Raw genomic sequence first — 57671 nt, forward strand, 5'->3', positions numbered from 1 at the left:
CTAACTCCACTTCGCCAATTGTGTAACGTTTTGGCTGTTCAGTAAAAAACTCGTCTGCTTTTATGAATTCATAAAAAATTCCTGAATTTAATAACAGAAGCATTCCTTTTGCTGTCTGAGAATCTTGGTAGGCAAAAAAGCCTTCAGAGGCAGGAAACAACTCAATAGAATCAACTTTTCTTCCTATTAAATTTTCAAATTTTGCACGATAAGGTTCATAATTTACACCCCCATAAATGAATAAATTAAAGTTTTTGAAAATTTCGCCAACTGGTTTATTCGCTTTTGCTGCCAATTTCTCAAAATACATTTGTACCCAAGACGGAATACCTGAGATTACTGCCATATCTTCATTAATAGTTTCTGCAACTATAGTATTTACTTTAGTTTCCCAATCTTCAATACAATTAGTTTCCCAACTAGGCATTCGGTTTTTTTGTAAATATTTAGGAACAAAATGTGCAACAATTCCTGATAATCGACCTAATTTGATGCCGTTTCTTTCTTCTAAGACAGGACTTCCTTGCAAAAAAATCATTTTTCCATTCACAAAATCTGCTTTTCCTGTTTCATAAATGTAACTTAAAATAGCATTTCGAGCCGCTTGAATATGAAATGGAATGGATGCTGCAGTGAGCGGAATATATTTAGCACCTGATGTAGTTCCTGAAGTTTTTGCAAAATATAAAGGTTTTCCTTTCCAAAGTATGTTTTCTTCACCTTTTACAACTTGATCAACATAATGCTTTAACCCTTCATAATCTCGAACAGGAACTTTTTGAGCAAAATCAGAAAAAGTTTTAATAGATGAAAAATCGTGGTCTTGTCCAAACTGGGTTTGTTTCGCCTCTTTGATTAAATCTTCAAAAACTTTTTGTTGAGTTTCAACAGGATTATTTGCCCATTTTTGAGTGATTTTATGAATTCTTTTGGCAAAAAATTTTGCTGCTATAGCTTTTAACGACATGCTAATTGAAATTGATAAATTGAGTTGGGTCAATTGGGAAACCATCTTTCCACAATTCGAATCGTAAAGTGGCATTTGGTTTTTGCGGTGTTGAACTTCCCGCTAAAGCAATTACTTCTCCAGATTTTACTACATTTCCTTGTGATTTTGTAACTGACGCAGCATTTTTATAAACTGATAAAATATCATCTTTATGACGAATAATTACTACATAACCAGAACTTGGTGTCCAATCCGAAAAAATAATTGTTCCGGCTCCAATTGATTTTATTGGTGTATTGTTTGTTAAAGCAATTGTAATAGCAAAATGTTTATTTTTTGGATTATATTTTTCCAAAACTGCTCCCTGAGCTGGTGGAAATAAAACAAAACTAACTTTTGGTTCAGCCGATTCAAATACATTAAATTTATCTTCTTTAATTACTTGATTTCTTAGCTCTATTTCTTGTTCTGTTGGAGAAAGACTTTCGTTGCTAATACCTTCTAAATCGGATGCTTTTATTGAATCTTTATTTAGTTTTGCGTATTCTAAATCACCTGTTAAAACTTTTTTTATTGAGGCAATATAGGCATTATTAAGTTTTACTGATTTTTCTAAAGAATCTGATTTAATTGCCATTTCTAGTGCTTCTTGTTTTAATTTAGAAGAAGCATATCCTGGAATATATTCGCGAAGTGGCGTAAATGCAATAATATAGGTTGTGACAAAAATGATTAAAATAGCACCTATGGAACCAACCACAAAAACATTCATTAAATTTAATTTTAATGAAAAAGTTTCCTCAAAAGTATCTTCATTAAGAATAACTAATCTTCTTTTGTTGTATAATTTTTTGAGAAGTAATTGTCGTTTAAGTCGTTTATTGGGCATTTTTAAAAACAAATTAGTATCACAAATATACTAAATACAACGTGTTGTTACTTTAATACACATAATAATTAGTTAAAAAATAATGGTTTGTTAATTTCTTATTATCTTTGTAACGTATTAAATGAATAAAAGTTATAAATTTTACATATCATGGGAAAATTAGGTCTTACAGAAATATTAGTCATTTTAGCTATTGTTTTATTACTTTTTGGAGGTAAAAAAATTCCTGAATTAATGAAAGGATTAGGTAGTGGTATCAAAGAATTTAAAAATGCCGCTAAAGATGACCAACCTACAAATTCTAAAAAAGAAGAAGAAACTAAATAGTTTTGTAGATTAAAAAGTAAAACCCAAATTACATTACAGTAATTTGGGTTTTTTATTTATAAAATCATCGTCAACTGAATTCTCTTTCTAGTTTCATCCACCTCAACAACTTTTATTTGTACATGTTGATGCATTTTTACTACCTCGTTTACATCAGAAACATACCCTTCTTTCAATTGCGAAATGTGTACTAAACCGCTTTCTTTGATTCCTAAATCAACAAAACAACCGAAAGCTGTTATGTTATTCACAATTCCGGGTAAAATCATACCTGCTCTTAAATCTGAAATCGAACGAACATTTGGGTCAAATTCAAAAATTTTAGCCGCCTTTCTCGGATCTAAACCTGGTTTTTCTAACTCTTTTAAAATATCCTTTAAAGTTAAAATTCCTATTTCAGTAGTAATATATTTTTCTGGATCTATTAGGTTGATTTTTTCTTTATTAGCAATTAATTCGGTAGTTTTAATACCTAAATCTTTTGCCATTTTTTCTACAATTGGATACGCTTCTGGATGTACTGCCGAGTTATCCAACGGGTTTTTTCCATCGCGAATTCTAATAAAAGCTGCCGCTTGTTGGTACGCTTTTTCACCCAAACGCGGTACTTTTTTCAATTGCTTTCTATCTTCAAAAGGTCCGTTTTCCGAACGATAAGCAACAATATTTTCCGCCATTTTTTCTCCAATTCCAGAAACATAACTCAACAACGATTTACTAGCTGTGTTGATGTTAATTCCAACTGAATTCACACAACTAATTACTGTGCTGTCTAATGCTAATTGTAATTTCGTTTGGTCCACATCGTGCTGATATTGTCCAACCCCTATAGATTTTGGATCAATTTTTACCAATTCGGCCAATGGGTCACTTAATCTTCTTCCAATTGAAACCGAACCACGAACGGTAACATCATAATTTGAGAATTCTTCACGCGCAATCTTACTCGCCGAATACACAGATGCTCCTGCCTCTGAAACTACAAAAACTTGTACGGGTTTATCAAAAGCGATTTTTTTAATGAAAAATTCAGTTTCACGAGAAGCAGTTCCGTTACCAATAGAAATCGCTTCAATGTTGTACGCATTCACCATAGAACGGATTTTTTTCATAGCCATAGCAGTATCGTTTTGTGGTGCGTGTGGGTAAATGGTTTCGTTGTTTAATAAATCTCCCTTTTCATCCAAACAAACCACTTTACAACCCGTTCTATAACCTGGATCGATGGCTAAGATTCTTTTTTCACCTAAAGGCGGTGCTAACAACAACTGACGTAAATTTTCTGAAAAAACATCAATTGCTTTGATATCGGCTTTAGCTTTAGCTTCTTGTAACGTTTCGTTTGAAATAGCAGGTTCTAACAAGCGTTTGTAACTGTCTTTAATGGCTAATTCTAAATGTGTTGTTGCTTCTGAATTTTTGTTTTTAATGATATTTTCTTCTATAAAATCAATAGCTTCTTCCTTTTCGATAGCTACATTTAATTTCACAAAACCTTCTGCTTCGGCACGCAACATGGCTAATAAACGATGAGATGGTGCTTTAGCAATTGGTTCAGCCCAGTCGAAATATTGGGAAAATTTTTGAGCACCTTCATCCTCTTTTTTGGTTTTTACTACTTTAGTTGTAATTTCTGCTTTTCGTTGAAATAGGCGACGTAAATTTTTACGAATAAAGATATTTTCGTTAATCCATTCAGCTATAATATCGCGAGCACCTTGTAAGGCTTCGTCTTCGTTTTTAACGTTTGTATTCAAATATTTTGAAGCTAAAAACTCAATATCATCATTTTTTTGACTCATGATGATTTTTGCCAAAGGTTCTAATCCGTTTTCACGAGCGACATCGGCTTTTGTTTTTTTCTTCTTTTTGTAAGGCAAATAGAAATCTTCTAATTCTTGTAAATCGAAACTATTTTCAATTTTAGATTTCAATTCAGGAGAAAGCGCATTTTGCTCTTCAATTGACTTTAAAATACTTTCTTTTCGCTTGATAATTTCATCATATTGCTTGTTTAATTTAGAAATCGTTTCGATTTGAACCTCATCTAAATTTCCTGTTTGGTCTTTTCGATAACGTGAAATAAATGGAATTGTGCAATCTTCAGAAAGTAATTTTATAGTAGCTTCAATACTTTTTACAGCAAAATTGGTTTGGTTTTGAATGAATTGAATATTAGTCATAGTAAATAAAAATTGAAATGCTAAAATACTATCTTTGAATAAAATTATATACCTTATGGAACCAATATTATTATATTTATTGATTATAAATTTAATAACTCTTTTTGTTTGGGGTTATGACAAAAAAATGGCCAGAAAAAATGGTAACCGTATTTCGGAAATTCGTTTGTTGTGGTTAATTTTTTTAGGAGGATTATTTGGTGGTATTATTGGAATGTTAATTTTTCGACATAAAATTTCAAAGCGCCCTTTTTTACTAAAATTTTTTGTAGTTGGAATACTTCAATTAATTATTTTGCGCTTTATTCTGAGAATTCTATGGAACTAATTGTAATTTCTAATCTTGAACGATAAAATCTTTTGGATCTTCTTTCTTAAATTCAGGCTGAATTGTGATGTGATTAATTCCAAAGTTTTCAAACAAAACTAATTCAATGCGGTGTAAAACTTCGTCAAATTGAGTTAATGTAAAATCTTCCGGACAATCTAAATGCGCTTCTAAATGAATTTCTTCTTCATTTAAATGCCAAACATGAATGTGATGTAATTTTCCAGCTCCTGGAACTTTATGAACTTCTCTAACAATTTCTTTAATATCAATGTGTTCTGGTGTAAAAAGCATTAACATTTTTGTTGCTTTCTTTATCAAATCATAACCCACCACAATTAAGTAAACTGCAATTAAAATTGTCATCACACTATCAACCCAAAACCAACCATAAAACTTCATTAATAATCCGCCTACTAAAACCGCTACAGATGCCATCATATCGGTTAATAAATGTAAATAAGCAGACTTCATATTCAAATTATGATCGGCGTCTTTTTTTAATAAAATCACCGATAAACCATTAACAGCAATTCCTAAAACCGCTAACCAAATTACTAAATTTGATTTAATCTCATGAGGATGAAAAAAACGCTCAACAGCACCATAAATAAGAATAAAAGCAACTATAATTAATGTAGCTGCATTTACAAAAGCCGCAATTAGCTCTGCTCTTTTCAACCCAAAAGTTTGATCTATTGAAGCTTTTCTGCGTGATAATTTATGAGCCACTAAACTAAAAACTAGCGAAAGCACATCTGAAAAATTGTGTAATGCATCAGAAATTAATGCTAAACTTCCTGAAATAATTCCACCCACTATTTGAGCAACCGTAATTAGTAAATTCAATAAAATAGAATAAACTAAATTTTTTGCTTTTACTTCATGCTTGTGGATATGAACGTGACTGTGACTCATTTAAAATTATTTACAAGCTATTTTTTTTACACGATTAGCATGTCTTCCGCCTTCAAAAGGTGTGTTTAAAAAAATATCAACCATTTCTACAGCTTGCTGAATAGAAGTATAACGAGCTGGAATACTTAAAATATTAGCATCATTATGTTGGCGAGCTAAAGCAGCAATTTCTTTTGTCCAACATAAAGCCGCACGAATATCTTGATGTTTATTCACAGTCATTGCAATTCCGTTTCCAGAGCCACAAATTACAATTCCTAAATCAGCTTTTTTGGATTCAATATCATATGCTACAGGATGACCAAAATCTGGATAATCTACACTATCAAAAGTATCCGTTCCATGATTAAAAACAGTGTGTCCTTTTTCTTCTAAAAATTGAACAATAGCTTTTTTGTAGTCTGGACCTGCGTGGTCGTTACCGATTGAAATTTTCATGTTTTGAGTTGTGTTGTTAATTATATTTTACAAAAGTAATGATTTGTTGTTTTATATTAAATTAGCTTTGTATATAAAAATAAATAAAATGAAATTTCTAGGAAAAATAGACTTTTTTGCTGAAAACAATTTAGGACACGGACCATATATTGAAATTCCAAAAGATGTTTATGAAGAATTAATAACAAGTACCATTGATAAACGTGTAAAATGTACTTTGAATAATACAATTACTGTAAGTAGGGCAATGGCTCCAAAAGGAAACTTTCATTATATCTTATTAAACAAAGAAGTTTTAAAAAAAATAAAAATAAATGTTGGTGATGCTGTTTTAGTAGAACTTCAACCCGATGAATCTAAATATGGAATGCCAATTTCTGAAGAAATGGAAGAGGTATTATTTAGTGATCCAGATGGAAGTAATTTATTTCACAAACTAACTCCTGGTGTGCAACGAACTCTTATTCATGTTATTAATAAATTTAAAAGTTCAAACTTAAAAATAGAAAGAAGTTTTCTGATTTTAGCACACTTGAAAAAAAATAAAGGAAAAATAGATTTCAAACTTTTACAAGAAGATTTTAAAAAATATAAAAACAATATGAAATTTTAATCTATTTCATTAAAAATCAATAAAGTATTCAACTTTCTACTATGATTTTTATCATATGTTAATTCTTTTTTACAAATCGTTGATAATCAGACAACTTAAAATTAACAACATTTGTTAACAACTTTGGATAGAATATTAGAACTTTTTATAGGTTGTATTGAAAAAAAATGTAATCAAAAATTTGATTTAAAAAATCAAGATTAGTTATCTTTTTTTGTTGGAAATTTATCAATAGTTATTTAGTAGTTATTAACAGAAATCTATTATAAAAGTTATTTACAAAATAATTATAAAACCAACTATGAACAACTGTTGATAAGTTGATAATTAAAATTTCATCTAAACTAATTTTCAATTCTTTACAATATTATTTAATTGTTAATTTCGTTGTATAAGTATAAATAACTTTTAAAAATCACTTCTGTAAGAAAACTTATTCCACATATTAACACACTATAATAACCATCATAAATTTAAATTTAATTAAAAATATTTTTTGTTGTTTTTAATAAATGTTGAAAACTTTCATTTTATCAATTTTGTTATAATTTGGTTAATTCTATTTTTCTAATTCTGATTTCTAATTTCTTCTTCGTAACTTTCAACTTTAATTAGAAATATAGCTAAGATAATTTTTATATGAATACTGAGTGTAAAGCTATATTCATGTGTTCCCGTAAAAAATATTAACGCACACACAAATGATACAATGAGTAAGAAACCAAAAAAATTAGGTAAAAAAACAAAAGATTTTACTGCACAAATATTTAAAATACTTTCAAGAGAACCTTCTAAATCTTTTAATTATAAACAAATAGCTGCTGTTTTAGAGTTAAGCGATACCAAAAGCCGAAACGAAATAATTAGAGATTTAAAAATACTTAAAGCACAAGATAAAATTCACGAAACGGAAATTGGAAAATATCAAATTATTTCCAAAGCAGAATATTACGAAGGAATTGTAGATATGACTTCTCGTAAAACAGGTTATTTTGTTTGTGATGAATTAGAAGACGATGTTTTTATTCCTTTCATTAACTTAAATCATGCTTTAGATGGTGATAAAGTGAAAGCTTACATTTATAATAGAAGAAGTTCACGTAAACCAGAAGCAGAAGTTTTAGAAATTTTAGAACGTAAAAAATCAGAATTTGTTGGGGTTATAGATGTGCAAAAAAACTTTGCTTTTGTAACGACTGCCAATGCTAAAATGTATACTGATATTTTCATTCCAAAAAATAAAATTGGTGATGCAGAACACGGAGATGTTGTTTTAGTAACTTTAGAAGATTGGCCTAAAAAAGCCGATTCTCCATTTGGTTCAGTGATAAAAGTATTAGGAAAACCAGGCGAACATAACACCGAAATTCATGCAATTTTAGCAGAATATGGTTTACCTTATGATTTTCCAATTGAAGTAGAAGCGTATGCAAATAAAATTGATACTTCAATAACAGAAGAAGAAATTAAAAAACGTCGCGATATGCGTGATGTTTTAACGTTTACGATTGATCCAAAAGATGCTAAAGATTTTGATGATGCGTTATCGTTTCAAGTCTTAGAAAACGGAAATTATGAAATCGGAGTACATATTGCCGATGTTTCGCATTATCTTCAAGAAGGAACTATCTTAGATGATGAAGCTTATAAAAGAGCCACTTCGGTTTATTTAGTAGATAGAGTGGTTCCAATGCTTCCAGAAGTGTTATCAAATTTTGCTTGCTCACTTCGTCCACATGAAGAAAAATATACGTTTTCAGCTGTTTTTCAACTGAATAATAAAGCAGAAGTTTTAGATGCATGGTTTGGAAGAACCGTAACGTATTCTGATCAACGTTTTGCATATGAAGAAGCACAAAGTATAATAGAAACTAAAAGTGATGTTATTCCAGCTGAAATTTCATTAACTGGAAGCGAATACATCGTTCCAAAACCAATAGTTGACGCTACTTTAAAAATGGATGAATTAGCTAAAATTCTTCGTAGAAAAAGAATGGCAGCTGGAGCCATTTCGTTTGATAAAGTAGAAGTAAAATTCAATTTGAATGAAGAAGCGGAACCAATTGGAGTTTATTTCAAACAAAGTAAAGATGCGAATCATTTGATTGAAGAATTCATGTTGTTAGCCAATAGAAAAGTAGCAGAATTCATTGGGAAACAAAAGAAAACTTTCATTTACAGAATTCACGATGAGCCTAATGAAGATAAATTAATCAATCTTCAAACCGTAATTGCTAAGTTTGGTTATTCGATAAATTTCCGTTCTAAAAAAGATATTTCAAGTTCGTTGAATAATTTACTTTCAGAAGTTGTGGGTAAAAAAGAGCAAAATTTAGTGGATACGCTTACAATTAGAAGTATGAGTAAGGCTGCGTATTCGACTGAAAATATTGGTCACTACGGATTAGCTTTTGATTATTATAGTCATTTTACATCACCAATTCGACGTTATCCGGATGTTATGGCACACCGTTTGTTACAATATTACATAGACGGTGGAAAAAGTGTAAGTGAAGAAGAATACGAAGAAAAATGTGTGCATTCTTCACAAATGGAAGGTTTAGCCGCTCAAGCCGAACGCGATTCTGTGAAATATATGCAAGTAAAATACATGCAAGATCATAAAGACGAAGAGTTTTTAGGTGTAATTTCTGGAGTAACCGAATGGGGAATTTATGTAGAAATCATCGAAAACAAATGCGAAGGAATGGTTAGAATTAGAGAAATTAGAGATGATTATTACACCTTTGATGATAAACAATATGCTTTAGTAGGTGAAGTTTCTAAAAACATTTTACAATTAGGAGACGAAATTTACGTTAAAGTAAAAAATGCTGATTTAGTAAAAAAACAATTGGATTTTCATTATTTGAGAAAGAGAGAATAATTTTAGTGATAATTGAAAAGTAATTAGTGAATAGTTAGACACAAAGTTGTCATTTCGACGTAAGGAGAAATCTCATAATAAGATGAAAGTAGTTGAATTTATAAAAAGAAATATTTCGTTTTTTAGTGTAATTGGAAGTGCTTTTTTTATCTTTTTCTTATTGTTTGTGTTAACTTATAAATTTAATACTAACGAGAACCATTTAATAGGTTTTATAATTGCATTTGTATTATTTATAGGTTTTAGTTTGTTTTTATTATTTGATTTAATTCTAAAAAAATCATTTTCATCAAGACTAAAACTAGCTATTTTTCAATTATTAATAACATTAATTCTACTATTACTTTTCTATTTTAATATATATAAATTATTATGAAAAATACATTTTTAACCTTTATAACTTGTTCCATCTTTTCATTTGGAATAGCTCAAACCGAAAAAAACGTTGGTGATTTTACTAAAGTAACCGCTTTTGATAAAATAGATGTCAATTTAGTGGCTTCTACTGAAAATAAAATAATTTTAACAGGAGCAAATTCGCAAGAAGTAGAAGTAATTAATAAAAGTGGTGAATTAAAAATCAGAATGCCTTTAACAAAAATGTTAAGTGGTGACGATGTTTCAGCAACTGTTTACTACAAAAAAATAGACGCTATAGAAGCAAATGAAGGAAGTAGAATTGCTTCAAAAGATGAAATTTCTGCGATTAATTTTGATATCATTTGTAAAGAAGGTTCTGAAGTAAAACTAACTAATTTACAAGCCGATAGATTACAAGTTCGTGTTTCGCAAGGTAGTATTGTAACCACAAAAGGAACTGTTAAAAACCAAGATATTTTATCAAATTCTGGTGGAAAATATGATGGTCAAGATTGTAAAACAGAACAAACTGTAGTTACTGTAAACGCTGGTGGAATGGCTGATGTATATGCAACGGATTTAGTAGATGCAAAAACAAGAGCGGGTGGTGAAATCACTATTTATGGTAAACCAAAACAAATTAACGAAAAGAAAATAGCTGGTGGAACAATTGAACAAGCAAAATAATAGTAATGATTGTTCTGTTTTTTGTTGGCAGATTTTTCGTAAATTCGTATTTTATTAAACATACTGAATACTAATAACTGAATACTGAACACTTGATTATACAAGATATTTTAGCTGCTATTCCTTGGGGATTTTTACTTGCAATTTCTATCGGACCTGGTTTTTTCGTTTTACTAGAAACTAGTATTACAAAAGGATTTAAAGCAGCTTTTACTTTAGATTGTGGTATTATTTTTAGCGATATCATTTTTATATTAATTGCTTATTTTGCATCCAATCAAATCTTAGCACAGTTTAAAGATAATCCAAATTTATATATAATTGGTGGATTAATTATGTCGGTTTATGGTGTAATTTCTTATACTCAATTAAAGAAAAAATTTGTAATTGATGAAGAAAAAGACATTGATGATATTCCTAAAAATAACTATTTAGGATTGTTTTTTAAAGGTTTTTTCTTGAATGTAATTAACATTGGAATATTAGGTTTTTGGATGATGGTTATTATTACACAAGGACCAAGACTACAAATGATTCCGTCAAGAGTTTTTACTTTTTTCACAGCTACTTTGTTTTTTTACTTAGCGATAGATGTAGTAAAAATTATTTTAGCAAAACAATTAAAACACCGACTTACTCCTGTTAATATTTATAAAATTAAAAGAGTGATAAGTTTTATATTAATCATTTTTGGTGTATTCTTTTTATTACAAGGAATTTTTCCTGGATTTAAAGAAAAAGTAGTTGATAAAATTGAAGAAACGAGATAGAAATTCTTATTCTAATTTAAATTTTATTTAAAAATTAAATAAAAAAACCTCCTAATTTCTTAGAAGGTTTTAGAGGCATCGTCCGGATTCGAACCGGAGTAGACGGTTTTGCAGACCGCTGCCTAGCCGCTCGGCCACGACGCCATTATTTGAACGGACTGCAAATTTACATTTTATTTCCTCTTTTCCAAAAATATTAAGCATTTATTAAGTAGAAATAATTCCTTTTTAAGTTTACTTTTGTATCAATTAAATAGTTGATTAATTATGAAGAATTTACGTTATCTGAAACCAATACTCAATTTTTTTTTAATTGGATTAATAATCACAACAATTAGTAGAATTATTTTATTTTTTATTTTCAAAGAACGTGTTATTGAGAATGAAAATTATTGGCAATTATTTACAATAGGTATTCGTTTTGATTTGATAATTCTTTGTTATGTTGCTTTTTTACCAACTGTTCTTATTTCTTTGCTTCCTGATTCCTCTTTAAACTATTTTAAAAAGTTTTTAAACGTTTATTTTATTTTTATTTTATTTCTATTTCTATTGATGGAATTATCTACGTTAGATTTTATTAATCAATATGATACACGCCCAAATCGATTGTTTTTAGATTATTTAATTTATCCAAAAGAAGTGGTTGGAACATTAATAAAAAGTTATTTACCTTCATTAATTATTACTACAATTTTACTTGTTGTTGCTTTATTTTTTGCTTTTAAACAAGGTAAAAAATTATTTTATCCAATTGAAAGTGCTTACAAAACAAAATTATTTTTATTTCCAATAGTTGCGTTTTTCTTGTTTTTTGGAGCTAGAGGTAGTTTAACAACAAAGCGTCCAATTAATGCTAGTAATGCAATATTTTGTTCAGATCAAATGACTAATTCATTAGGTTTGAATTCGCTTTATACAGTTGCATTTGCAGCTTATTCAATTAAGAATGAAGGCGATGTTAAGAAATATGGTAAAATGGATGAATTAGAAGCTTATACAAGGGTAAAAAAATACATGGATGTTACTGAATTCATTAATCCAGAAATACCTTTTTTACATCATATAAAACCTGATACTATACAACCAAAATACAATGTTGTTATCTTTTTACAAGAAAGTTTAGGTGCTGAATATGTTGGTTGTTTAAACGGATTACCATTGACCCCTGAATTAGATAAATTGAGTAAAGAGGGTTTGTTATTTACTAATTTATATTGTACCGGAACTCGAAGTGTAAGAGGAATTGAACAAGTAACTTCTGGTTTTTTACCTAATCCTTCTGAAAGTGTAGTGAAATTAAGTGGTGCACAACAAGGTTTTTTTACATTAGCTGAAGTTTTTGGTAAGCAAAATTATGATACCAGTTTTATATATGGTGGTATGGCAAATTTTGATAACATGGCTTCTTTTTTTAACGGAAATGGTTTTAAAAATATTATTGATGAAACCGATTTTGATACAGACGGTAAAAAATATGCAATGAAAGGAACTTGGGGTTATTCTGATGAAGATTTAGCTGTTAAAGCAAATGATTATTTTAAATCTTTAGGTAAAAAACCATTCTTTTCTTTAATGTTTTCAACATCTAATCATGAACCTTTTGAATTTCCAGAGGGGAGAATAGAATTGTATGAAAAACCTAAAAACACTGTAAATAACGCCATGAAATATGCTGATTTTTCAATAGGTAAATTTTTTGAATTGGCTAAAAAAGAAGCCTATTTTAAAAACACAATTTTTGTTGTAATTGCTGATCATAATACTAGAACTTATGGAAAAAATTTAGTTCCAATTAATAAGTTTCATATACCAGCTTTAATTATTGCTCCTAATGTTAAAAAAGGAACAACTTATGATAATTTAGCAAGTCAAATGGATATTCCTTCGACTGTTTTAGCATTATCAGGTATTACCACAAATTCAACTATGCCTGGAAGAAATCTAATAAAATTACCAAAAGGAATTAAAGGAAGAACTATAATGTTGTTTCATGAAACATATGCTTTTCGTGTTGAAAATGATGTCATTATTATGAATCCGAATGCAAAACCATTACAATTTAAAGTAAAAAGCGATACCGAATTAATTCCAACTCCACTGAATAAAGAATTAGCAAAGGATGCTTTGGCTCATATTGTAGCATCAAGCAATTTATATAAAGGAAGAAAGTACAGATTAGAATAATTAAAAAGAGCTTTTAAAGCTCTTTTTTAATTTCTAAACTCTTCCATCTCAATAGTAACAGCTTGTACATCACCACCAATTGGCGGATTTAGTTTTGAAACTGCTAATTTTATTCTTGAAATTGAAGGAATTTCCCCAAAACATCTGGTAATAATGCGTTGGGCAACATGTTCTAATAATTTAGAGCGAATCGCCATTTCTTCTACCACTATTTTATTAAGTAGTACATAATCAATGGTATCTGATAACTCATCGGTTTGAGATGATTTGCGTAAATCTGTTTTTACTTCCAAATCTACACTATAATCTGAGCCAATTTTTCCTTCCTCAATCAAACAACCATGGTAAGAGAATGTTCGGATATTTTGTAATTTAATGGTTCCCATTTTTTCTTTTATTATATACCAAATTTACCAACTTTTACCCAATTTTAAACTATTAAACCATGAAACTTTATATATCTTTGCATAAATTTTTGATACTATGTCAACAGAAGAAAAATCATTGAATTTTATAGAACAAATCATTGAAGAAGATTTAAAAAATGGTTTGTCAAAAGATAAATTACGTTTTCGTTTTCCACCAGAACCAAATGGTTATTTACATGTAGGACACGCAAGTGCTATATGCTTAAATTTCGGATTAGGAATCGATTACAAGGCTCCAGTTAACCTTCGCTTCGACGATACCAATCCATCTAAAGAAGAACAAGAATACGTTGATGCAATTAAACGCGATGTAGAATGGCTAGGTTTTAAATGGGATAAAGAATGTTATGCTTCTGATTATTTCCAACAATTGTATGATTGGGCAGTGGAATTAATCAAAAAAGATAAAGCGTATGTAGACAGCCAAACTTCGGAAGAAATGGCGCAACAAAAAGGAACTCCTACGCAACCTGGAACAGATTCTCCTTACAGAAATCGTTCAATCGAAGAAAATTTAGACTTATTTACACGTATGAAAAACGGAGAATTCGAAAAAGGAACTCACGTTTTACGTGCTAAAATTTCGATGGGTGCTAACAATATGTTGATGCGCGATCCTATTATTTATCGTATCATGCATGCACATCACCACAGAACAGGAAATGATTGGTGTATTTATCCAATGTATGATTGGGCACATGGTGAAAGTGATTATTTAGAGCAAATTTCGCATTCATTTTGTACGTTAGAATTTTTACCTCATCGTGAATTATATGATTGGTTTTTGAATCAAATTTATGATCCTACGAAAGTACGACCAAAACAGAGAGAATTTGCACGTAGAAATTTATCACATACTGTTGTTTCTAAACGTAAATTATTGCAATTAGTTGAAGAAAAGCACGTTACAGGTTGGGATGATCCGCGAATGAGTACCATTTCAGGAATGAGAAGAAGAGGTTATACACCAAATTCTATTGTAAATTTTGCTAATACAATCGGTATTGCAAAACGTGATAATTTGATTGATGTTTCGCTTTTAGAATTCTGTGTTCGTGAAGATTTAAACAAAGTAGCACCTCGTGTAATGGCAGTTTTAGATCCAGTGAAATTAGTAATTACAAATTATCCAGAAGGACAAGAAGAGTGGTTAGAAGCCGAAAATAATCCGGAAGAAGAAGTAATGACATACAGAAAAGTGCCATTTTCTAAAGAATTATATATCGAAAGAGAAGATTTTCAAGAAGAAGCACATAAGAAATTTTTCCGTTTGACTTTAGGAACTGAAGTGCGTTTAAAAAATGCGTATATCATTAAAGGTGAATCAGTTGTAAAAGATGAAAACGGAAATATTACCGAAATTCACGCTACTTACGATGTAGATTCTAAATCAGGAAGTGGAACCGAAGCTAGCCAAAGAAAAGTAAAAGGAACTATTCATTGGGTTTCTATTCCACATGCAAAAGAAGCCGAAGTTCGTGTGTATGATAGATTATTCACCAATGAAAGTCCAGATAAAGACAAAGAAGTTGATTTTAAAGAATTTATCAATCCAAATTCATTAAAAGTAATTACAGGTTACGTGGAACCAAGTTTAGTTACTTCAAAAGAATTAGATCATTTCCAATTCCAACGTTTAGGTTATTTTTGTGTAGATAGAGATTCAACCGCTGAAAAATTAGTTTTTAACAAAACAGTTGGTTTAAGAGATACTTGGGCAAAAATTTCAGAACAATAAAAAGTATTAAGATTTTTGTGTTAAGAATTAAGACTTCAAACCTGCAAAATTATGTTTGCAGGTTTTTTTATTTCAAATGAATTAAAATAGATATTATAAATTAAAATTAATTTTAAAATATTTTTTTATTATCATTGTTAAAAACTATTAAAAGTAATTTTTAATAATTAAAAACTTTAAAAAACAACTTTAATAGTTTGTTTGTAAGAAAAAATCTTTTTCAGGTAAAGTGTTTTTATGTGGCTATTAGTAAAAGTAGCTTAAATCGCTTTATTTTAATTTTTGATCTAAAAAGAAGTTAATTTTATTCAATTTTTCTTTTTTTGTAATAACATTTCAAAAATTATCACTAAATGGATAGATTCGTAACATTTGGTTATAAAAAAACCACCAATTAAAATTGATGGTTTTGAAAATGGGTTTGGATTAAATTAAGAAACTTCATTTGAAGTATCCGATGGATTATAATCGGTTGATGTATGATCGTCTTTTTTCTTTGAACGTTTTGGTTGGTTTTTCATGGTTTCACCTATTTGGTTACTTGCAGTAAAACTAGCTACCATATTATTCAACATATCACTTCCAGCTTGTGGTGAATTTGGTAATAAAATTAAATTACTATTTGTATCAGCGCCAATTGCTTGTAGGGTGTCATAATGTTGTGTAACCACAATCAATGCCGAAGCTTCTTGAGAATTGATTCCTACATTATTTAATACTTCAACACTTTCTACCAGTCCACGAGCAATTTCTCTACGTTGATCGGCAATACCTTGACCTTGTAAGCGTTTACTTTCTGCTTCTGCTTTTGCTTTTGCAACAATTCTAATTCGTTGAGCTTCAGATTCAAATTCTGCTGCTGTTTTTTCTCTGTCTGCAGCATTAATTCTATTCATTGCATTTTTTACTTGAATATCTGGGTCAATATCGGTTACTAAAGTATTGATAATGTCATAACCATATGCCATCATTGCTTCGTTTAATTCACGTTTAACCGCAATTGCAATATCATCTTTACGTTCAAATACATCATCTAATTTTAATTTAGGAACTTCGGCACGCACTACATCAAATACATAGGCAGTAATTTGATCATGTGGATATTCTAATTTATAAAAAGCTTCATATACTTTTTCTTGAATGACTTTAAATTGTACCGAAACTTTCATTTTTACGAACACATTGTCTTTGGTTTTTGTTTCGATAATAACATCAAGTTGTTGAATTCTTAGATTTACTCTTCCAGCAATTCTATCTATGATAGGGATTTTAAGCTGTAAACCCGAGTTTCTAATACTCATGAACTTTCCAAAACGTTCAATAACAACCGATGTTTGTTGTTTTACAGTAAAGAAAGAAGAAAAAAGAACAATTACTCCAATAAATAAAATTGGAAACATAATAAACTCCATAATTTATAGTTTTTAGATTTGTAGTTATACGCTTTTTTAAGTAAAAAGTTACAGAATACAAATTATTAAGTTTACTTTTGGCGCCTAAATTTATAATAATGAAGAAATTAGTTGTTTTGTTTGTGATGATTTCAAGTGTTTCCCTAGCACAACGCGGACACAAAGACAGTAACCGAATAGGAATTGGGGCGGGTTTAACCCAAATGAGTATTTATACAGATAATTTTTCTGTGACTCCAGAAACTGGATGGATTGGTGGATTGAGTGTTAGAGGAAATTATTATAATAATTGGCAAATGAGTTTTGGAATGTTTTTTACAGATAGTAATTTTTCAATTCCATCACAAAATGGGCTGTTGCAAGGTAAAACAATGTACAAAATGTCGGCGGTTCAAATTTACATTGTACCAAGTTACGTGGCAATTGAAGACCATTTGAATTTAGAATTTGGACCAGTTTTACAAATAAATGGTAAATTAGGAATTGATAAAGATGACGAAAATAATTTATTACTAGACCAACCCGGTTTAATTGCTAAAGACATTGTAGATGTTTCAAAAATAAACGCCAATTTCTACGTTGGAATTAACGGCGGAATCAAAAATGTAAGAGCAAGAATTGGCTACCAATATGGTTTAACCAACTTCTTCGGAAATTTAAAAAACAACGACAAAGTAGAATTACTTGGCGAAAAAATGAAAGGGAATATAGGTTTGATTAGTGGTCAGATTACAATTTATCTTTAATAAAAAACCCTCTGAATTTCAGAGGGTTTTCTTTTTTATAAACTAGCAATCGCTTTTTCAATTCTTCTCACCGTTTCGGTTTTTCCAATCATTTCGATGATGTCGAATAAATGTGGGCCTTTTAAAGCTCCAACTAAACTTAATCGTAAAGGTTGCATTACTTTCCCCATTCCAATTTCGTTAGCTGTCATCCATTCTTTTAATAAGGTTTCGATGTTTGCAGAAGTAAAATCTTCTATTTTTTCTAATTCCGAAATCACTTGTTGCATTAAACCTGGTGTTTCTTCTTTCCAGTTTTTCGATGCTTTTTCATCGTAAGATGTTGGAGCTTCAAAGAAATAATCGGCTAAATCCCAAAATTCATTCACAAAATGCGCTCTTTCTTTAATTAAGGACACAACTCTTTCTAAATCTATTGTTGTAGAAACACCTCTTTTTTCTAAATCTTCAGAAAAACTTATGGCTAATGCCTTATCACTTTTGCCTATTAAATACTGATGATTGAACCATTTGTTTTTCTCAGGGTCAAACTTCGCTCCTGCTTTATGAATTCGGTTCAAATCAAATTTTTCTACCAGTTCTTCTAATGAGAAAATCTCTTGTTCGGTACCGTCGTTCCAACCTAATAAAGCTAAAAAGTTGATCACCGCTTCAGGGAAAAATCCATTTTCTCTGTAACCTGATGAAGTTCCTTCTTCTGTTTTCCATTCCAAAGGAAATACTGGGAATCCCATTTTATCACCATCACGTTTTGATAATTTTCCGTTTCCAATTGGTTTTAAAATCAATGGTAAATGAGCAAATTCTGGTGCGTTCCAGCCAAAGGCTTTGTATAATAAAACGTGTAATGGCATCGATGGCAACCATTCTTCACCACGAATTACATGCGAAGTTTCCATCAAATGGTCATCCACAATATTCGCTAAATGATAGGTTGGCATTCCATCCGATTTGAATAAAACTTTATCGTCTAATAAATTCGTATCAAATTTAATATCGCCACGAATGATGTCTTTTAATTCTAAAATTTCATTCACAGGTGTTTTAAAACGGATAACATAATGCTCAGCATTTGCAATTCTCTCCTCCACTTTTTCACGTGAAACCGTCAACGAGTTATCCAATTGCTCTCTTACTGAATGATTGTAAATAAACGTTTTTCCGTTAGCTTCTGCTTCTTTTCGCATCGCATCTAAACTCTCTGCGCTATCAAAAGCATAATACGCCCAACCTGAATTAATTAATTGGTCAGCATATTGTTGGTACATCGCTTTACGTTCGCTTTGACGATATGGTCCAAATTTTTCATTCTTTCCTACAGTTTCATCTGGTGCAATTCCTAACCATTCTAAAGCTTCAAAAATATAGGCTTCTGCTCCTGGAACAAAACGGGTTTGATCGGTATCTTCAATTCGTAAATAGAAAGTACCACCATGTTTTTTAGCAAATAAATAATTGAATAAAGCGGTACGAACACCACCAATATGCAAAGGTCCTGTTGGACTTGGTGCAAATCTTACTCTTACAGACATTTTATTAAATTTTGTGCAAAGATACGATTACAATTTAGAAGTAAGAATTTTGAATTTAGAAAATCTTATGGTTATTAACAATCCTACACTACAAATGTTAAGTTTCACTAAAAACCTATTGACTAATCACACAAGATGTTGTATTTTTATCGGTTATAAACAGTATATCAACAATTTTGGAAGCAAAAGGCATCATTTTCGATAAACTCGAAGCGTTTATAAAGAAGTTTTACACCAATGAACTGATAAAAGGAGTTATTCTTTTCATCGGATTGGGTTTGTTATATTTCATTTTTACTTTATTGATTGAATACTTTTTATGGTTATCCACATCTGGAAGAACTATTTTATTCTGGTTGTTCGTAGGAGTAGAATTGTTTTTATTGATTCGATTCATTGCTTTTCCACTGTTTAAATTATTCAAATTACAACAAGGAATCAATTACGAGCAAGCTTCTCAAATCATCGGTAATCATTTTTCTGAAGTGCAAGATAAGTTGTTGAACTTTCTACAATTGGCAAATCAAAGTCAAACTTCTGAATTATTAGCGGCTTCTATCGAACAAAAAGCAGCTTCGTTACAACCGATTCCGTTTTCAAATGCTGTGAATTTCGCCAAGAACAAAAAGTTTTTGCCTTATGCAATTCTTCCTATTCTGTTATTGATTTTGTTTTTCGTTACAGGAAATTCCGAAATCATTTCCAATAGTTTTGCTCGCGTGGTGAATTATGAAACCAAATTCGCTCCGCCTGCTCCATTTGAATTTGTTGTTTTGAATAAATCGTTAACAGCTCAACAGAATTCTGATTTTGTACTACAAGTAAAAACGCAAGGAAAAGTTATGCCTGAAAATATTGCGATTCAAATTGGTGATGAAGAATATTTTTTACAAAGTACAAAACCAGGAGTTTTCGAATACACATTTTCAAAATTATCAAAAGATGTTACTTTTTCACTTTTAGCGAATGGATTAAATTCGAAAGAGTATCAGATTAATGTGGTTGATGTTCCAACTATTGCCAACTTTGAAATGGTGTTGCAGTACCCTTCTTATTTAGGAAAAAAATCCGAAGTTATTCAAGGAACTGGAAACGCTGTCGTTCCCGAAGGTACAGTTGTGAATTGGAGGATTAATGCTTTGGCAACTGATAAAGTTAGTTTCAAAACGAATAATCAAGTTAGTGTTTTTGCTAATAAAGAAAATAACTTTTCGCTTTCAAGAAGAATATTGGATAATTTGAGTTACGAAGTAATTACATCGAATAGAAATATCAACGAGTTTGAAAAATTGTCTTATCAAATTGCTACGATTAAAGATCAATATCCAACAATCTCTGTTCAAATCGCTCCTGATTCATTAAAATTAAAATCTAAAATGATGATTGGTCAAGTTGCCGATGATCATGGTTTATCTAAGTTACAAGTTGTTTTTTATCCAAAAGGAAATCCTTCTGCAACGCGAAAAGCGAATTTAGCGATTAATAAGCAAGCGGTTGATCAATTTATTTATTCGTTTCCTAATGGTTTATCGATTGAAGAAGGTGTTAATTATGAATATTATTTTGAAGTATTTGATAATGATGTAGTTAACAGTTTCAAAAGTACAAAATCGTCGATTTTTCTTCATTATGAACTTACTGATGACCAAAAAGAAGACAAACAATTACAAGAACAAAATGAAAACATTAATAGTTTAGAAAAATCTCTTCAAAATCAAGAAAAGCAGCTTTCGGAATTGGATAAATTACAAAAAATAAACAAAGAAAAATCTAATTTAGATTTTAAAGACCAAAAGAAAGTCGAAGATTTTATCAATCGTCAAAAACAGCAAGACGAAATGATGAAAGAATTTACTAAAAAGTTATCTGAAAATTTAGAAGAATTTAATCCAAAATCTCAAGATAAGGAAAAAGAGGAATTACTCCGAAGATTAGAAGAAGCAGAAAAGCAGTCGGAGAAAAACGAAAAATTGTTAAAGGAACTGGAAGAGCTTTCTAAAAAATTAGAGAAAGAAGAACTTTTTGATAAAGCAGATAAATTAAAACAAAATGCAAAAAATCAAAAACAGAATTTAGAACAATTGGTAGAGTTAACAAAACGTTTCTATGTTGAAAAAAAAGCGGAACAAATTGCTGATAAATTAGATAAGCTTTCTGAAAAACAAGATAAACTTTCAGATGACTTAAAGGAAAACACACAAAATAATCAAGATGAAATCAATAAAGAGTTTGAAGCAATTCAAAAAGAGTTACAAGAATTAGACAAAGAAAATAAAGAATTAAAATCTCCTATGGACATTCCTAATGACAAGAATGAACAAGAAGATGTAAAAAAAGATTTAGAAAAAGCTTCTAATGAATTGCAAAAACAAAACCAACAAAAGGCAAAACCTAAGCAGAAATCTGCATCTAAAAAGATGAAAGAAATGGGTCAGAAAATGTCTGCTTCTATGTCTGCTGGTGATATGAAAGAAATGGCTGAAGATGCTAAATTACTTCGTCAAATTCTAGATAATTTATTAGCTTTTTCATTTGATGAAGAATCGTTGATTAAAACTACTAACGCTACACAAATACGCTCTTTAGAATTAAATAAAGTATTAAAAAGACAGCAAGATTTGAAGTTACAGTTTAAACATGTCGATGATAGCTTGTTTGCTGTCTCGATGCGAAATCCTCAAATAACAGAAACAATCCTAAAAGAAGTTGGAGAGATTCATTACAATCTAGACAAGAGTTTAGAAACACTTGCTGATAATAATATTGTTAAAGGCGTTTCTCATCAACAATATGTTTTAACTTCTGCTAACCGCTTGGCTGACTTTTTAAGCAATGTACAAAGCCAAATAAGTATGGAAATGCAAGGTCAAGGTCAAGGAAAACCAAAACCAGGTAAAGGTCAAGGTTCTGGAATGCAATTACCAGACATTATTAAAAAGCAAGATGGTTTAGGTGAAAAAATGAAAGAAGGTATGAAGCCAGGAGAGAAACCTGGGCAAAAACCAGGGGAAGGAAAACAAAAAGGAAAAGATGGTAAAGGCGAATCTGGAGAAGGTTCTCAAGAAGGTGAAAACGGTTCAGAAGGTAATGCAGGTAAAGTATTAGAAATTCTTAAAGAGCAACGACAATTGCGTGATGCTTTACAAAAAGCTCTAGAAAAAGAAGGAATGACCGGTCAAGGTCAGAATGTGTTGAATCAGATGAAAGAAATAGAAAAACAGCTTATCAATAAAGGTTTCAAAAATGAAACATTACAAAAGATGTTGAATTTAAAACACGAACTTTTAAAGCTCGAAAAGGCAATTCAACAACAAGGAGAAGACACTAAGCGTCAGTCGAAAACTAATGACAAAAATTACACTGGTACAACTATTCCACTTACAAAGGAATTAAAAGAATATATAAATAGTGTTGAAATATTAAATAGACAAAGCTTACCTTTGCAGCCCAATTTTAATCAAAGGGTTCAAAATTATTTTAAAAACAATGATTAGTTTTAATTATGAAACGGAGTTTTCTTTGGAAAATGAATCTGTATATGAAGAGTGGATTTCTAGAATTATTGAATCTGAAGGATTTGATGAAGGCGAGATTAATTATATCTTTTGTGATGATGAATATTTACATAAAATTAATGTTGAATATTTAGATCATGATACTTTAACTGATATTATCAGTTTTGATTACACAGTAGGAAATTTAGTACAAGGCGACATTTTTATTTCTGTTGAGCGTGTTCAAGATAATGCTTCTGATTTTAATGTATCTTTTGAAGATGAATTAAGAAGGGTATTGTCTCACGGCGTGTTACATTATTGCGGTTACAAGGATAAATCCCCTGAAGACGAAGCATTGATGCGTTTAAAGGAAGATGAAAAAATGCAAATGTTTCACGTGGAACATTAAGCTTATAAACTAAGAATTTTTTTAAATGTTTCACGTGGAACATAATATTTATAAAAGATGTTTTTAAATCAATATGATGTAATTGTTGTGGGCGCCGGTCATGCCGGTTGTGAAGCTGCAGCTGCTGCGGCCAACATGGGTTGCTCTACCCTTTTGGTGACAATGAATCTTCAAAATATTGCGCAGATGTCGTGTAATCCTGCTATGGGAGGGATTGCAAAAGGACAAATTGTACGCGAGATAGATGCGTTGGGTGGATATTCCGGAATTGTTTCAGATAAGACCGCCATCCAATTCAAGATGTTGAATAAATCAAAAGGACCTGCGATGTGGTCGCCAAGAGTACAATCGGACAGAATGCGTTTTTCGGATGAGTGGAGGTCGATGTTGGAGAATACTCCGAATTTGGATTTCTACCAAGAAATGGTAGCTGGAATTTTAGCCGAGAAAGGAAAGATTGTTGGAGTAAAAACTTCACTTGGAGTGGAAATAAAAGCTAAGTCGGTTGTGTTGACAAACGGAACTTTTTTGAATGGTTTGATTCACATTGGTGATAAACAATTCGGTGGTGGTCGTGCAGGAGAAAGTGCTTCTTTTGGAATCACAGAAGATTTAGTGAAACTTGGTTTTGAATCAGGAAGAATGAAAACCGGAACGCCCCCACGTGTGGATGGTCGTTCTTTGGATTTTTCTAAGATGGTTGAACAACCTGGTGATGAACACCCAGAAAAGTTCTCGTATTCTAGTTTGACTACTCCATTAAAAACACAACGTTCTTGTTGGATGTCTTATACTTCATTAGAAGTGCATGATATTTTACGTGAAGGTTTTGATAGAAGTCCTATGTTCAACGGAAGAATAAAAAGTTTAGGTCCGAGATATTGTCCTTCGATTGAAGATAAAATCAATCGTTTTGCAGATAAAGAACGTCATCAACTTTTTGTTGAACCTGAAGGTTGGACAACTTGTGAATATTACATCAACGGATTTTCAACTTCATTACCAGAAGATGTTCAGTTCAAGGCATTGCGTTCTGTGGCAGGATTTGAGAATGTGAAATTTTTCAGACCTGGTTATGCTATCGAATATGATTACTTCCCTCCTACGCAATTACAACACACTCTAGAAACTAAATTAGTGGAAGGTTTGTATTTCGCTGGACAAATTAATGGAACAACTGGTTATGAAGAAGCAGCATCTCAAGGTTTAATGGCTGGAATAAATGCAGCTTTAAAAGTTCAGAACAGAGAACCGTTTATCTTAAAAAGAGATGAAGCGTATATTGGAGTTTTAATTGACGACTTAATTACGAAAGGTACAGAAGAACCTTATCGTATGTTTACCTCGCGTGCCGAATACAGAACGCTACTTCGTCAAGATAATGCGGATTTTAGATTAACACCAAAAGCTTTTGAAATAGGTTTAGCTAAAGAAGAGCGATTGATTCGTATGGAGCAAAAATTCTCACAATCGGAAGCAATGGTAAATTTCTTCAGAGAAACAAGTTTGAAACCCGAAGAAGCAAATCCTATATTAGAAGCTAAAGGTTCTGCTCCAATGAGTCAACCTGATAAAATGTTTAAAGTGTTCTCTCGTCCACAATTAGATTTAGAAGATTTTAGAAAATTTAAAAAAGTAGCTGCTTATATAGAAGAACACGATTTGGATCAAGAAGTAGTTGAGCAAGCTGAAATACAAGTAAAATATTCTGGCTATATCGAAAAGGAAAAAAATAATGCGGATAAACTAACTCGTTTAGAAGATATGATTATTCCAGATAATTTCAATTTCGATAAAATCCAATCGATTTCAATTGAAGCCAAACAAAAATTAAATAAAATACGACCAAGAACTATAGCACAAGCTTCTCGTATTAGCGGAGTTTCGCCAAGTGATATTTCAGTGTTGTTAATATACATGGGAAGATAAGAAAGTGTTCAGTGCTCAGTTTTTAGTATCTAGTAAAAATGTTTCACGTGAAACAACGCCGTCAACCCTATTAAAATAAGCCTTTCGCATAAAAATAAAATAAATGAATTTTTTAGAAGATAAAAGTTTTATTACCGTTAAAGATTTTTCAGTTTCTGGAGAATCTTTTTCCTTGTTGTTAAATGAAGAATATCAACTCTTAAAAACGCATCCGCAACCTACTTTGGATAAACTAGGTTCATATTATGAATTTGAAGATTATATTTCGCACACGGATGGAAAACGGACGTTGTTTGAAAAAATGTATCACTTAGTAAAAAGAAAGGCCATTCGCGATAAAGTCAGTTTGATTAATTCTTATCAACCTTTGAAAGGAAGAATTTTAGATATTGGTGCCGGAACAGGAGATTTTCTTTTGGAATGCAAAAATCAAAATTGGGATATTCTAGGAATCGAACCCAACGATAAAGCTAAATCAATTGCTGTTGGAAAAGGAATTAAATTTGGTGATACGATTGAAAAATTAGAAAGCAACTCTTTTGATGTGATTACCATGTGGCATGTTTTAGAACATGTTCCAGATGTTGAACATCAAGTTGCTGAATTGAAACGTTTGTTGAAACCTTCTGGAACCATTATTATTGCTGTTCCTAATTTCAAATCGTATGACGCAAAATATTATAAAGAATTTTGGGCAGCTTATGATGTGCCAAGACATTTGTGGCATTTTTCAAAAACAGCAATTGAAAAATTATTTGATAAACAAAATATGAATTTAGAAGATATTAAACCAATGTGGTTTGATAGTTTTTATGTATCACTTTTGTCAGAAAAATATAAATCAGGTAAAATGAATTTTATTTCAGGTTTTTTTGTCGGTTTAGCTTCAAATGTTTCAGGATTCTTTAAAAAAGAGTTTTCTTCACACATTTATGTGTTAAAAAACAAGTAAAAGTTATTTTAAAGCTATTTTAGACACTTTTTGTCTGTTTTTGATATAATTGTTGTGTTTTTTTAAATGATTTATCATAAAGAATCTACGAAGGCCATTTTTAATAGCTTTAATCTATAATTTTTAAAATTTAAAATAAGAAATTCTTATAATTAAAAAATAAATAAAAAACCAACTAATTTGTAACTTGATAACTTATTATTACTTTTACAAAAATTATTAATTATTTACACCAAATGAAAAAAGCCATTTTAATTTTAGGCGTTGCATTAAGCATTTTAGCTTGTAACCAAAATGAAGGAAAATCAGAAAGTTTAAAAACAGCATATATTGATACTGCAGAGATTTTAGAAAAATACGAAAAATTCAAAGCTGAAGACGAAAAATTCAAAGTAAAATCTCAAGAAATGGGTCGTCCATTAGAAGCAAAAGTAAAAGCTTTTCAAGCAGAAGCACAAAATTTTCAGCAAAATGCACAAGTAAAAGGACCACAATGGGCACAACAAAAGGGTGCTGAATTATCACAAAGAGAGCAACAACTAGGAATGGAGCAAAATGCTTTATTACAACAATTACAGCAAGAAGGTGGAGTTTTAAGAGATTCTATTATTAAAGAAGTTAAAGTTTTTATTAAAGAATATGGTAAAAAGAAAGGGTACGATTATGTATATGGCACAGGTGATGCCGCTACTATTTTGTATGCTAAAGATGCTTATAATATTACTGATGAAGTTTTAAAAGAATTAAACGAAAATTATAAGGCTTCTGATAAAAAAGAAGAAAAAACAACTGAAAAAAAATAAATTTGAGTCCTGAGAAATCAGGACTTTTTTTTATTTCTAATCCTTTCTATATATTTGTTTACTAAAATTTTACGCCATATGGAACAATTATCAGCCGCTGCCAATTACACTCTCCGATTTATTAATCAAACTAATAAATCCATCTTCCTAACCGGAAAAGCAGGAACCGGAAAAACCACACTTTTAAAAGAAATTATTGCCACAACACATAAAAATACGGTTGTTGTAGCACCTACTGGAATTGCCGCTTTGAATGCAAATGGTGTAACAATTCATTCAATGTTTCAATTGCCTTTTGCTACCTTTATTCCTGATAATAAGCAACTTCCACATTTTTCTGACACTGTAAAATTCGAAAATCGCGATTCACTTGGACGTCATTTTAAGATGAACAACGTGAAACGTTCTGTAATTAGAAATATGGAATTATTGGTTATCGATGAAGTTTCCATGCTCCGTGCTGATGTGTTGGATGCGATGGATTTCATGATGCGAAAAGTGAGAAGAAATGAAAGACCATTCGGCGGAGTTCAAGTTCTTTTTATAGGAGATTTACTACAATTACCACCAGTGGTGAAAAATGAGGAGTGGGAAATGCTAAAGAATTATTATCGAGGCATGTTCTTTTTTCATTCGCATGTGATACACCAGTTTCCTCCATTGTATATCGAATTAGATAAAATCTTCCGTCAAACGGATTCCGAATTTATTGATGTTTTGAATAATTTACGTCATAATAAAATTACTTCGGAAGATGTACAACTGTTAAATCAATTTGTACAACCTGATTTTGATCTGAAGAAAAACAAAGGTTTCATCATTTTAACCACACATAATTCAAAAGCAGATACCATAAATGCTCAGTCGTTAAAAGATTTAGAAGGAAAACAATTCACTTATTTACCTGAAATTACGGGAGATTTTCCAGAAAAAATCTATCCATTAGAAGAACAACTGCAGCTAAAAGTCGGAGCGCAAGTCATGTTTATTAAAAACGATTTGAATTTCGACAAGCAATTCTTCAACGGAAAAATGGGCGTTATCAGTTCGTTAACCGAAAAGGAAATTTTTGTTCATTTTCCCGAAGAAAACAAAACCATTGAAGTAGAACGCTACGAATGGCAAAATATTCGCTACAAAGTAAACGAAAACACTAAAGAAATCGAAGAAGATGTAATCGGAACCTTTGTCCACTACCCTATCAAATTGGCTTGGGCAATTACGGTGCATAAAAGTCAAGGCTTAACTTTTGACAAAGCAGCGCTCGATGTATCGCAAGTTTTTGCACCTGGACAAGCGTATGTGGCTTTATCACGTTTGCGTTCCTTAAAAGGGCTTATTTTGCTTTCTCCGTTGCGTATGAATGGCATTTCGAGTGATGAACAAGTGCTTAGTTATGCCGAAAACAAAGCTTCTGAAGAAATTTTACAACATTCCTTAGCTAAAGAAACCTTGTTTTATTGGTTGAATATTTTACTCAATTCATTTGATTTCAAAGAATTAGGTCAAGAATGGCGCAATCATTTGTTTAGTTATAATTCAGAAGCACCAAAATCGCCAAAAACAAAGCATAACAATTGGGCAAAGTCTCAAAACGATAAAATTGCTGAAATTTTAGAACCATCTGGGAAATTTATGTCGCAATTGCATAAAATTTTTTCCGATGAAAATCTAGATGTGAATTTCGTAAAAGAGCGATGTGATGCGGCTTATCAGTATTTTTTTAAAACGTTAGATATTGTTGCCGAAGAATTATTATTGAAAATTGAAGAAGTCAAACGCATCAAAAAAGTAAAAGCGTTTTACGATGAATTATTGGTTTTAGAAGAACTTCAAATCAAAGCGATTTTACAACTTAAAAAAGCAAAATTACTGACCAATATCATTGTTGAAGGAAAAGAAATTTCGAAGCAAAATTTGATTTCTGAAGACATGAGTACATACAAAATCAATAAGTTAGTAGTTGTGGCAGAACGTTTTAGAACTTCGCACGCTGCTTTAATAGAAGACGATGAAGATGTTTCGTATTACACCGATTCAAAAAAGAAAAAAACAAAAGAACCAAAGAAATCTACTTACGAAGACACCTTAGAATTGTGGAAACAAAACTTATCGATTTACGAAATCGCAAAACAACGAAAGCTAACACCACAAACGATTTACAACCATTTTGCCAAGTTAATCCAAATGGAAATCGTGCAACTTTCCGACATTTTACCAGAAGATAAAATTTCCGATTTAAGAGCTGCTTTCAAAGATTTTAAAGGCGAAAGCTTAGGCGAATTAAAAGAAATCCACGGCGATCAATTCTCCTGGGACGAGTTGCGATTGTATAAAGCGAGTTTAAATAATTAGTCCATCTTTCATTTCAATAATTCGGTCACTTTTTTTGGCAAAATCATCATCGTGTGTTACGGCAATGATGGTTTGACCATAGTTTTGAGTTAATTCTTGAAAAATATCAAAAACAATGTTGGTGTTTTTACTATCTAAATTTCCAGTAGGTTCGTCGCCCATGATTAGTAAAGGATCGTTTATTAATGCACGAGCAATTGCAACACGTTGTTGTTGACCGCCCGAAAGTTTATTTGCTGGTTTTAAAGCTTGATCTTCTAACCCAAGGATTTTTAGTTTTTCGTATGCTTTTTCTTCAATTTCTTTTTCGGAATGTTTCCCAAGTTTAATTGCGGGAATCATTACATTTTTTAAACATGTAAACTCCGAAAGCAAGTAATGAAATTGAAAAACAAAACCGATTTTTTCATTTCGAATTGCTGCTAATTTATCGGTAGATAAACCCGTCATTAATTCGTTATCAATAAATAAATTTCCTTGGTATTCTGTATCCATAGTTGACAAGACATATAACAAAGTAGATTTACCACTGCCCGATTTTCCCACCATTGATAGAAATTCTCCTTTTTGAACTTCAAAAGATATTTTTTTCAACACCTGAAATTCAATCGGGTCGTAGAAATATTTATTTATATTTTCGGTTTTTAGAATAGTTTGTCGCATAATTTATTTTCTAAAAATGGTAACAGGATCAACTTGAGCTGCTTTTTTAGCCGGAATATAACCCGCGAAAAAAGTAATTATTAACCCAATAACAACACCTTGCAAATATTTTGTAGGCTCATAATCAATGGGAAAATAACCAATATCACCACCAACATATACTTTTTTCAAAAAAGTTATTAAAATGGTTGCCATAATCATTCCACCGATTACGCCCATGATTCCTATAGTTACCGCTTGAGTTACAAATATTTTAATAACATCTTTTCCATTAAAACCCATAGCTTTTAGAATGGCAATATCGTTAATTTTTTGGGAGACCGTCATGTTTAAAATATTATAAATTCCGAAACCAGCGACTAACAAAATAGTTAGAGAAACAAAAGTGATAATCATTTTTCGCATTTTGTTGGCAGCCATAAAAGTTTCGTTGGCTTCTTTCCAGCCTTCGGCTTTATAACCTGTTATATTTGAAATTTTTTCAGCTATTACTTTTGCTTTTTCTGGATCAATAATATTTACGTTAATATCTGTAATATAGGATGCCCCTTCTTTCAATAATTGTTGAGAACTGGCTAAATTTACATAGGAATTTGATTTATCAACTTTTGAATTATTGGTTTTAAAAATTCCAACAACTTTATACGTTTTGTTTACACTTTTTGAGGAAGTTAAATTGATATTATCGCCAATTTTTGCATTCATTTTTTCAGCAATTCCGCTTCCAATAATAATTCCATTTGGATTTGATTTTAATAAGTCGAAATTACCTTCAGCCATAAACGATTTGATGTTGTACATTACATTCGCTTCTTCAGGTTTGATGCCAATTGCTAATCCAGAGATTTGTGATTTACCATTGTTATAAAAAACATTAACGCTTACTTGAGGCGTAACTACAGTAACTTCGGGCTGTTTTAAAATGGTTTCAGTAATTAACTTCGGATTAATAATTGTATTGTTTGACGGAACAATTTTCGGATTAATAATCAAGTAATTTTCTTTAGAATTTTTAACTAAAACCTTGCTAATTTCGTCATCTTTATACACTCGAATATGTGATGTTGTTTTAAAAATACTGGCGCTCGAACTCTTATCAAAACCAACCAACATGCTATTCATAAAAATATAAATAGACATTCCTAAAACCACACCAGCCGCCGCAACAGCAGTTAGTTTTTTATTGGAAATAATATACGTTTTTGCTATTTCTGTATTGATGTTCATAGCTTATGGTTTTAAAGGCAACAAAACATCTTCTTTAGTAACTCCTTCTAAAACTTCAACAAATTCTGTTGAAACTATTCCTGTTTTTACGATAACGGCTTCGTCTTTTCCTTTTACCATTACTTTGTTCCCAAAACCTAGAAAGTTTCTTGGAATTAATAGTGCATTTTTCTTTTTGCCAACTAGAATATTAGCTTCTAATTGCGTTCCATAAAGCGAAGTATTCAACGGCTTGTCAAAAATTACTTTACAAATAAACGATTGGGTTTGCTCATCAAAAGCAGCTAATATTTCGCTGATTTTTGCATTATAAACTTCGTTTTTATTGGTGTTTAATTGCACAAAAACGGTTTGACCAATTTTTACTTTTCCAATACTATTTTCATCTACATTTAAAACACCTTCAACTTTATTTTCGTCTGCGATTACGGCAATTACATCACCTTTTTTTACATAATCACCAGAGAATTTTAGCTTTTTAATAATTGTTCCTTTTTGTGGAACAACTAATTTGTTATACCCTAAAACCACTTGATTGTTTTTCAATTGATTTTCAGTGTTGATGTAATTTTGTTTCGATTGCTGTAAGACTTGTTGATACTGTTTTTTTAAAGCATTCAATTGCGAAAATGAATTTTCTGCGGCTAATTGCATGTTTTCATATTCAACTTTGGCAATACTTTGTGAATTGTATAATCTTTTGTAGCGTTCGGCTTGTGTTTTATCTTGCTGATATTTGCTTTCTGCAAACTTTATATTTTGTTGTAATTGTTGCAAAGCAGGAGAATTATCCGTTAAGTTTTCTTTGGAAATAACCACTAAATCTTTAGCTGAAGCGGTATTGTTTTCATTGGTTTTATTGTCAATTGAAGCAATAATTTGGTTTTCAGTTACTTTATTCCCTACATCAAAAGTTGCATTTACTAAAATCCCGTCCGTTTGAGCAGTTAGATTATAAGAATTGTCCCATTCTAATTCGCCCGAAGCAAAAACTAATTCTTTAATGTCTTGTACAACAGGCTTTCCTTCTTCTTTTGTTCCACATGAAAACAAAGTAGAAAGCGTTAGTAAAAGAAGCAGACTATTTTTCATTTTGATTATTTTTTAGTTGTTGTTTATCACAATTTTATTTTTTGAGAATCCTATGTTTGCCAAAGCATTAACCATATTTATTTCGCTGATTAGTAAATCGTTTTGTGAAATTAAAAGTTTGTCCAATGGCAAAACTTGTTCTTGAAATTGATTGAAGTTTTTTTCAAAAGTGTCTTTTTTTAGTAAATATATTTTTTTAAAATTTTTGAATTGTTCAATCGCTTTTTCGTATTCAATTTCCAGTTGTTTGTTAGCAAATTTATTTTCTTTTTCGGCATGATCTGCATTGTTTTTCAATTGTTCTAATTGAATTTTTTTATTGTAAACGGTGGCTAATTTTTGCACATTCGTTGGAAAATCCCAAGTAACTTTTAAACCCACATAGTTGAAATTTACCCAGTTAGAATTTGCATCAAAATAGTTTTCATTACTAAGATTTTGCCAATTAAAAGAAGAAATAAATGACAAAACAGGCAATTGTTGTAAACGAGCAATTTTTAAATCTTGTTGCATCATTTGGTATTGCAACTTGTAGTTTTCGCTTTTAAAAGTCGAGTTGGTTGCAACCAATTCTTCTATGTTTTCATAGTTGGAAAGGTCTTCCGTTAATTTTAATTCAAATTCGTTTTCAAAGAAAAGAGCTAAACTTTGTTCTTGTATTTTTTCATTTAAGATAAGTTGCGATAATTTGTCTTGGAGTGCAATTAAATTAGCTTCTGCTTCATTTACATCTTGTTTTCTTGTAATTCCCTCGTTAAACTTGTTTTGATTGATTAAAACTAAATTTTCGGCAATTTTGATGTTTTCTAGTAGAATTTTTTTCTGAGCTTCAAACGAAAGTAAGTTAAAATATACACCATTAATTTGATTATAAATGTTTTGCTCATTGAGTTTGTTTTGGTTTTCAACTAATTGCTCATTGATTTTTGCGCTTTTTACCTGGGCAATACTTGAAAAATTTAAAATATCAAATTGAGGTTGTACCGAAAAAGTACTAGTATATTGTTGTCCCATGGTAACTTCTTTAAAAGTTCCTTGAGGCAAGCCAAAGATGGGTCCGGGTAAAAAACTCACTTGTTGTTCAAAATTATTCAAAGTTTGAGCGGTTGCCGGAATTCTTGGATTTATAACATTTCCAATGGCAGTTTTTTTAGTCAAATTTGCTAATTGAGTTTGCAATACTGCATTTTGCAAAGCATAATTTTTTTCTTTAGAAAGTTGTAGTACTTCTGGCAAAGAGTTTACTTTTTTTTCTTCTTGTGAAAAACTAAATAATCCAGAAAAAGCTAAAAAGAGTATCAAAAATCCTTTTTTCGATTGTATAGGAATGTTTTCAAATTTATTCATTGCATCTTCATTTCTTTTGTATTAGCGTCAACAAGTTTTCAATGATTTTGTTACCTTCTATGGTTATATCGTATCGAAAACCTGAAAGTTTCCATTTTAACATTTGAAAACGGAACGAACCAAGTATAATTGGTAATAAATCATCGGTTGAAATTTCTGTGGTAAATTCATTGCTTTGTTTCCCTTGTTCGAGTATTTGTGCCAGCAATTGCATTTTATTTTGCATCAATTGGAGAATTATGGCTTTAATTTCTTTAGATTCATCTAATAAACCATCAGATAAGACAGCAACAACAAAATGGGGATTGTTTTTAAAATAGTTGAATTGGCTAGTAAAAACTGCTTTAAAATTTTCAGTTGCAGAATTTTGTGTTTTTATTTGTGCGGTTAAGCGCTTGCTCATGTTTTGTTTTAGTAGCGATAGTAAAGCAACTAAGATTTCCTCTTTAGATTTGAAATGGCGATAAATAGCACCTTCTGAAAAGTTCATTTCAGAAGCAACAGTTTTTGTTGTTAAACCTTTTATTCCTTTTTCAACAAGTATTTTTCCTGAAACTTTAATTATTTCAAGTTGTCTGGTTGATATTTCGTTTTTATTTGTCATAAGTGAGTGAATATTCACATCACAAAGATATGTGTTTTTCAAATATGAAATTTAAAACAGTCAAAAATTAATTTAACTCAATAAAAAAACTGCTAAAACTGCTGGAATAAAGTAAATTACAATGGTTCTAGCACCATCATAATCTTTGGCTAAACGTTGACCAAAAAGTAAGCATAATAATGTTAAACAAGAAACTATTGCACCATAATAGCCTAATCCTTTTGTAACAGGTTGCTGAATAAAAAGCTGAATAATTCCAGAAACACACAAAACACCTGCTATGATTTCTAATACAAGAATTGTCATTAGTGCCATAGGAACTTGTTTTGCTAAAATTGTATTTGCAAAATGTCCTGTTAACCATTCTACATTACCTTTCCAGTCTTTGATTTTATCATATCCAGATTGTAAAAATGTAATTGCTAATAATGCTAAGACTAAAATTGGAGCTGCTTCTGTCATAATTATGCGTTTTTATGTATTAATCTAGTTAATTTTATAGACAAATCGGTTAAGATGATTTTACTATTTCCATTACGTTCAATGTGATATATAGCATCTTCTAATTCTTTGTAAATATCTGTAATATTTGCACCATTTACAAACGGAGCAAATTTTTCTAATTCAAATTTTGGCACTTTTGTTTCTAAAAACACCAAATCATTTGCTTGATAATTGAGCAATAATGCTTGTCTAAAGAAATGAATACAATAGTGTAAAAACTGTTTTTGAGTTTCTCTTCCGGTTGATGCAATGTTTTCGCTCCAAGCAATTAAATCGTTTATGGCTGCTGCATTTCCCTTTGCTCTAAAAGCGCTTCTCACCCATTCTATAAACCATTCGTCAAAGGGAAATTCATCGTCTTCTTTTCTTAAAATATGTAAAGCCTTATTATAATTACCTTCACTTTGATGCGCGATTTTTTTAGCAACAGTAGGTTCGCAGTTTTCACGTGAAACTAAAGCTTCAGCAATAACACTTTCGCTCAAACCAATAAAATCAATTACTTGACAACGTGAAAGAATAGTTTGCAACATATCACTAGTGCTTTCAGTAATTAAAATAAAAACGGTTTTAGCTGGCGGTTCTTCTAACAGTTTTAATAATTTATTTGCAGATGCGCCATTCATCTTATCGGCCATCCAAATGATCATTACTTTGTAACCACCTTCGTAAGCTTTTAATGATAATTTTTTATTAATATCTGTTGCTTCATCAACCCCTATTAAACCTTGTTTGTTTTGAATACCAAGGTTTTTCAACCAATCAAATAAACTTCCGTAAGGACTTTCAGTTAAAAATTGGCGCCATTCCACCATGAAATTATCACTAACCGCATGACTTTTTATACTATCTGTGGTTGCAACTGGAAACACAAAATGCAAATCGGGATGTGAAAAATGTTCAAATTTTAGATTGCAACCTGTATTTTCTCCAAAGTTTTCTCCACCAGTATTGCTACACAAAATATATTGTGCATAAGCAATAGCCATTGGAAGTGTACCGCAACCTTCTGGACCAACAAACAATTGTGCATGTGGAATTCTGCCCGCCTCGGCACTTTTTGTGAGGTGATTTTTAATATGATCTTGACCTAAAATATCTTTGAAAAGCATACAACAAACCTAATCAAAATTTAGCTAAATTGATAGAAAAGATAACAAAAAATATGTAACCGAAAGTTTTAAAAAATTACTAAATATGATATTTGTTATAAAGATTTAGAATACAATAAATTATATTTGCATTCATTCGAATTAAAAAAACTTAAAATGAAAACACTTAACGACTTCAATTTCAATAATAAAAAAGCAATTATCAGAGTAGATTTTAATGTTCCTTTAGATGAAAATTTTAAAGTAACAGATGCTACTCGTATAGAGGCAGCAAAGCCTACAATTGACAAAATATTGAAAGATGGTGGAAGTGTAATTTTAATGAGTCACTTAGGGAGACCAAAAGGAGTTGAAGCAAAATATTCGTTACAACATATCGTTTCAAAAACGGAAGAAATTTTAGGACAAAAAGTGCATTTTGCTTCAGATTGTATAGGAGAAATTGCTGAAAACGCAGCAAAAAACTTACAACCAGGCGGAATTTTATTATTAGAAAACCTTCGTTTTTATGCCGAAGAAGAAAAAGGAGATGTAGAATTCTCTAAAAAATTAGCTTCATTAGGAGATATTTATGTGAACGATGCTTTTGGAACTGCCCATAGAGCTCATGCTTCAACTACAATTATTGCACAATTTTTTAAAGAGGCAAAATGCTTCGGTTATTTGTTAGCTAAAGAAATTGAAAGTATCGAAAAAGTACTAAAAAATTCTGAAAAACCAGTAGTTGCAATATTGGGAGGAAGTAAAGTTTCTTCAAAAATAACGGTAATTGAAAATATTTTAGATAAAGTAAACCACATGATTATTGGTGGAGGAATGACCTTTACTTTCGTGAAAGCGTTGGGTGGAAAAATTGGTAATTCGATTTGTGAAGACGATAAATTAGATTTGGCAATTGAAATTTTAAAACAAGCAAAAGAAAAAGGGGTTCAAATTCATATTCCTGTTGATGTGGTTGCGGCTGATGCGTTTTCAAACGAGGCAAACACACAAATTGTAGATGTAAATCACATTCCTGATGGTTGGCAAGGTTTAGATGCTGGACCAAAATCACTAGCAATTTTTAGAAGAATAATTTTAGATTCAAAAACTATTTTATGGAATGGCCCATTAGGAGTTTTCGAAATGGAAAACTTTGCTAAAGGAACAATATCATTGGGAGAATATATCGCAGAATCTACAGCAAATGGAGCTTTTTCGTTAGTAGGTGGTGGCGATAGTGTTGCTGCTGTTAAACAGTTTGGTTTAGAGCCTAAAATGAGTTATGTGTCAACCGGTGGTGGAGCAATGTTAGAAATGCTTGAAGGGAGAACCTTGCCAGGAATTGCTGCTATTTTAGAATAATTGCACAATAAAAACCTGATAATTAAGTTATTAGTTTTTATTATGCCCCAAAAAACAAAAACAATAATGAAAAAATCAATCCTATATGCATCACTTTTGCTATCGCTTTTTAGCTTTGGGCAAGAAAATGCAGAAAAAGAAATAAATTTACTGTTGCCCAAAGTTTCTTATTTAGATTCTTTGAAATCAACCTTTGTAAATCACAGCACAAGTAATTGTATCGATGAGAGATGGTTGACAGAATTGGCTAATATTGAATTGTCTGAAAGCATGTTTTCTGATATTTCTGATGTTAACTTTGATTCTGAAGTAAGTTATGATTTGTCTTCAGAAGTTTTAAAGAAAAGATTAGCAAAATTAGATGCAAAATCGCCGTTTAATATTGAATATAATCCTGCTTTAGAAAACACGATAAAGTCTTTTTTAAAAAATAGAACCAAAGCATTTGAACGCTTAATGGCAATTTCTGAATATTATTTTCCAATGTTTGAAGAACATTTGGCAAAATATAACATTCCGATGGAACTAAAATATTTAGCAATTGTTGAATCTGCTTTAAATCCAAGAGCAAAATCTAGAGTTGGAGCTTCAGGGTTGTGGCAATTTATGTACCCTACAGGGAAGCAATACAACTTAGAGGTAAATTCATATGTTGATGAACGCTATGATCCATTAAAAGCGACCGAAGCGGCTTGTCAGTATTTATCTAGTTTGTATGAAATTTTTGGCGATTGGAGTTTGGTTTTAGCATCGTATAATGCCGGTCCAGGTAATGTTTCAAAAGCAATTCGTCGCTCAGGCGGAAGCCAAAATTATTGGAATATTCGTAAAAACCTTCCTCGTGAAACCGCAAATTATGTTCCTGCTTTTTTAGCTACAATGTACATTTACGAATTTAGAAAAGAACATGGTTTACAACCTAAAAAGGCAACCTTAACATATTTTGAAACGGATACAATAATGATAAAAAAACAAATGTCTTTTAGACATATTTCAGAATTGTTAGACATCCCAGTTGAGCAATTAGAATTTTTGAATCCAATTTATAAGTTAAAAGTAATTCCTTTTGAAACAGAAAAAGCTCATTATTTAAGATTACCAAAAAACAAAATGGGTCTTTTTGTTTCAAACGAAGAAAAAATATACGCTTATTTAGAATATTTGGAAACATTTAAAGAAAAATCCAAAACAGAAATTATTGTTAATACATCAAAAGATTCTATTGCAACAAACGTTGATTCAATAGTTGTTTCGAAGCCCAAATTTGAACGAAAAACACAATATTATACTATTAAAAGTGGCGATAATTTAGGAGAAATTGCTGATAAGTATAATGTTTTGATTTCTGAACTTAAAAAATGGAATAATTTAAAAGGCAATACCATTCAGGCAGGAAGAAGATTAAAAATTTATTCTGATAAAAAAATTGTTTCTTCAAACAATGAAAGCACAACTAAAAATGGTATTTATACGGTACAAAAAGGAGATTCATTATTTACAATTGCTAAAAAACACCCCGGAGTTACAGTTGAAGAAATAAAAAAATGGAATGATATTAGTGGTGATAATATACAACCCGGGATGAAATTAAAAATCAACGGATAAAATCATCAAAAATGAAACCAGTATTGGTGTTATTAATTACAATTTCTTTGCTTTTTTCGTGCGTAGAAAAGGGTGAGGAAGAGTCAATAGCATCTGATAGTTCTTTTGGTGAAATTAATTCCATAACAATTGTTGTTGATGATAATTTATGGAATGGCGAAATTGGAGATACAATCCGTAAAAAATTAGCGGCTCCAGTTGATGGTTTACCTCAAGAAGAACCTCTTTTTACATTAAATCAATATCCAACAAAAGTATTCGAAGGCACAGTAAAAAAAAATAGAAATATTGTAGTTATCAAAAAAGGAAACGAGGTTTCGTTTAAACACAAGGAAAATGTTTTTGCAAATCCACAACAGGTTTTTTATCTTACTGCAACTTCTAACGAAGAAATAGTAAAACTACTCGAACAGAAATCGGGAGAAATCATTAAATTTTTAAAGGAATCTGAAATTGTTGAAAATCAGTATCGTATTATAAAAACACCTATTTCTGATCAAATAATTCAAGAAAGATTCAAAGTTAAAATGGCTATTCGAAACAATTATAAGTATGAAATTGTTTCTAAAAAGTTTTTGTGGATAAGAAGAGAACTTCCCACAGGATATAACAGTTTATTGGTTTATGATGTTCCTATTTCTACAATTGAAAAAGATAATAACATCGTTAATAATATTATTGCGGTTAGAGATTCATTAGGGAAAAAGTATATTCATGGTACATTTGGTAAAACATGGATGATTACAGAAACAGCCTATTCACCTTATTTTTTGCAAACTAAAATAGATAATAAAGTTGCTTTCGAAACCAAAGGAACTTGGCAGTTAAAAAACGATTTTATGGCAGGACCATTTATAAATTATGCTATAAAGGATAAAAAAAACAATAGGTATTTAATTCTAGATGGGTTTACTTATAATCCTTCAAAGGCAAAAAGAGATTTGGTTTTTGAATTAGAAAGCATGATGAAGTCAGTTATTTTTACACCATAAAAACAAAATGGAAATTATATTTAAAATTAAGCGATTTAACGACCTTTCTGCAACAGAGATGTATTTGTTGCTTCAACTTCGCTCAGAAGTGTTTGTGGTGGAGCAAAATTGCGTTTATCAAGACCTTGACGGCAAAGATGAGAAAGCAATTCATGTTTTAGGATATTATAATAATGAATTGGCAGCGTATTCGCGTATATTTAATAAAGGATATTATTTTGATGAAGCTTCAATCGGAAGAGTAATTGTTAGTCCAAAATATAGAGACAAAAAATTTGGGCATCTTTTAATGCGTGTTTCAATGAATGCCATAAAGGAAAATTTCAATGAAACAGCAATTACTATCTCTGCTCAGGAATACCTAAAAAACTTTTATGAATCACATGGATTTGTTCAAACCAGTGAAATGTATTTAGAAGATGATATTCCGCATATTCAGATGAAGAAAAATTAACCTTTCTTTTCTACTGGGGTATCATTTTTAGTAATCAAAAGCTCCACTCTTCGGTCTAATGCGCTACCTTTTTTTAAAGATTGAGTGTTTCCATATCCTTTAAAAGTCATTCTAGTTTTACTGATGCGTTTCATTATAAGATAATTGTAAACTCGTTTTGCTCTATTAGTAGAGAGTTCGCGTTTTTTGGTATCTCTATCAACCGCTTCTTTTTGAAAAGTAGGTGTACAACACACATGGCCTTGAATTTCAAAATGGATGTTTTTGTTCTTTTGCAATTGAATGGCAATTTTATCTAATTCTTTTTTAGCTTGATAGGTTAATTGACTACTTCCTCGTTCAAAAAGAACTTTATCAAGGTAAATTCTATCCCCTACGATAGCATCTTTATGAACCGAGCTGTAGACACCAGGAATTTTTAAGTCTTCAATTACTATGGGTTTGAAGTTTACCACCACATCAACTCTTCGGTTTTTCGAACGTGCTTCTGGAATATTAGTTTGTAAATCTTCATCCAGCATTATTCTTCCTTTTCCTTCAAGGGTAATGATGATTTTACTTTTAATACCTCTTTCAATTAATTTGTCTTTTACCGTGTTTGCTCTATTTGTTGACAAAGTGTAATTATAGGCATCTTTACCTCTATCATCACAGTAACCAAATATTTGAACAGATTCTATGCGTGAAGTATCAATTTTACTAACAAAATTAACTACTGCATCGGCTTGCTCTTCTTTTAAATTGTATTTGTCAAATTCAAAAAATATAGAGTGCACTTCCTCATCTTCTTGAGCGAAAGTAAAACAAGAGAAAACGATAAGAAATAGGGATAGTAAGCGTTTCATTTTATTTTTTTAAAATAGATTTATATTGGGTTGAATTATTTAATAGCGTAATTGCTTTTTCAATTTCAATATTGTTTTTGGTATAAAAAGTATATAACCCTTCGCGATATTGATAGCGAATGATTAATTCTTCTTGTAATAATTTTTTTATTTGGGTTTTATTTTTATCTAATTCAGCCTCTTGATTTCTTTCTAAAGCGAGCTCTAATTGTTTGTATTCTGTCGCGATTTGAGTGTCGATTTTTTCTTTTTTAGCACTTTCTAACACGTTTTTAAGCGCTTTATTGGTTTCGGTGTCTAAACTTATTTTTTCTTGTTTTAAAAAAGCCTTAAAACTTGTAAAATCAGCATCAGAAATCGTTGGAATTCCAGATAAAGAAGGGTTTTTGTAATATAATTGAGTAGCAAAATTAAAAACAGCATCATTTTTTACTACAGCGTCAGTAATGTTAGCTGTTTTTGTTTCTTCAATTTCTATATCGGGTAAAACACCACCACCATCATAAACTGTTCTTCCAGCTTTTGTTTTAAAAGCATTGAATTCATTTTGTGATTTTTTAGTGGCTTTACCATTTTCATCTTTTTTAGAATAATCCAAAGCTTGTATACATCTTCCAGATGGAGTATAATATCTTGAAATGGTTACTTTTACTTGTGTTCCATAGGATAAATCAAGAGGACGTTGTACCAAACCTTTTCCAAAACTTCTGCTACCAAGAACCACACCGCGATCCAAATCCTGAATGGCGCCTGCAACAATTTCTGAAGCTGAAGCACTTTTTCCATCGACAATAACAGCTAGTGGAATTTCTAAATCGGTTGGCTCGTTTTTTGTTCTATATTCGTGATTGTGTTTTACATTTTTGGATTTTGTGGTTACAATCAGTTCATTCTTTGCTACAAAAAGATTACAAATATTTACAGCTTCGTGAAGCAATCCTCCTGGATTTCCTCTTAAATCTAAAATAATTTTTGTGGCGCCTTGTTGTTTTAAATCTAATAAAGCGGCTTTCGTTTCTGAGCTAGCTTTTTCATTAAATTTTGAAAGCACTATATAGCCCGTATTATCCTTTAAAAGCGAATAAAAAGGCACTGCTTTGATATCTACTTCGTTTAAAATTATGGTTGCCGTTTGCGGTTTTCCTTGTCTAAGGAATTGAATAACAACATTTGTGTTTTTCGCACCTCTAAGCAATTGAGATGCATCTTCTTTATATTCTTTTAAATTTACATCACCAATTTGTGTAATTTCATCGCCGGCTTTTAACCCTGCTTTGTCTGCCGGAAAACCTTTATAAATTTCTTTCAAATAGACTTTTCCGTCTTTGCGTTGCACCATGGCACCAATTCCAGTGTATTCACCCGTATTATTAATCTTGAATTTTAATACATCTTGTTCGTTAAAAAAAACAGTGTAAGGATCTAGTTCTTTTAACATGTTTTTGATGGCAATATCCATCATCTCACCGGCATTGGTTTCATCAACGTAGTTTTGATTAACAGTTTTGAAAACGCCAGTAAAAATTTCAATTTGTTTAGCGATTTCAAAAAAATCGTTTTTGAAACTCACTCCAATAAAAAGGAAAGTTAAAGTTACAATAGGGATAATTATTTTTCTTTTAAAATAACGCTTCATGAATTGATGAATTGATTGATACTAGTTTACGAAAGTAAATAATATTGAGCAAAAATTAAACCATTGTGATGATTTACTTTTTAATTTCGTTGAATTTTTGAAAAAGTTGAATAGTTTTCTCCTCAATTTCTTGATAAGAAAGGCGCTCTTTTGTTTGATAGAAAAACATAAAAGCATATGGTTTTTCTAAATTATCAATTAAAAGATGCTTGTTTAAACGATAGGTTTCGCGCAAAACACGTTTGAAATAATTTCGGTCTACCGCTTTTTTAAAATATTTTTTTGATACCGAAACCCCCATTTTAATCTGTTCGGCATTTTCTTCTTTGTTTTCAACATATACCAAACGTAACGGGAATTTCGAAACCGAATTTCCTTCTGAAAAAAGCAAATCAATAGTGGTCTTGCTTTTTAATTTCTCTTTTTTGGGATATTTGAATTGCATGACGCAAAGGTATAAAAAAAGCCTCTTCAAATGATGAAGAAGCTTTTTTGGTGTATATTTCTAAATTATACTTCAGCTAAAACGGATTTGTTTTTAACCAACTCGGCTTGTACATGTGTTGGAACTAATTGATAATTTGCAAAATGCAATTTGAATTTTGCTTTTCCTTGTGTTAGTGAGCGAAGGGTAGAACCATAATCTTTTAATTCTGCTAGAGGCACTTCCGCAATGATTTTTTGGTAATGTCCGTCTGTATCCATTCCTTGAATGATGGCTCTTCTAGTTTGTAAATCGCCCATAACATCTCCTGTGTGATGGTCTTCGCATAGTACTTCTAAATGATAATAAGGCTCTAAAAGTTGAGGTTTAGCCTCGTTAAATGCTATTCTAAAAGCATGTGATGCTGCTAATTGAAACGAAATATCATTGCTGTCTACGGCATGCATTTTTCCGTCGTAAATACAAACGCGTATGTTTTGGCAATTGGAACCGGTTAACGGGCCCTCAGTCATTTCTTGCATGATTCCTTTTTTGATTGCGGTGGCATAACGATTGTCGATTGCGCCACCAACAATGCACCAGTAGAAAGCAAATTTTCCACCCCAAGGTAATTCTTCGATTTCTTTATGGCGAACATTTACATTATGTGGTTCTGGCATGTCGTCAAAATAAGGTTCAATGGTGATGTGTACTTCCCCAAATTGTCCTGCTCCACCACTTTGTTTTTTATGACGATATTCTGCTTTTGCTGCTGCAGTTATAGTTTCACGATAAGGAACTTTTGGTTCTTCAAACACAATTTCGATGTTGTTTTCGTTTTCTATGCGGTGTTTGATTAAATCCAAATGCAATTGCCCTTGTCCTTGAATAATGGTTTGCTTTAATTCGGCAGATTGTTCCACTTTTAAGGTTAAATCTTCTTCCTGAATTTGGTGCAACGCTTTAATCATTTTTTCCATATCGGCTAGATTAGCGGTCGAAACGGCTTTTCTGATGCGGCTGTCTGGAAATTGCATTTTTCTAATTTTTCGGTCTACACCTTTCGCGTTAAGCGTATTATTTGAATGACCAAATTTCAAACGAACCGTTGCTCCTAAATCTCCAGCAACTAATTTTTCTACTGCTGTTCGTTGTTTTCCTTCGGTTACAAAAATTTGAGTTAGGCGTTCAATCTCACCATTATCGGCATTTACTAATTCTTCACCAGCGTTCAATTCGCCGGAAAGCACTTTGAAATAAGAAACCATTCCTACTTGAGGTTCAGACAGTGTTTTATAAATAAAAATGGTGGTTTTGTCAGAAGCATCACATTTTAATTCAGTACCATTTTCTAGTTTTTTAGCAGGTCTGTCAGCTGGAGATGGCGCAATATCATCGATAAACCCCATAATTCGACCGCTTCCCATATCTTTTAATCCCGAAGCACAAAAAACAGGATAAATTTGTTGATGTGCCAAGGCAATGGTTAACCCTTTTGCTAATTCTTCTTCGTCTAAATTACCTTTTTCAAAGTATTTTTCCATTAAACCTTCTTCGTTTTCTGCCGCAGCTTCTACTAAAGCATTATGAAGTGCATTTGCTTTTTCTAATTCTGTATTTGGAATAGGCATTTTTTCTGGTTTTCCGCCATTTTCTGGGAAAACATACATCGTCATACGAAGGACATCAATAATACTGTTGAATTTTTCGCCCGAATTGTACGGATATTGAATAGGAATTACTTTGTTTCCAAAACGATTTTTGGCTTGTTCTAAAGTGGTGTCATAATCGGCTTTTGGATGATCCATTTGATTGATGACAAATAGAGCAGGAGTTTGGTAATTTTGTACGTATTCCCAAACGATTTCGGTGCCAACCTCTACACCAGAAGCTGCGTTTAAAAGAATTAAAGCTGTGTCGGAAACTTTTAACGAAGAAACCACTTCGCCAATAAAATCGTCAAAACCAGGCGTGTCAATAATGTTTATTTTGTTATTGTGCCATTTGGCGTGCATTAAATGGCTGTAAATGGTGTTTTCTCTTTCATGTTCTAAGTCGGTAAAATCTGAAATAGTATTGTGTGCTTCTACCGAACCACGACGCGGAATGATTCCACTTTCAAATAACATGGTCTCGATGAATGTGGTTTTTCCTGAACCAGAATGCCCAAGAAATACCACGTTTCTAATGTCTTTGGTTGCAATGCTCATAATATTGTATTTTAAAATTGCGTAATAATTTTTGAATTGCGTTTTAAGCACCTTAAAATTACGTCATTCTAAAATGGTGAGTTATGATATTTATCAGTTGTATTATAGATAAGCATCATAAAAAAAGCGACCCTAAAGTCGCTTTTCATTATTTTTTGACAAAAACATTGTCTTCTTTGTTTACATCGGCTAATAAACCACTTGGGTCAATAGTGATGGATTTTATGTTTGCTTTTGCTTTTGGAACTTCAAAAAAGTAAGTTGGATAGGCCCAATCCCAGCCTTTTAAAACTGTAGCTTTAATTCCAATGTATGGATTTGGTTTTTCCCAACGCATTAATGTATTTGGAACGTAGAAAAATTCTTTGGTTCCATCAGTATATTCTATTAAAATATCTAATGGCATTGGCATTCTTCCTTTGCGTTCTAACGAAATCCCTGTTCTTTGCATACCATCGGTTGCACTTTCAACGTTTTTGATCGTATAATCAATGGTATTGGTGGTTTGTGTCCATTCGTTTAAGTACCAATCTAGATTAGCCCCAGATATTTTTTCAGCTACACGTTTGATGTCATTTGGTGTTGGGTGTGTAAATTTATATTCGTTGTAGTAACGTTTAATAGTTTTGTTGAGGTTTTCTTGCCCAATTAAATAACCCAATTGTGCCAAAAAAATTTCTCCTTTGCTATAAGCTCCAATACCATAAGACATATTCAAATCGTATCGATCTGCATGAGTGGTTAAAGGTTGTTCTTTCCCCGATTTTGCTAAATAAATGTAGTTGTTGTATGAATCTTCAAATGGATTTTCAGGTGTTTTTGGAGGCAACACTTTTTGCATGGCTAAATTTGAAATGTAGGTTGTAAAACCTTCGTCCATCCAGCAATGTTTTGATTCGTTAGTTGCTAAAATTTGTTGAAACCAACTATGCGCAAATTCATGCGCTGTTACACCTACTAGGCTGCCATAGGCTCTATTTCCAGTAATTAATGTACACATTGCATATTCCATTCCGCCATCTCCTCCTTGAATTACTGAATATTGTTTGTAGGGATATTGTCCCACATTTTCGTTAAAAAACGCTAATAATTCAGCAGTTTTAGGTTGCATTTTTTTCCAATTCTCTAAATTCTCTGCTTTATTTTTGTATAAGAAATGCAATTCTACATTATTCGGTCCTAAAATCATATCGTGAACGAATTCATTATCAGCACCCCAAGCAAAATCATGTACGTTTGGTGCATAAAAATGCCAAGTTAATGTTTTTGTTTTCTTTGGATAAATAACTTTTACACCAGCATCTTGATAGCCGTGACCAATTTCGTTTTTATTCTGTAAATAACCTGTTCCACCAATAGTATAGGATTTATCAATGGTAATTTTTACATCAAAATTTCCCCAAACACCATGAAACTCTCTTGCAATGTAAGGATTAGCGTGCCAACCTTCAAAATCATATTCACATAATTTTGGATACCATTGTGTCATTGATAAAGCAACACCTTCTTCAGAAATTCTTCCCGAACGACGAATTTGTAACGGTACTTGACCTTCAAAGTCTAAAGAAAGGGTGGTTTTTTGTTTAGGTAAAATAGCTTTTGTTAACGTAACTTCTAAAATAGTCCCCACTACTTTTGTGGTGGCAACAACGCCATCTTGTTTAAAATTAGCGATGTTTAAATAGCCAATTTCGTTTGGTTTTAACGTGCTTATTTTACTTTCTTTTACATCTTTACCTTCTTTTTTAAAGGTGCGCACCATTCGTTTATCTGGGTCGGAAATAGCTTGTAGCCTTGCGTCCATTTCACTTCCTGGTTGAAACGCATTATTATACAAATGATAATACACTTTGTGTAAAGTATCATTAGAATTGTTGGTGTAAATGATTTCTTGTTTTCCAGTATATTGGAATTTTTTCACATCCATATTCACGTCCATTTTATAATCAACGTGTTGTTGCCAATAGCCTGGATTTGGATTGTTTTGGGCGAAACCAATACAAGAAATAAAAATAAAAAGTAAGTTTTTCATAATCAATTTTTTAAAAGAAAAACCTACAAGAATTTGACAACCTGTAGGTTTTGGATTTTAACATTAGAATATATAATAATTATTTTTTCGCCATTTTTTTAGCTAAAAGTAGTGCATTGTATGCATTAACAATCTTTCCAGATTTTGATGCATCAGCAAAGTTTACTTTGTGTTTGTCTTCACCTATAGTAACTGTGTTTTTTAAAGGCGTTCCACTTTCCATGATAATTTGTTTTACTTGAACCGCGGTTAAACTTGGATAGTATGAACGAATTAAAGTTGCCACACCGGCCACGTTTGGTGATGCCATTGAAGTGCCTTGTAAATATTCGTAATTGTTTAAAGGTGTAGTAGCATAAATTTTATCACCTGGAGCATAAATATCTACATTGTTTTTTCCATAATTTGAAAAACTAGCTACCATTTTAGTGCCATAGCTTGGCGAAAGTGCCCCAACAATTATAACGTTTTTAGCGAATTCAGGAGAATTATCATAAGTGTCGTTTGGATATTTATTAGTAACATCTAAATCATAAGATTCATTTCCTGCAGCAATTACTACTAAAACATCTTTAGACTCTGCATATTTGATGGCTTCAATAACCCATTCTTTGTTTTGAGAAAAATATTTTCCAAAAGAACCATTGATTACTTTAGCACCATTATCCACAGCATAACGAATTCCTAAAGCAATATCTTTATCATATTCATCACCATTAGGAACGGCTCTTACGGCCATAATTTGAGCGTTATTAGTAACGCCATCACCACCAATATTGTTTCCTCTAACTTGAGCTACGATTCCAGCAACATGTGTTCCGTGTTTAGCTTCTTTTGCGTCTGGACCAACTACATTATTGTTTCCGTATTTAGTATCTTTTATGTCGTTTGGATTATCTCCAACTATAGAACGACCGTCAAATTCAACATTCAGATTGTAATTCACTTGTCCGTAAACATAATCTTTGAATTCTTCAATTTGAGCATCAAATTCGGCTTTGGTTGTGTTGCTTAAAATTTGTGTAAACATTGCTTTTGCTTGTTTTACACCTGTATCTTCTGATTGAATTGCTTTTACTTCTTCTAATGTAAAGTCATCTTTTTTCAAGTGTGTTTTGATTGTTTTATCCGCATTTAAAATAAAGTCTAATTGTTGCTTTTGACCTTTAATTCCTGCTAATTCTTCTTCAAGTTTTACTTTTGCTTTATCATAGTCTGGTGTTCCAGGTCCTTTTTTAACAATACGCGTCATTTCAAGTTGCTCATTAACAGCATTTCCTAAGAAATTCCATCCGTGCATGTCATCTATGTAACCGTTTTTGTCATCATCTATTCCGTTGCCAGCAATTTCTTTTGGATTGGTCCAAATTACAGCTTTTAAGTCTTCATGGTTAATGTCTACACCAGAATCTACGATTCCAACGATAACTTTTTTACCTTTTTTACCTTTTATAAGTTCAGTATATGCTTTGTCAACACTCATTCCTGGCACAGTGTCTTTTACTAAATCTAAATGACTCCAACGTTTTAAATCATTTTCTGCAACAGGAGTTATTTTTAATGGTAGATTGTCGATATTTTCAACAGGAGTTGATATCATTTTTTGCGGACCGCAACTAGCTAAAATAAATCCTAAAGCTAGGCTTAAATACAGAGGTCTAAAAATTTTCTTCATTTTCTCAATTAATTAATTTTCAGCTATTGGACTGAAGTATTGTCTATTTGTTACAGTTCTGTGTTTTTTTAACTTTATTTTAAAACTTCTTCACAGGTGAAAACTTCTTTTAAGCGAACACCTTTTTCCGTTTTTTCTACTGTAATTATCTCATTATGTGCATCGTGTTCTAAAAATAGATAATAATTATTTTCAGCTGCGGCATTCATAAATTTAGCTTTTTCATCCATAGTTAAAAGCGGACGCGTGTCATAACCCATTACATATGGTATTGGAATGTGCCCGGCAGTTGCTAATAAATCGCCACAAAAAACAATGGTTTTTCCGTTGTAATTGATGTGTGGAATCATTTGTTTTTCAGTATGACCATCTGCAAAGAAAATACCAAAACCCAATTCAGATTCCTGTAAGAAATCTCCATCTGGTCTTTTTACAAAATTCAACTGACCGCTTTCTTGCATTGGAATAATATTTTCATGTAAAAAAGAAGCTTTTTCTCTTGAATTTGGTTTCGTTGCCCATTCCCAATGGTTGTCGTTTGTCCAAAATTTAGCATTTTTAAAAGCAACTTCGAAACCTGTTTTATCTTTGTTCCAATTGACACTTCCACCACAATGATCAAAATGCAAATGCGTCATAAATACATCGGTAATATCATCGCGATGAAAACCAGCCTTTTTTAGTGAATTATCTAATGAATGCTCGCCCCATAACGAATAATATCCAAAAAATTTATCCGATTGTTTGTTGCCCATTCCGGTATCAATCAAGGTTAGTCGGTTGCTGTCTTCAATTAATAAACATCTTGCGGCGATGTCAATTAAATTATTTTCGTCGGCCGGATTGGTTTTATTCCAAATGGTTTTAGGTACCACTCCAAACATAGCACCACCATCTAATTTAAAATTTCCAGCTTCTATAGGATGTAATTTCATGCTTCAGTCATTTTTCTGCCAAATTACAAAAAATACTATAAACAGAAACTATGAATCGATAAGTTATAAAAATGTTAGCAACTCTTGTAAAAAGCAATTTATGGCTTATCTTTGCAGTTAATTTAGACAAAATCAAAATAAGCTATGATTAAAGTATCAGACACAGCGAGTAAAAAAATCATTGCAATGATGCAAGAAGATGGTTTTGATGCGACCAAAGATTACGTGCGAGTAGGCGTAAAAAGTGGTGGTTGTTCCGGTTTGTCTTATGAATTAAAATTTGACAAAGAAATTGGAGAAAACGATAAAATATTTGAAGATAATAATGTAAAAATTGCCGTTGAGAAAAAGAGTTTTCTTTATTTGGCAGGAACTATATTAGAATTTTCGGGTGGTTTAAACGGAAAAGGATTTGTTTTTAACAATCCAAATGCACAAAGAACGTGTGGATGTGGAGAGAGTTTTTCGTTATAAAATTTAAAGATTGAAAAATTAAATGATTTAAAGATTATGACGAAATCTTTTGAAGAATTTGAAGTACACAAGAAAGGTGTTTTGCTTACAAAACAAGTTTTTAAATTATTGAATAATTCTTCATTAGAGAAAGAATTTGGTTTTAAAGATCAAATTAAAAGAGCTGTAATTTCGATTACAAATAATATAGCTGAAGGTTCAGAATATAACAACAATAAGCAATTCATTCGATATTTAAAAATTGCAAAAGGGAGTTGTGCTGAAGTTAGAAATATGCTACTATTAGCAATAGAATTAGAATTTTGTACAGAAAATGAAATGCAAGATAGTTTTCAATTAACAATTGAGATTTCTCAAAACATTTCTAATTTTATAAAGTATTTAGATTCAAAATTAGAAAAATGATAGTTTGAAGGTTTTATGGGAATTTTTAAATTCTTCAATCTTTAAATTTTTAAATTAAAAAAATGAGCAAATACACAGAAGACGACTTAAAAGTCGAATTAGAAAATAAAGAATACGAATACGGATTTTATACCGAATTGGACTCGGAAACGTTTCCTATTGGGTTAAATGAAGACATCGTTCGTGCCATTTCAAAGAAAAAAGAAGAGCCTGAATGGATGACAGAATGGCGCTTAGAAGCTTTTCGTGCTTGGTTAGAAATGATTGAGCCTGAATGGGCAAATGTGCATTATGAAAAACCAGATTTTCAAGCGATTTCGTATTATTCGGCACCTAAAAAAGCCGATCCGAATAAAAAATTAGAAGACGTTGATCCAGAGCTTTTGGCGATGTACAAAAAGTTAGGAATTTCAGTTGACGAACAAAAGAAAATGAACAATGTGGCGATTGATATTGTGGTAGATTCTGTTTCTGTAGCAACGACTTTCAAGAAAACATTAAACGAAAAAGGAATAATTTTCTGCTCAATTTCTGAAGCTATAAAAGAACATCCAGAATTAGTTCGTAAACATTTAGGAACGGTTGTTCCACAGAAAGATAATTTCTATGCGGCTTTAAATTCGGCGGTTTTTTCTGACGGAAGTTTCTGTTATATTCCAAAAGGTGTTCGTTGTCCTATGGAATTATCAACATATTTCCGTATCAATCAAGGTGGAACAGGTCAGTTTGAAAGAACGTTACTAATTGCAGACGAAGGAAGTTATGTTTCGTATTTAGAAGGTTGTACAGCTCCAAGTCGTGATGAAAACCAATTGCACGCAGCCGTTGTAGAATTAATTGCAATGGACGATTCCGAAATTAAATATTCAACGGTTCAAAACTGGTATCCAGGAAACAAAGAAGGAAAAGGTGGTGTTTATAATTTTGTAACCAAAAGAGGTCTATGTGAGAAAAACGCTAAAATTTCTTGGACGCAAGTAGAAACAGGTTCGGCTGTAACTTGGAAATACCCTTCATGTGTTTTGAAAGGCGATAATTCAATCGGAGAGTTTTACTCGATTGCCGTTACAAATAATTTCCAACAAGCCGATACAGGAACAAAAATGATTCATTTGGGAAAAAACACGAAATCAACTATCATTTCTAAAGGTATTTCAGCAGGAAAATCACAAAACAGTTATAGAGGATTAGTGCAAATTGGAGCAAGAGCTGAAAACGCGCGAAACTTCTCACAATGTGATTCGCTTTTAATGGGAAATAATTGTGGCGCACACACTTTTCCATATATTGAAAGTAAAAATGCTTCGGCAAAAATTGAACACGAAGCTACGACTTCAAAAATTGGTGAAGACCAAGTGTTTTATTGCAACCAACGTGGAATCCCAACCGAAAAAGCAATTGCCTTAATAGTAAACGGATTCAGCAAAGAAGTATTGAACAAATTACCTATGGAATTTGCAGTGGAAGCACAGAAGTTGTTGGAAATTTCGTTAGAAGGTTCAGTAGGATAATCAATTTTAAAATTAGAATAAATAACACATTTACAAAATGTTACAAATAAAAAACTTACACGCTTCGGTAGAAGACAAAGAAATATTAAAAGGAATCAACCTTGAAATTAAAGCAGGAGAAGTTCATGCGATTATGGGACCAAATGGTGCTGGGAAATCAACCTTATCTTCAATCATTGCTGGAAACGAAAACTATGAAGTTTCTCAAGGAGAAATCTTTTTAGACGGAGAAGAAATTTCAGAATTAGCTCCAGAAGAAAGAGCGCATAAAGGTGTTTTCTTATCGTTTCAATATCCTGTGGAAATTCCAGGTGTTTCGGTAACGAATTTCATCAAAACGGCAATCAACGAAAGTAGAAAAGCCAACGGAAAAGAGGAAATGCCAGCAAACGAAATGCTGAAATTAATTCGTGAAAAATCAGAATTATTGGAAATGGACAGAAAATTCTTGTCGCGTTCGTTAAACGAAGGTTTTTCGGGTGGTGAGAAGAAACGTAACGAGATTTTTCAAATGGCAATGTTAGAACCAAAAATCGCAATTCTAGACGAAACCGATTCAGGTTTAGACATCGACGCGTTACGAATTGTGGCCAATGGTGTAAACAAATTAAAAAACAAAAACAATGCGGTGTTAGTGATTACGCACTACCAACGTTTGTTAGATTATATCGTTCCAGATTTCGTTCACGTTTTAATGGACGGAAAAATCGTAAAAACTGGCGGAGCTGATTTAGCTTTAGAATTAGAAGAAAAAGGATACGACTGGATTAAAAACGAATTAAATTAGTTTACAGTCTCTGTCACAGTTATCAGATGACTGTGACTGAACACTGCGCTGAACACTAAACACAATGGAATTAAAAGATAAATTATTAGCTTCTTTCATGGCTTTTGAAGAAAAGATTGATACACATTCTGATCTTCATGAGCTAAGAAGTAACGCCATAAAAAATTTCGAAAACAAAGGTTTCCCTACAAAAAAAGAGGAAGCTTGGAAATATACTTCGTTAAATGCGATTTTGAAAAATGATTTTTCGGTTTTCCCAAAGAAAGAAAATGCGATTGAATTTAAAGATGTAAAAAAGTATTTCTTACACGAGATTGATACGTATAAAGTAGTTTTCATCGACGGAATTTTCAGTTCATTTTTGTCTTCTACTACACATGATGGTTTAGACGTTTGTTTGATGTCTTCGGCATTAACAAAACCTAAATACAAAATGGTAGTTGACACCTATTTTAACCAAGTTGCAAGCAAAGAAGAGAGCTTAACTTCTTTAAATACGGCTTTTTCATTGGAAGGTGCTTATATCAACATTCCGAAAAGTAAAGTGGTTGAAAAACCTATCGAAATTATTTATTTCTCAACAGGAAATGAAGCGGCTTTGATGGTACAACCTCGTAATTTGGTCATTGTGGGAGAAAATGCTCATGTGCAAATTGTAGAACGTCATCAAAGTTTGAATTCAAATCCCGTTTTAACCAATTCGGTTACTGAAATTTTCGCTCAAAAACGTGCGATTGTAGATTATTACAAAATTCAAAACGATGTGCAAACAGCGAACCTGATTGACAACACCTACATTGCTCAAAAGCAAGAAAGTAGAGTAGCGGTGCATACGTTCTCGTTTGGCGGAAACATCACTAGAAACAACTTGAATTTCTATCATCAAGGTGAAAGAATCGATTCCACGTTGAAAGGAATTACCATTATTGGCGACAAACAACACGTAGATCATTATACTCTGGTACAACACGCAACACCAAATTGCGAAAGCCACCAAAACTACAAAACAATTTTAAACGATAGTTCAACAGGTGTTTTCAATGGAAAAATTTTCGTAGAAAAAGAAGCACAAAAAACCGATGCATTTCAACAAAACAACAATATTTTAATTGGCGATAAAGCTACCATCAACGCAAAACCACAATTGGAAATCTTTGCCGATGATGTAAAATGTTCCCATGGTTGTACTATTGGACAATTAGATGAAAGCGCGATGTTCTATATGCAACAACGTGGAATTCCTAAAAAAGAAGCCAAAGCCTTGTTGATGTATGCGTTTACAAGCGAAGTAACCAACAGCGTAAAAATTCCAGAATTAAAAGCAAAAATTGCCCGTATTATCGCGGATAAATTAGGCGTAAATATGGGATTTGATTTGTAATAAAATTTTAGATATATTTTAAAACCGCCTTTTGGGCGGTTTTTTTATTTTGATTCCAACCTTTTTATGTAAATTGAACCCTAATTAAGGTAAATATCGTTTATGAAATGTAAAACAGTTATAATTCTTCTTATGTTTATGAATCTTTTTTTTGCTCAAACAGCAATTAAACAAGATTCTGTTTTCGCAAAAAAGATCAAAATTTTCAATACGAATTATAAGGAATTTGAAGTAATTGAAAATATTGTTTATGCTGTAACTAATAGCAATTATTTAATTGTTTTTGATTTAAAACAGGATAAAATTATTAAAGTCGAAAGAGAAGTAATTTCTGTTGCTAAAAACAACAAACAAGAAATAGTATTCTTAAACAGACATAATCAAATAATTAGATATAAAAATGGTAAAGTAAAACAAATTAACATTGTCTGCGAGCCATATAAATTGATGTTAGACAGAAAAAATAATCCAATTGTAATTAGTGATAAAGGATTAATTTATGATAATAAAATATTTGAGCCTTTAAATGTTAAATATAAGAGTGTTTTTTATGGAGTAAAATCTATAGATGATAAAAAAAGGGTTTTTATGAATCCAGATTTAATTTTTTTGGATAGCAAGAATAGATTATGGCTTACATATGACAGAGGGGAATTTGGTGAAGATATATTGTTTTTCGACTTAGAAAAAAGAGAATTTTATAAAGATGATTATTTGAGTATTGATATTGATTATCAGAAAACAAACGAAAATCAAGATATATATTTTCAAGATTTATATAAAACTTTTCCTGATAAAATTAAAGTTATGGAAAAAGATACATTATATAAATTTCCTAATCAGTTACCTATTTATAATCCAATTCGAGGAATTGTTGAGAAAGATGGAAACTTTTTCATTTCGCAGAGTTTAATTCATTTTTTTATCAACAGTTATTTTTATTTAATTTGTGATTTTGATAATGAAGATTTTTATAAATCATTAGATTTAACTAATAGTTTATTAGAGGTTCAAGATCCAAAAGGTTTTGCAATGGTTAACGAGTTTTTAGGGCCGTTACATCTTAATAAATTTAATAATTCTGTTTATTATTATTCTGACAAAGGCTTTTTTAAAATAATTGAAGATGAAGGAAAATATAACAAAGAATTTATTTTTAAGCCCTGGATAACTTGGTCTGCAACAAACAGAAACAATCTTGGAGCAGATATTAACGTCACCAAATTCGAGTTTATTTCCGAAAACGAACTTGTATTTCTAACCACAAACAATGGAATTGGTTACTATAATGGAACAGAAGTTAAATATTTTCAATAGATTTTAACCTTTATTTATTCCAATTATAAACAATCAAATCGTAAATTTGTGCTCAAATTGTATGAAAATGTTTGATGTTCAAAAAGTAAGAGCTGATTTTCCCATTTTATCGCAAAAAGTAAATGGCAAACCCTTGGTGTATTTTGATAACGGTGCCACTTCGCAAAAACCGCAAGTGGTTATTGATGCTGTTTCGAAATATTACAGCGAAATCAATGCTAATATTCACCGTGGTGTGCATACCTTAAGTCAATTGGCTACGGATGCGTATGAAGTTTCGAGAAATACGATTCAAAATCACTTAAACGCCAAACACAATCACGAAATCATTTTTACTTCGGGTACTACGTTCGGAATTAATTTGGTGGCTAATGGTTTTGCAAGTTTACTTCAAACGGGTGATGAGGTGATGGTTTCGGCTTTAGAACACCATAGCAACATTGTTCCTTGGCAATTTTTGTGTGAAAAAACAGGAGCGAAGTTGGTGGTAATTCCAATGAATGAAAAAGGGGAATTAATCCTTTCCGAATTCGACAAATTACTTTCCGAAAAAACGAAAATTGTAACTGTTAATCACATTTCAAATGCTTTAGGAACGGTTAACCCAATTGAATACATCATCAAAAAAGCACATGGAGTAGGAGCAGCCGTTTTAATCGACGGAGCACAAGCAACACCACATTTACGCCCTGATGTGCAAGTTTTGGATTGTGATTTTTATGTTTTTTCAGGTCATAAAGTGTGTGGACCAACAGGTGTTGGAATTTTGTACGGAAAAGAAGAATGGTTACGCAAATTACCGCCCTATCAAGGCGGAGGCGAAATGATTGCTGAGGTTACGTTCGAAAAAACAACTTATGCCGATTTACCACATAAATTTGAAGCAGGAACACCAAACATCGAAGGCGGAATTGTTTTAGGAACCGCCATTGATTATATGAATTCAATTGGCTTTGATAACATCGCAGCTTACGAACAAGAATTATTAGATTACGGAACCAAAAGATTACAGGAAATAGAAGGTTTAACCATTTTTGGAACAAGTGAAAACAAAGCTTCGGTAATTTCGTTTAACATAGAAGGAATTCATCCGTATGACATTGGCACAATTATCGATAAGTTAGGTATAGCGGTTAGAACTGGTCACCATTGTGCCCAACCTATTATGAATTTTTTCAATATTCCAGGAACCATTAGAGCAAGTTTTGCTTTTTATAATACCAAGGAAGAAATTGATATCTTTGTAGAAGCGGTTAAAAAAGCACAAATGATGTTGTCTTAAAAAAAAAAAATTAATCAGATGAAAGCAATTACATTTTTAGCAACTTTGATTATCACAATTACTGGGTGTAATTGTAAAAAAAACACTGTTCATTCTAATGGATTGACACAAGAAGGAATTTCAAATAATAACCAATCTGAAGTCGTGATGCAAAACAATATACCAGTAATAAAGTATCAAGCAATGGCTCGTAATATTTCGCTGAACGTAAAAGTTGAAAATCAAGTATTGTATGTTTCACGTGTGCGTGATTTTAAAGATTATGAAGAAAAAACAAAAATCTCAGACGCTGATTGGCAAGAAATTTCAACATTAGCAAAAGCAGTTGATTTGTCTAAAGTGAAAGACATGAAATGGCCAACAGAGAAAAGATTTTACGATGGAGCTCCTCATGCCAATATCACTTTTATTTCAGATGGTGTTGAATATCCGGCTAATGGTTTTGATCATGAATTTCCACCGGTTGAAATAGAAAA

Annotated in this window: 49 protein-coding genes and 1 tRNA gene (2 of these 50 running past the window's edge); 27 read left to right on the top strand and 23 right to left on the bottom strand. The window is 31.5% G+C overall.

Translation table 11 applies throughout. The features are described from left to right. A protein-coding gene (locus tag VK164_RS10730) for a GH3 auxin-responsive promoter family protein (protein ID WP_324209341.1) crosses the window boundary here: on the bottom strand, positions 1-967 show its 5' portion. Its footprint begins 524 nt before the window's first position; only the first 967 of its 1491 coding nucleotides appear in the window; it begins with the start codon at positions 965-967; its stop codon lies off the left edge, out of view. 1 nt (position 968) lies between these two features. Further along, the gene (locus VK164_RS10735) at positions 969-1838 is read right to left on the bottom strand and encodes a M23 family metallopeptidase (protein ID WP_324209342.1); all 870 of its coding nucleotides are present in this window, start codon (positions 1836-1838) and stop codon (positions 969-971) included. A 150-nt stretch (positions 1839-1988) separates the two neighbouring features. Between VK164_RS10735 and tatA the strand changes: the two genes are divergently transcribed. Further along, positions 1989-2165 carry a twin-arginine translocase TatA/TatE family subunit gene (tatA, locus tag VK164_RS10740; protein ID WP_324209343.1) on the top strand — a complete coding sequence of 59 codons (177 nt, stop codon included), beginning with the start codon at positions 1989-1991 and terminating at the stop codon, positions 2163-2165. Positions 2166-2221: 56 nt separating this feature from the next. Here tatA and VK164_RS10745 read toward each other — a convergent pair whose 3' ends face one another. Further along, on the bottom strand, positions 2222-4348 hold the full coding sequence (locus VK164_RS10745) for a Tex family protein (protein ID WP_324209344.1): 2127 nt from the start codon (positions 4346-4348) through the stop codon (positions 2222-2224). Positions 4349-4382: 34 nt separating this feature from the next. Between VK164_RS10745 and VK164_RS10750 the strand changes: the two genes are divergently transcribed. Beyond that, positions 4383-4676, top strand: a complete 294-nt coding sequence (locus VK164_RS10750) for a DUF1294 domain-containing protein (RefSeq protein WP_324209345.1) — start codon at positions 4383-4385, stop codon at positions 4674-4676. A gap of 9 nt (positions 4677-4685) precedes the next feature. Here VK164_RS10750 and VK164_RS10755 read toward each other — a convergent pair whose 3' ends face one another. Next, on the bottom strand, positions 4686-5594 hold the full coding sequence (locus tag VK164_RS10755) for a cation diffusion facilitator family transporter (RefSeq protein ID WP_324209346.1): 909 nt from the start codon (positions 5592-5594) through the stop codon (positions 4686-4688). A gap of 6 nt (positions 5595-5600) precedes the next feature. Next, positions 5601-6032, bottom strand: coding sequence for a ribose 5-phosphate isomerase B (gene rpiB / locus VK164_RS10760; RefSeq protein ID WP_324209347.1), 432 nt, complete (start codon positions 6030-6032; stop codon positions 5601-5603). An 88-nt stretch (positions 6033-6120) separates the two neighbouring features. Between rpiB and VK164_RS10765 the strand changes: the two genes are divergently transcribed. The 4 genes from VK164_RS10765 to VK164_RS10780 all read left to right on the top strand — a co-directional run bounded on the left by VK164_RS10765 (position 6121) and on the right by VK164_RS10780 (position 11349). Beyond that, positions 6121-6645 (top strand): DUF1905 domain-containing protein, encoded by a 525-nt coding sequence (locus VK164_RS10765; RefSeq protein WP_324209348.1) that lies wholly within the window; start codon positions 6121-6123, stop codon positions 6643-6645. A 709-nt stretch (positions 6646-7354) separates the two neighbouring features. Then, on the top strand, positions 7355-9532 hold the full coding sequence (rnr, locus tag VK164_RS10770; RefSeq protein WP_324209349.1) for a ribonuclease R: 2178 nt from the start codon (positions 7355-7357) through the stop codon (positions 9530-9532). 372 nt (positions 9533-9904) lie between these two features. After that, positions 9905-10579, top strand: a complete 675-nt coding sequence (locus tag VK164_RS10775) for a head GIN domain-containing protein (RefSeq protein ID WP_324209350.1) — start codon at positions 9905-9907, stop codon at positions 10577-10579. A gap of 92 nt (positions 10580-10671) precedes the next feature. Beyond that, positions 10672-11349 (top strand): LysE family translocator, encoded by a 678-nt coding sequence (locus VK164_RS10780; RefSeq protein WP_324209351.1) that lies wholly within the window; start codon positions 10672-10674, stop codon positions 11347-11349. Between the two features lie 73 nt (positions 11350-11422). Here the strand turns inward: VK164_RS10780 and VK164_RS10785 are convergent. Further along, positions 11423-11493, bottom strand: a tRNA-Cys gene (locus tag VK164_RS10785). Between the two features lie 123 nt (positions 11494-11616). On the opposite strand from VK164_RS10785, the gene VK164_RS10790 reads away from it, so the two are divergent. After that, positions 11617-13536, top strand: coding sequence for an LTA synthase family protein (locus tag VK164_RS10790; RefSeq protein WP_324209352.1), 1920 nt, complete (start codon positions 11617-11619; stop codon positions 13534-13536). A gap of 26 nt (positions 13537-13562) precedes the next feature. On the opposite strand, the gene folB is transcribed toward VK164_RS10790, so the two are convergent. Further along, complete coding sequence (gene folB / locus VK164_RS10795) at positions 13563-13922, bottom strand: dihydroneopterin aldolase (RefSeq protein WP_324209353.1); 360 nt, start codon at positions 13920-13922, stop codon at positions 13563-13565. A gap of 97 nt (positions 13923-14019) precedes the next feature. Between folB and VK164_RS10800 the strand changes: the two genes are divergently transcribed. Continuing rightward, positions 14020-15702, top strand: a complete 1683-nt coding sequence (locus tag VK164_RS10800; protein WP_324209354.1) for a glutamine--tRNA ligase/YqeY domain fusion protein — start codon at positions 14020-14022, stop codon at positions 15700-15702. 431 nt (positions 15703-16133) lie between these two features. On the opposite strand, the gene VK164_RS10805 is transcribed toward VK164_RS10800, so the two are convergent. Next, on the bottom strand, positions 16134-17114 hold the full coding sequence (locus VK164_RS10805) for an SPFH domain-containing protein (RefSeq protein ID WP_166235458.1): 981 nt from the start codon (positions 17112-17114) through the stop codon (positions 16134-16136). Positions 17115-17212: 98 nt separating this feature from the next. Here VK164_RS10805 and VK164_RS10810 point away from each other — a divergent pair, with 98 nt between their 5' ends. Further along, on the top strand, positions 17213-17860 hold the full coding sequence (locus tag VK164_RS10810; RefSeq protein ID WP_324209355.1) for a PorT family protein: 648 nt from the start codon (positions 17213-17215) through the stop codon (positions 17858-17860). A 35-nt stretch (positions 17861-17895) separates the two neighbouring features. Here the strand turns inward: VK164_RS10810 and gltX are convergent, their stop codons facing one another. Further along, the gene (gene gltX, locus VK164_RS10815; RefSeq protein ID WP_324209356.1) at positions 17896-19392 is read right to left on the bottom strand and encodes a glutamate--tRNA ligase; all 1497 of its coding nucleotides are present in this window, start codon (positions 19390-19392) and stop codon (positions 17896-17898) included. A gap of 176 nt (positions 19393-19568) precedes the next feature. Between gltX and VK164_RS10820 the strand changes: the two genes are divergently transcribed. The 6 genes from VK164_RS10820 to VK164_RS10845 all read left to right on the top strand — a co-directional run bounded on the left by VK164_RS10820 (position 19569) and on the right by VK164_RS10845 (position 29337). Beyond that, entirely contained in the window at positions 19569-22886 is a 3318-nt protein-coding gene (locus VK164_RS10820; RefSeq protein ID WP_324209357.1) for a hypothetical protein, read from the top strand. After that, the gene (ybeY, locus tag VK164_RS10825; RefSeq protein ID WP_324209358.1) at positions 22879-23298 is read left to right on the top strand and encodes an rRNA maturation RNase YbeY; all 420 of its coding nucleotides are present in this window, start codon (positions 22879-22881) and stop codon (positions 23296-23298) included. Before VK164_RS10820 ends, ybeY begins: the two co-directional genes overlap by 8 nt. 57 nt (positions 23299-23355) lie before the next feature. Next, positions 23356-25227 carry a tRNA uridine-5-carboxymethylaminomethyl(34) synthesis enzyme MnmG gene (gene mnmG, locus VK164_RS10830; protein ID WP_324209359.1) on the top strand — a complete coding sequence of 624 codons (1872 nt, stop codon included), beginning with the start codon at positions 23356-23358 and terminating at the stop codon, positions 25225-25227. Positions 25228-25330: 103 nt separating this feature from the next. Then, positions 25331-26179, top strand: a complete 849-nt coding sequence (locus tag VK164_RS10835) for a class I SAM-dependent methyltransferase (protein ID WP_324209360.1) — start codon at positions 25331-25333, stop codon at positions 26177-26179. A gap of 236 nt (positions 26180-26415) precedes the next feature. After that, complete coding sequence (locus tag VK164_RS10840; RefSeq protein WP_324209361.1) at positions 26416-26982, top strand: OmpH family outer membrane protein; 567 nt, start codon at positions 26416-26418, stop codon at positions 26980-26982. A gap of 78 nt (positions 26983-27060) precedes the next feature. Further along, positions 27061-29337: a helix-turn-helix domain-containing protein gene (locus VK164_RS10845; protein WP_324209362.1), complete on the top strand. Its 2277-nt coding sequence runs from the start codon at positions 27061-27063 to the stop codon at positions 29335-29337. On the opposite strand, the gene VK164_RS10850 is transcribed toward VK164_RS10845, so the two are convergent. The 7 genes from VK164_RS10850 to VK164_RS10880 all read right to left on the bottom strand — a co-directional run bounded on the left by VK164_RS10850 (position 29326) and on the right by VK164_RS10880 (position 35886). Continuing rightward, on the bottom strand, positions 29326-30000 hold the full coding sequence (locus tag VK164_RS10850) for an ABC transporter ATP-binding protein (protein ID WP_324209363.1): 675 nt from the start codon (positions 29998-30000) through the stop codon (positions 29326-29328). The two genes, VK164_RS10845 and VK164_RS10850, sit on opposite strands and share 12 nt — an antisense overlap. A gap of 3 nt (positions 30001-30003) precedes the next feature. Beyond that, positions 30004-31227 (bottom strand): ABC transporter permease, encoded by a 1224-nt coding sequence (locus VK164_RS10855; protein WP_324209364.1) that lies wholly within the window; start codon positions 31225-31227, stop codon positions 30004-30006. 3 nt (positions 31228-31230) lie between these two features. Then, a complete protein-coding gene (locus tag VK164_RS10860) occupies positions 31231-32319 on the bottom strand; it encodes an efflux RND transporter periplasmic adaptor subunit (RefSeq protein ID WP_324209365.1) in 1089 nt (362 codons plus the stop codon). A 12-nt stretch (positions 32320-32331) separates the two neighbouring features. Further along, the gene (locus tag VK164_RS10865; protein WP_324209366.1) at positions 32332-33666 is read right to left on the bottom strand and encodes a TolC family protein; all 1335 of its coding nucleotides are present in this window, start codon (positions 33664-33666) and stop codon (positions 32332-32334) included. A 7-nt stretch (positions 33667-33673) separates the two neighbouring features. Further along, positions 33674-34270 carry a TetR/AcrR family transcriptional regulator gene (locus VK164_RS10870; RefSeq protein WP_324209367.1) on the bottom strand — a complete coding sequence of 199 codons (597 nt, stop codon included), beginning with the start codon at positions 34268-34270 and terminating at the stop codon, positions 33674-33676. 72 nt (positions 34271-34342) lie between these two features. Continuing rightward, entirely contained in the window at positions 34343-34732 is a 390-nt protein-coding gene (locus VK164_RS10875) for a DoxX family protein (RefSeq protein ID WP_166235473.1), read from the bottom strand. A gap of 2 nt (positions 34733-34734) precedes the next feature. After that, complete coding sequence (locus VK164_RS10880; protein ID WP_324209368.1) at positions 34735-35886, bottom strand: DNA polymerase III subunit delta'; 1152 nt, start codon at positions 35884-35886, stop codon at positions 34735-34737. Between the two features lie 156 nt (positions 35887-36042). Here VK164_RS10880 and VK164_RS10885 point away from each other — a divergent pair, with 156 nt between their 5' ends. From VK164_RS10885 to VK164_RS10900, 4 genes are all read left to right on the top strand, one after another. Next, the gene (locus VK164_RS10885; RefSeq protein WP_324209369.1) at positions 36043-37230 is read left to right on the top strand and encodes a phosphoglycerate kinase; all 1188 of its coding nucleotides are present in this window, start codon (positions 36043-36045) and stop codon (positions 37228-37230) included. Between the two features lie 66 nt (positions 37231-37296). Further along, positions 37297-38835 (top strand): lytic transglycosylase domain-containing protein, encoded by a 1539-nt coding sequence (locus tag VK164_RS10890; protein WP_324209370.1) that lies wholly within the window; start codon positions 37297-37299, stop codon positions 38833-38835. Between the two features lie 11 nt (positions 38836-38846). Continuing rightward, positions 38847-39827 carry a DUF4837 family protein gene (locus VK164_RS10895; protein WP_324209371.1) on the top strand — a complete coding sequence of 327 codons (981 nt, stop codon included), beginning with the start codon at positions 38847-38849 and terminating at the stop codon, positions 39825-39827. Positions 39828-39834: 7 nt separating this feature from the next. Beyond that, positions 39835-40281 (top strand): GNAT family N-acetyltransferase, encoded by a 447-nt coding sequence (locus VK164_RS10900; protein WP_324209372.1) that lies wholly within the window; start codon positions 39835-39837, stop codon positions 40279-40281. Here the strand turns inward: VK164_RS10900 and VK164_RS10905 are convergent. The 7 genes from VK164_RS10905 to VK164_RS10935 all read right to left on the bottom strand — a co-directional run bounded on the left by VK164_RS10905 (position 40278) and on the right by VK164_RS10935 (position 50038). After that, positions 40278-41126, bottom strand: a complete 849-nt coding sequence (locus VK164_RS10905; RefSeq protein ID WP_324209373.1) for an OmpA family protein — start codon at positions 41124-41126, stop codon at positions 40278-40280. The genes VK164_RS10900 and VK164_RS10905 overlap by 4 nt on opposite strands. Position 41127: 1 nt before the next feature. After that, positions 41128-42762: a S41 family peptidase gene (locus VK164_RS10910; protein ID WP_324209374.1), complete on the bottom strand. Its 1635-nt coding sequence runs from the start codon at positions 42760-42762 to the stop codon at positions 41128-41130. Positions 42763-42835: 73 nt separating this feature from the next. Continuing rightward, positions 42836-43207, bottom strand: a complete 372-nt coding sequence (gene rnpA / locus VK164_RS10915; protein ID WP_324209375.1) for a ribonuclease P protein component — start codon at positions 43205-43207, stop codon at positions 42836-42838. A gap of 65 nt (positions 43208-43272) precedes the next feature. Continuing rightward, on the bottom strand, positions 43273-45396 hold the full coding sequence (locus VK164_RS10920; RefSeq protein ID WP_324209376.1) for an elongation factor G: 2124 nt from the start codon (positions 45394-45396) through the stop codon (positions 43273-43275). Positions 45397-45544: 148 nt separating this feature from the next. Further along, complete coding sequence (locus VK164_RS10925; RefSeq protein ID WP_324209377.1) at positions 45545-47428, bottom strand: M1 family metallopeptidase; 1884 nt, start codon at positions 47426-47428, stop codon at positions 45545-45547. A 79-nt stretch (positions 47429-47507) separates the two neighbouring features. Continuing rightward, positions 47508-49103 carry a S8 family peptidase gene (locus tag VK164_RS10930; protein ID WP_324209378.1) on the bottom strand — a complete coding sequence of 532 codons (1596 nt, stop codon included), beginning with the start codon at positions 49101-49103 and terminating at the stop codon, positions 47508-47510. 74 nt (positions 49104-49177) lie between these two features. Beyond that, the gene (locus VK164_RS10935; protein ID WP_324209379.1) at positions 49178-50038 is read right to left on the bottom strand and encodes an MBL fold metallo-hydrolase; all 861 of its coding nucleotides are present in this window, start codon (positions 50036-50038) and stop codon (positions 49178-49180) included. A 144-nt stretch (positions 50039-50182) separates the two neighbouring features. On the opposite strand from VK164_RS10935, the gene VK164_RS10940 reads away from it, so the two are divergent. From VK164_RS10940 to VK164_RS10975, 8 genes are all read left to right on the top strand, one after another. Beyond that, a complete protein-coding gene (locus VK164_RS10940) occupies positions 50183-50512 on the top strand; it encodes an iron-sulfur cluster assembly accessory protein (protein ID WP_324209380.1) in 330 nt (109 codons plus the stop codon). Between the two features lie 36 nt (positions 50513-50548). Next, entirely contained in the window at positions 50549-50917 is a 369-nt protein-coding gene (locus VK164_RS10945; RefSeq protein WP_324209381.1) for a four helix bundle protein, read from the top strand. A gap of 62 nt (positions 50918-50979) precedes the next feature. After that, positions 50980-52428 (top strand): Fe-S cluster assembly protein SufB, encoded by a 1449-nt coding sequence (gene sufB / locus VK164_RS10950; RefSeq protein WP_324209382.1) that lies wholly within the window; start codon positions 50980-50982, stop codon positions 52426-52428. A 37-nt stretch (positions 52429-52465) separates the two neighbouring features. Beyond that, positions 52466-53215 carry a Fe-S cluster assembly ATPase SufC gene (gene sufC / locus VK164_RS10955; RefSeq protein WP_324209383.1) on the top strand — a complete coding sequence of 250 codons (750 nt, stop codon included), beginning with the start codon at positions 52466-52468 and terminating at the stop codon, positions 53213-53215. A gap of 64 nt (positions 53216-53279) precedes the next feature. After that, positions 53280-54596, top strand: a complete 1317-nt coding sequence (gene sufD / locus VK164_RS10960) for a Fe-S cluster assembly protein SufD (protein ID WP_324209384.1) — start codon at positions 53280-53282, stop codon at positions 54594-54596. A gap of 138 nt (positions 54597-54734) precedes the next feature. After that, on the top strand, positions 54735-55913 hold the full coding sequence (locus VK164_RS10965; RefSeq protein WP_324209385.1) for a hypothetical protein: 1179 nt from the start codon (positions 54735-54737) through the stop codon (positions 55911-55913). A gap of 67 nt (positions 55914-55980) precedes the next feature. Next, on the top strand, positions 55981-57195 hold the full coding sequence (locus tag VK164_RS10970) for a cysteine desulfurase (protein ID WP_324209494.1): 1215 nt from the start codon (positions 55981-55983) through the stop codon (positions 57193-57195). An 18-nt stretch (positions 57196-57213) separates the two neighbouring features. Next, a protein-coding gene (locus VK164_RS10975; protein ID WP_324209386.1) for a hypothetical protein crosses the window boundary here: on the top strand, positions 57214-57671 show its 5' portion. 37 nt of this gene lie beyond the right edge of the window; 458 of the gene's 495 nt are visible here — the first part of the coding sequence; its start codon is at positions 57214-57216; its stop codon lies beyond the right edge, outside the window.

Origin of the sequence: Flavobacterium sp. (assembly GCF_035299005.1) — a bacterium.
Taxonomy (GTDB): Bacteria; Bacteroidota; Bacteroidia; order Flavobacteriales; family Flavobacteriaceae; genus Flavobacterium.

Excerpts from the sequence above, each read along its gene's own strand:
- VK164_RS10940 (WP_324209380.1), top strand. The coding sequence starts at position 50,183 with ATGATTAAAGTATCAGACACAGCGAGTAAAAAAATCATTGCAATGATG.
- VK164_RS10900 (WP_324209372.1), top strand. The coding sequence starts at position 39,835 with ATGGAAATTATATTTAAAATTAAGCGATTTAACGACCTTTCTGCAACA.
- VK164_RS10885 (WP_324209369.1), top strand. The coding sequence starts at position 36,043 with ATGAAAACACTTAACGACTTCAATTTCAATAATAAAAAAGCAATTATC.
- VK164_RS10905 (WP_324209373.1), bottom strand. The coding sequence starts at position 41,126 with ATGAAACGCTTACTATCCCTATTTCTTATCGTTTTCTCTTGTTTTACT.
- VK164_RS10860 (WP_324209365.1), bottom strand. The coding sequence starts at position 32,319 with ATGAAAAATAGTCTGCTTCTTTTACTAACGCTTTCTACTTTGTTTTCA.
- rnr (WP_324209349.1), top strand. The coding sequence starts at position 7,355 with ATGAGTAAGAAACCAAAAAAATTAGGTAAAAAAACAAAAGATTTTACT.
- VK164_RS10735 (WP_324209342.1), bottom strand. The coding sequence starts at position 1,838 with ATGCCCAATAAACGACTTAAACGACAATTACTTCTCAAAAAATTATAC.
- rnpA (WP_324209375.1), bottom strand. The coding sequence starts at position 43,207 with ATGCAATTCAAATATCCCAAAAAAGAGAAATTAAAAAGCAAGACCACT.
- sufC (WP_324209383.1), top strand. The coding sequence starts at position 52,466 with ATGTTACAAATAAAAAACTTACACGCTTCGGTAGAAGACAAAGAAATA.
- VK164_RS10865 (WP_324209366.1), bottom strand. The coding sequence starts at position 33,666 with ATGAATAAATTTGAAAACATTCCTATACAATCGAAAAAAGGATTTTTG.
- VK164_RS10775 (WP_324209350.1), top strand. The coding sequence starts at position 9,905 with ATGAAAAATACATTTTTAACCTTTATAACTTGTTCCATCTTTTCATTT.
- VK164_RS10835 (WP_324209360.1), top strand. The coding sequence starts at position 25,331 with ATGAATTTTTTAGAAGATAAAAGTTTTATTACCGTTAAAGATTTTTCA.
- VK164_RS10875 (WP_166235473.1), bottom strand. The coding sequence starts at position 34,732 with ATGACAGAAGCAGCTCCAATTTTAGTCTTAGCATTATTAGCAATTACA.
- mnmG (WP_324209359.1), top strand. The coding sequence starts at position 23,356 with ATGTTTTTAAATCAATATGATGTAATTGTTGTGGGCGCCGGTCATGCC.
- VK164_RS10855 (WP_324209364.1), bottom strand. The coding sequence starts at position 31,227 with ATGAACATCAATACAGAAATAGCAAAAACGTATATTATTTCCAATAAA.
- VK164_RS10845 (WP_324209362.1), top strand. The coding sequence starts at position 27,061 with ATGGAACAATTATCAGCCGCTGCCAATTACACTCTCCGATTTATTAAT.
- VK164_RS10810 (WP_324209355.1), top strand. The coding sequence starts at position 17,213 with ATGAAGAAATTAGTTGTTTTGTTTGTGATGATTTCAAGTGTTTCCCTA.
- VK164_RS10880 (WP_324209368.1), bottom strand. The coding sequence starts at position 35,886 with ATGCTTTTCAAAGATATTTTAGGTCAAGATCATATTAAAAATCACCTC.
- sufB (WP_324209382.1), top strand. The coding sequence starts at position 50,980 with ATGAGCAAATACACAGAAGACGACTTAAAAGTCGAATTAGAAAATAAA.
- gltX (WP_324209356.1), bottom strand. The coding sequence starts at position 19,392 with ATGTCTGTAAGAGTAAGATTTGCACCAAGTCCAACAGGACCTTTGCAT.
- VK164_RS10805 (WP_166235458.1), bottom strand. The coding sequence starts at position 17,114 with ATGGAGTTTATTATGTTTCCAATTTTATTTATTGGAGTAATTGTTCTT.
- VK164_RS10840 (WP_324209361.1), top strand. The coding sequence starts at position 26,416 with ATGAAAAAAGCCATTTTAATTTTAGGCGTTGCATTAAGCATTTTAGCT.
- VK164_RS10850 (WP_324209363.1), bottom strand. The coding sequence starts at position 30,000 with ATGCGACAAACTATTCTAAAAACCGAAAATATAAATAAATATTTCTAC.
- VK164_RS10925 (WP_324209377.1), bottom strand. The coding sequence starts at position 47,428 with ATGAAAAACTTACTTTTTATTTTTATTTCTTGTATTGGTTTCGCCCAA.
- sufD (WP_324209384.1), top strand. The coding sequence starts at position 53,280 with ATGGAATTAAAAGATAAATTATTAGCTTCTTTCATGGCTTTTGAAGAA.
- VK164_RS10920 (WP_324209376.1), bottom strand. The coding sequence starts at position 45,396 with ATGAGCATTGCAACCAAAGACATTAGAAACGTGGTATTTCTTGGGCAT.
- VK164_RS10890 (WP_324209370.1), top strand. The coding sequence starts at position 37,297 with ATGAAAAAATCAATCCTATATGCATCACTTTTGCTATCGCTTTTTAGC.
- VK164_RS10870 (WP_324209367.1), bottom strand. The coding sequence starts at position 34,270 with ATGACAAATAAAAACGAAATATCAACCAGACAACTTGAAATAATTAAA.
- VK164_RS10765 (WP_324209348.1), top strand. The coding sequence starts at position 6,121 with ATGAAATTTCTAGGAAAAATAGACTTTTTTGCTGAAAACAATTTAGGA.
- VK164_RS10745 (WP_324209344.1), bottom strand. The coding sequence starts at position 4,348 with ATGACTAATATTCAATTCATTCAAAACCAAACCAATTTTGCTGTAAAA.
- VK164_RS10970 (WP_324209494.1), top strand. The coding sequence starts at position 55,981 with ATGTTTGATGTTCAAAAAGTAAGAGCTGATTTTCCCATTTTATCGCAA.
- VK164_RS10790 (WP_324209352.1), top strand. The coding sequence starts at position 11,617 with ATGAAGAATTTACGTTATCTGAAACCAATACTCAATTTTTTTTTAATT.
- VK164_RS10755 (WP_324209346.1), bottom strand. The coding sequence starts at position 5,594 with ATGAGTCACAGTCACGTTCATATCCACAAGCATGAAGTAAAAGCAAAA.
- VK164_RS10910 (WP_324209374.1), bottom strand. The coding sequence starts at position 42,762 with ATGAAGCGTTATTTTAAAAGAAAAATAATTATCCCTATTGTAACTTTA.
- VK164_RS10945 (WP_324209381.1), top strand. The coding sequence starts at position 50,549 with ATGACGAAATCTTTTGAAGAATTTGAAGTACACAAGAAAGGTGTTTTG.
- folB (WP_324209353.1), bottom strand. The coding sequence starts at position 13,922 with ATGGGAACCATTAAATTACAAAATATCCGAACATTCTCTTACCATGGT.
- VK164_RS10930 (WP_324209378.1), bottom strand. The coding sequence starts at position 49,103 with ATGAAGAAAATTTTTAGACCTCTGTATTTAAGCCTAGCTTTAGGATTT.
- VK164_RS10965 (WP_324209385.1), top strand. The coding sequence starts at position 54,735 with ATGAATCTTTTTTTTGCTCAAACAGCAATTAAACAAGATTCTGTTTTC.
- VK164_RS10800 (WP_324209354.1), top strand. The coding sequence starts at position 14,020 with ATGTCAACAGAAGAAAAATCATTGAATTTTATAGAACAAATCATTGAA.
- VK164_RS10935 (WP_324209379.1), bottom strand. The coding sequence starts at position 50,038 with ATGAAATTACATCCTATAGAAGCTGGAAATTTTAAATTAGATGGTGGT.
- tatA (WP_324209343.1), top strand. The coding sequence starts at position 1,989 with ATGGGAAAATTAGGTCTTACAGAAATATTAGTCATTTTAGCTATTGTT.
- VK164_RS10895 (WP_324209371.1), top strand. The coding sequence starts at position 38,847 with ATGAAACCAGTATTGGTGTTATTAATTACAATTTCTTTGCTTTTTTCG.
- rpiB (WP_324209347.1), bottom strand. The coding sequence starts at position 6,032 with ATGAAAATTTCAATCGGTAACGACCACGCAGGTCCAGACTACAAAAAA.
- ybeY (WP_324209358.1), top strand. The coding sequence starts at position 22,879 with ATGATTAGTTTTAATTATGAAACGGAGTTTTCTTTGGAAAATGAATCT.